Here is a 56,187-nt window from a genome sequence, read left to right on the forward strand (position 1 = left end):
GTTGAACCGGTAGCCGATCCAGGCGCTCTCGGCGAAGGCGATGTCGCCCACTTTGTCGGTGTAGCGGTACGGGTAGGCGCGACCGTAAAAGCGGTACTTGGCGGCGCCGATCCAGGTGTCGGAGCTGTATTTGGCACTGAGGATCGCGGTGTCGAAGTTGAAGGTCTGGATATCCCGGTCGGGATCGTAGTCCCAGCGCGCGCGAACCGCGCCGCCCAGGTCCAGGTGGTCGGTGACTTGCACGGCCAGAGCGGGGGTGGCGAGGCTGCCCAGCAGGGCGAAGTTGCACAGTAGGCCAGAGCGTTTGTAAAGCATGGGGTTTTCTCCCGGATTGTTATTGTCGGGTGCGATGAACCCGGCCGCAGCAAGGGCGGCAGCCAAGGGTGGAAGGAATCAGAGGGGGCGAACGCTGTGGCTTCAGCCAGCGATGACCGGCGGTGCAAGGGAGAGATGAGGCATGAGTGTTACTCGTATTGTTGTGTGTGTCCGCAGTGTTGCCAGCCACTGTGGGCTCTACAAACGATTTATTCAGCTCCCACGCATGACTAAAATGAATGTTAGTCCCATGGCTTCTGCCCGCGCTGGCATGCGATGCTCTGCGCCTCCTGCAGCCGTTAGAGAGACTGTCGTGAAACGCAAGATGCCTGCGCTCAATGCGCTCAAAGCCTTCGAGGTCGCCGGCAGCACCGGCAGTTTTACCCGGGCCGCCGAATTGCTCAACGTCACCCAGAGTGCGGTCAGCCGTCAGGTCCGGCAACTGGAGGAGCAGTTGGGGGAAAGCCTGCTGCAACGGCGCCATCATCACCTGGAGCTGACCAGTGCCGGGCGTGTGCTGCTGCGGGCCCTGCACCAGTCTTTCGACAAGATCGAGTTGACGTTGCGCGGGATTGCGCAGAGATCCCACACCAATCGCTTGCACCTCAATGCGCCGCCGACCTTCGCCAGTCGCTGGCTGCTGCCGCGCCTGGGGCGCCTGCGCGAGCAGCACCCGGAGCTGGAGTTGAGCCTGACCACGCGTTTGCAGGACAGCCTGGCGGAAACCGCGACCCTGGATTGCGCAATCCGCTTTGGTGACGGTGAGTGGGATGGCCTGGACAGTTCGCTGCTGTTTCAGGAGCGGCACATCGCCGTCTGCGCGCCTTCGCTACTGGCCCGGGAGTCGGCAGAGCAGGGCATCGATCTCAAGCGCATGACCCTGTTGCATGTATTGGCCCGGGAAGACCAGCGCTACCTGACCTGGAAGCACTGGCTGGATGCCGCGCGGATCACCGGGGTCGATACTCAGGGCGGCTATGAGTTCGACCTTCTGGATCTGGCCATCCACGCGGCCACCGAGGGTTTGGGAATTACCATTGCCGACTGGCACATGGTGGCGGCGGAACTGGCCGCGGGGCAGTTGACCCAAGTGCACAACGTGCATGTGGAGGGGCACCAGTCTTACTGGCTGGTGACACGTCCAGCACAGGCTCCGTTGCCGCAACTGCAGGTGTTTAGCCAGTGGCTCGAAGAGGAAATCTGGCTGGCGCAACGCCAGCTTGAGCCGTCCACAGCCTCCACGCCCCTGCGCTAGAGGCCGGGCGACCGCCTTCGTCGGCAAGCCGATTCCTACAAAAGCTCACATGCACAACCTGTGTAGGAGCTGGCTTGCCAGCGAAGATGTCCGTCAGGCCACCATCATCATTGCGTTATAACCTGCGTTTTTTGCATGTTAGTTCGTTTAATTAATCGTTTGTCCTTGTCATGCCGGACGACAAGACTGCCAGCACTCACATAACAACAACCCGAGTGCCCAGCCATGCCATATCCGGTCCTTGTCGATTGCCTGTCGCTGCACCTTGTCCGCGGCTTCCAGCCTTGCCTGCACGCCATTGCCCTGTCCGTCGATCGCTGCGCTGTGCCCGCTCGACCACGCCAGACCCTTTGACCGCCGGGCCTGGATCGCTTCCAGGCTGCCTGCGCCACTTCTCTGCCAACGACGGGGCAACTTCCATGCAACTTGAACAGAATTTTGTTAACGGCGACTTCATCAAACCAGCCAGCGGCGTATCCATCGCGGTTTATGATCCGGCCGACGAAACCCTCGTGGGGCATGTCTCGGCCGCGAATCAGGAAGAGGCCCATGCTGCGGTGACCGCCGCCTGCGTTGCCCAGAAAAAATGGGCAGCATTGACCAGTATCCAGCGCGGTGACTACCTGCGTGCATTGGCCGACGCCCTGGAGTCGCGTGCCCACGCCATTGGCCAGGCTCTGGCAGCCGAGTCGGGCAAAAGCCTGGCGGATGCCAGCAATGAAGCCCGCTATGCCGCGCAGATCACTCGTTATCACGCTGAATGGGCGCGCCGCATCGAGGGCGAGATCATTCCCAGCGACAGCCCAGACGAAAAGCTGTTTCTACACCGCGAGGCGATTGGCGTCGTGGCTTGCCTGATCCCGTTCAACTACCCGGTCTACACCCTGCTACGCAAGGTGGCGCCGGCGCTGATCGCCGGCAACACGGTGGTGGTGCGTCCGAGCAACAACACGCCGATCTCGGCTTTTGAGATCGCTCGGGCGGTCCAGCAGGCTGGCCTGCCGCCTGGGGTAGTGAACATCCTGACCATGGACCATGCTACCGCTGCCACCGTCTGTACCCACCCGGCAGTGGGCATGATCACCCTGACCGGTAGCGTCAATGCCGGGCGTATCGTGCTCGACTACTGCAAGGCCAATATCGCCAAGCCGTCCCTGGAACTGGGCGGCAAGACCCCGGCCATCATCGAGCCTGATGCCGACCTGGAGCAGGCCGCCAGCGCCATCATCGCTTCCAAGACCACCCATTGCGGGCAGTTGTGCACGGCGGTGGAGCGAGTCTATGTCCACGAAAGCGTGCATGAGCGCTTCCTGGCGCTGCTCAAGGACAAGATCGCCGCCGTCCAATTCGGCGACCGGCGCCAGGACCCAAGCCGCATGGGGCCTCTGGTTAGCGCGGCGTCCCGGGTCGCCATTCATGGCCTGGTGCAGCGAGCTGTTGCGCAAGGTGCGGTGCTCGAAACGGGCGGTGTGATGCCGCAAGGGCCAGGGCATTTCTATCCGCCGACGCTGCTTAGCAACTGCCGCCAGGACATGGAGATCGTTCAGGAGGAAATCTTCGGGCCGGTACTGCCGGTGCTCAAGTACCGGGATATCGATGAAGCCCTGGCCTTGGCCAATGACCATCAGTTCGGCCTGGCTTCGGTGCTCTATACCGAGAATTACCGTACCGCGATGAAGGTCGCCGGGGCCATTCAGGCTGGCGAGCTTTACGTCAACCGAACTCCGGCCGACCCCTACCAGGGCTACCACGCCGGCTGGAAGCGCTCAGGGCTGGGCGGTGACGACGGCAAGCACGGCATGCTCGAGTTCACCCAGACCCGTCTGGTGGTCATGCCTTTCTAAAGGCTACTGCAAGTCATCAGCAGCAAGCTGCCAGCCAGAGCACCGCAGTCGTTCTGGCCGCTTGAAGCGCGAAGCTTGCCGCTGCCCCACTAATAATAATGAGCGGCGCCGGATACCGGCGCCCGAGGGCATCGTTATGTCTAAGCATGCAGCCGATCTGATCTCGGCTCAGGATTCTGCCGGGTTGCCGGTGGGTAACAGCGACAAGGGCAGTCGTTACTTTCAACTGATGCTGTTGGTGCTGGCCGCCGGGGCGATCTACCCGATCCTGTACCTGCGCCAGGTCTACCAGACCACCATGCTTGAGGTGCTGCAGATCAACCACAGCGAGCTGGGTTACCTGTACTCCATGCTCGGCACCATCTTCCTGATCAGCTACCTGCCCAGCGGCTGGCTGGCGGACCGCATCGCTCCGCGCTTTCTGATTTTCTTCTCCCTGGTGGCCACTGGCGCCCTGGGCCTGTGGTACTCCACTGCGCCATCACTGACTTCGCTGATGATCATCTTCGGCTGCTGGGGGCTGACCACCGGGCTGACGTTCTGGGCCTCGGTGCTCAAGCGGGTGAAGATGATTGCCCACCACACCGAACAGGGGCGTTTCTTTGGCATCCTCGACGGTGGCCGTGGCCTGGTGGAAGCCTTGCTGGCGACCCTGGCCCTGGGCTTGTTCGCCCTGGCCACCGAGACCCGTGGTGAGTCGGCGGCCGAGGGTTTCCGTCACGTGGTCTATCTGTACTCCTTCACCTGCATAGCCATCGGCTGCGTACTGGTGCTGCTCAAGGACCCCAAGTCCATGGAGGACACGGCGCCGGTGGAGCAGGGGCGCTTCAATCTGCTCAGCGACCTGGCGACCCTGGTGAAGATCCCCGAGCTGTGGCTGGTAACCGCCATTGTGTTCTGCGGCTACCACATCTTCTGGGCCACCTACAGCTTCTCCGACTACCTGCAGGGCAGCGGTATGACTGCCGTGATGGCCGGCACCATCACCACCATCAAGCTGTGGATGCGGCCTCTGGGTGGCATCGGTGGTGGCTGGCTGGGGGACCGTTTCTCGAACATCTCGGTGCTGATCGTCGCCCTGTTGCTGGCGACCCTGGGCATCGTCGGGCTGATCCTGTTCCCGGCCCTGGGCAGCCTGGGCTTGTTGATCGCCACAGTGATCTTTATCGGTCTGATGACCTACGCCATTCGCGGGCTGTACTGGGCGATCCTCGATACCTGCCGGATTCCCCTGCGCATCACCGGCCTGGCCATTGGCATCGTCTCGGTAGTGGGCTACCTGCCGGACGCCTTTATCCCGCTGATCAACGGCTATCTCACCGAACATTTCCCCGGGGCCTTGGGCTACCGCTTGTACTTCGGCTATATCGCCGCGGTCGGCGCCCTTGGCACCTTGGCCGCGATCGCTCTGCGCGCTCGCGTCAACCGTACCCAGCAGCATTCGCAAACAGGAGCCTGAGATGAAAATCGTCGCCCTTGAAACCCATATCGTCGCCGTCCCGCCACCGCATATCGGCGGCATGTACTGGCTGTTCGTCAAGCTGCGCACCGCCTGCGGCATCGAAGGCGTGGGCGAGATCTATGCCGCCACCTTCGGTCCCCAGGCGATGCAGCCGATCATCGAGGATGTGTTCCAGCGCTACCTGCTGGACCAGGATCCGCACCATATCGAGCGCTTTTTCCGCCAGGCCTATTCCAGCGGGTTCACCCAACGCCCGGACCTGACCATGATGGGCGTGGTCAGCGGCCTGGAGATGGCCTGCTGGGACATCATCGGCAAGGCGGCGAACAAGCCGGTGTACGAGCTGCTGGGGGGCAGGGTCCACGAGAAACTGCGCTCGTACACCTACCTGTATCCGCGCAACAGCCGGGGCGAGTACGACTACGACGACCCGGACCTGGCGGCCGAATGCGCGGTGCAGAACATGAACCTGGGGTTCACTGCCCTCAAGTTCGACCCGGCTGGGCCCTATACCGCCTACTCGGGCCACCAGTTGTCGCTGGAGGTGCTGGAGCGCTGCGAAACCTTCTGCCGCAAGATCCGCGAAGCGGTGGGCAATCGCTGCGACCTGCTGTTTGGCACCCACGGGCAAATGGTCCCGTCTTCGGCAATCCGCCTGGCCAAGCGCCTGGAAAAGTACGACCCGCTGTGGTTCGAGGAACCGGTGCCGCCGGGCCAGGAAGAGGCCATGGCCCAGGTCGCGGCCAAGACCAGCATCCCGATTGCCACGGGCGAGCGCCTGACCACCAAGTACGAGTTCTTCAAGCTGCTGCAGGCCGGTGGCGCCTCGATCCTGCAGATGAACGTGGCGCGCTGCGGTGGGCTGCTGGAGGCGAAGAAGATCGCCAGCATGGCCGAGGCCTATTACGCGCAGATCGCCCCGCACCTGTACAACGGGCCGATTGGCGCCGCGGCGAGTTTCCAGCTGGCGACCTGCACGCCCAACTTCCTGATCCAGGAAAGCATCATGACCTGGGGCGGTTTCCACGCCGAGGTGCTGACCAAACCTCTGCAGTGGGAGGACGGCTACATCATCCCGTCCACGGAGCCGGGGCTGGGGGCCGAGCTGAACATGGACGTGGTGCGTCGGCACTCGCCCTACAACGGCGAGCGCCTGCACCTGCAAATGGCCGCGACCCCGGCCGACGTCAAGGACACTTCCCCGGCCCGGGGCTGAGGCATTTTCCCGTCATTGCGCACGGGACATGGGCAGCCGCTGGCGGCTGCCTTCAATACGACTGACGCGGTAACCCTGCATGACATACGACTACATCATCGCCGGCGCGGGCGCTGCCGGCTGCATCCTCGCCAACCGGCTCTCGGCCTCGGGCCAATACTCGGTGCTGCTGCTGGAGGCGGGCGGCAAGGACTCTTCGTTCTGGTTCAAGATCCCGGTGGGTTTCGCCAAGATGTACTACAACCCGACCTTCAACTGGATGTACTACAGCCTGCCGCAGCCGCAGCTCGACGGCCGCGCGATCTATGCGCCCCGGGGCAAGGTGCAGGGCGGCTCGGGCTCGATCAACGCGATGATCTATGTGCGCGGCCAGGCCCATGACTTCGATGACTGGGCGGCCAACGGTAACGACGGCTGGAGCTTTGATGACGTGCTGCCGTATTTCCGCAAGCTGGAGAATCATCCGCTGGGAGATACCCAGTACCACGGCGCCAGCGGACCCATCAGCATCACCCCGATGAAGGGCCAGACCCACCCGATCTGCGATGCCTTCCTCAAGGGCTGCGAGGAGCTGGGCTATGCCCGCAGTGAAGATTTCAATGGCGCCACGTTCGAGGGCGCGGGGATCTACGACGTCAACACCCGCAATGGCCAGCGCTGTTCCAGCAGCTTTGCCTACCTGCATCCGGCGTTGAGCCGGCCGAATCTTAAGGTCGAGCATTACGCACTGGTGGATCGGGTCCAGTTCGACGAGCAGAAACAGCGCGCCACCGGAATCAGTGTGACCCAGCACGGTGTTATCCGGACCTTCAATGCCAACAAGGAAGTGATCCTGTGTGCCGGTGCGGTGGACACGCCGAAGATCCTGCAACTGTCCGGGGTTGGTGATCGTGAGTTGCTGGCCCGGCACCGGATTCCTCTGGTGCGGCACCTGCCGGCGGTGGGGCAGAATCTGCAGGACCATCTGTGCGTCAGCTACTACTACAAGGCCAATGTGCCGACTCTCAACGACCAGCTCAGCTCGCTGTTCGGCCAGCTCAAGCTGGGCCTGCAATACCTGCTGACGCGCAAGGGCGCACTGGCCATGAGCGTCAACCAGGCTGGCGGTTTCTTCCGTGGCGATGCCGTGCAGGAACACCCCAACCTGCAGCTGTACTTCAACCCGCTGTCGTACCAGATCCCCAAGAGCAACAGGGCCAGCCTCAAGCCCGAGCCGTATTCCGGCTTTCTGCTGTGCTTCAACCCGTGCCGGCCCACCAGTCGCGGCAGCATCCAGATCGCCTCGAAGAACCCTCGGGATGCGGCGCTGATCGACCCCAACTACCTGAGCACCGACAAGGACATTGCCGAGGTGATCCAGGGCAGCCGCCTGCTGCGCAAGATCATGCAGGCCCCGGCGCTCAAGAGCATTACCGTGGATGAAGTGCTACCGGGGCCGGCGGTGGCCAGTGATGAGCAGATGCTGCAGTACTTTCGCGAGAACAGCGGCTCGATCTACCACCTGTGCGGTTCCTGCGCCATGGGCCGCGACGAGCAGCGCTCGGTGGTGGACAAGCGTCTCAAGGTGCATGGCCTGGCGGGGCTGCGCATTGTCGATGCCTCGATCTTCCCCAACGTCACCTCCGGCAACACCCATGCGGCGGTACTGATGGTGGCGGAAAAGGGCGCCGACCTGATCCTCGAGGACGCCCTGTAGCCGCTGCCCAAGCCTGCACACGACGCAGTCGATACAAAGAGGCACGCGCGGTTCAGCCGTAGCGGGCTTTTGGCTGGCCCGGGTTCAGCGCAGTTTCTCCAGCATCTGGTAGTACCACATGCCCGCCGCCAGCATCGGGTTGCCCAACTGGTCGCCGAAGGGCACGCGGATGTGCTGGCAGGCGGCGAAGGTGTCGTAGTGGCCGAGGTGGCCGGTCAGGGCCTGGGCCATGATCTCGCCCATGATATGGGTGGTGGCCACGCCATGCCCGGAGTAGCCCTGGCAGTACCAGACGTTGTCCGAGAGCTTGCCCAGTTGCGGGATGCGGTTGATCACGATGCCCATGGCGCAGCTCCACTGGAAATCGATGCCTACGCCCTTGAGCACCGGGAAGGTGCGTTCGATGCACGGGCGCAGTTCGCCGGCGATGTCCCGCGAGTCCTTGCCGCTGTAGTTGGCGCCGCCACCGAACAGCAGGCGGCCGTCGGCGGTCATGCGGTAGTAATCGAGCACGAAGCGGCAGTCGTAGACCGCCAGGTCCTCGGGGTTGAGGCGCTTGGCCAGGTCGCCCAGGGGCTCGGTGGTGACGATGCCGCCCATGGCGGGGAAGATCTTGCCCTTGAGTTTCTTCGGTTCCAGCTTGTGGTACACATCGCCCGCCAGCAGCACTTGCCGGGCGTCGATGCGGCCCTGGGCAGTGACCACCGCCGGGCGCTCACCGTGGATGATCTCCAGCACTTCGCTGTGTTCGAAAATCAGCGCCCCCAGGCTTTCGGCAGCCCGGGCTTCGCCGATGCACAGGTTCAACGGATGCAGGTGCAGGTTACGGGTGTTCTTGATGGCGCCGTGGTAGAGCTCGCTTTCCAGCAACCCGCGGACCTGGGCCCGGTCCAGCAGGCTGACCTCGTCGCCCATGCCGCGGCGCACCGCTTCTTCGTAGTCGGCGCGCAGGCCCGGCAGGTGGCTGGGCTTGTAGGCCGCGTGCAGGTGGCCGTGCTTGAGGTCGCAGGCAATGGCGTATTTTTCCACTCGCTGCTGGATGATCTGGTGCCCGCGCCAGCGCAGGTGCCAGATGAAATCGTCCACTTCCTCGCCCAGGTGGCGGCGCATCTGCTTGCGCATGGCTTCATCGCCGGAGAGGCTGCCGGTGACCTGGCCGCCATTGCGCCCGGTGGCGCCCCAGCCGATCTTGTGGCTTTCGACGATGGCGACTTTCAGGCCGCGCTCGGCCAGTTCCACCGCGCTGGCGACGCCGGTGAAGCCGCCGCCGATGATCACCACATCCACTTGATGAGTGCCTTGCAGGGTCGGGTAGTGGGTTTCCTGGTTCAGGGTGGCGCTGTAGTAGCTGGGGCAGCGCTCGGCTGCCGGGGTCCGCGGGTCGAAGGCGGCTGTCATGGGGAGAACCTCGCAAAAAAATGAGCCGGGCCGCTGCGGGCAGGCAGCGGCCAGGGCTTTGAAATCGGTCGATGGGCCGGCGGGTCCGGCACGCAATGGATGCGCCTGAGCCCTGCGCGGCAGAGCGGTAACGGACCTCAGGCCTGGGTCAGGTACCAGCGCCAGTCCTGCTCGCCGACTTCGGCCATGAACTGGCGGTACTCGGCACGCTTGACCGCCAGGTACACACCGAGGAATTCGGAGCCCAGGGCATCCCGTGCCCAGGCCGATTGCTCCAGGGCCACCAGCGAGGTCAGCCAGTCGGTGGGCAGCAGTTCGGTGGCCTGGGCGTAGCCATTGCCCTGTACCGGCTCGCCGGGGTCGAGGTTTTCCCGCAGGCCGCGATGGATGCCGGCGAGAATCGCCGCCGCTGCCAGGTAGGGGTTGGCGTCGGCACCGCAGATGCGGTGCTCGATGTGCCGGCTATTGGCCGGGCCGCCGGGCACCCGCAGGCTCACGGTGCGGTTGTCGACGCCCCAGGTGGGGGCCAGGGGCGCGTAGCTGTTGCTCTGGAAGCGCCGGTAGGAGTTGGCGTTGGGGCAGAACAGCAGCAGCGACTCCAACAGGGACGCGAGCATGCCACCCACCGCCTGGCGCAACAGCGGGGTGCCGGCCGGGTCTTGGCTGGCGAACAGGTTGCGGCCCGCGGCGTCGGCGATGCTCACGTGCATGTGCATGCCGGTGCCGGCCAGGTGATCGAAAGGCTTGGCCATGAAGGTGGCCTGCATCCCGTGCTTGTGGGCCACGGCCTTGACCAGGCGCTTGTAGCGCACGGCCTGGTCCATGGCTTCCAGGGCGTCGCCATGTTCCAGGGTGATCTCCACTTGCCCGGGGGCGTATTCGGAGATCGCCGTGCGCGCCGGAATGCCTTGCAGCTTGCAGGCGGCGTAGAGGTCGGCGAGGAACGGTTCGATCTGCTCCAGCTCGCGCAGGCCGTAGACCTGGGTGCTGCGCGGGCGACCGCCATCGGCGTCCAGCGCCGGTTGCGGCCGGCCATTGCCGTCGCGCTTGGTGTCCAGCAGGTAGAACTCCAGCTCGCAGGCCATCACCGGGTGGTAACCCTCGGCCTTGAGCCCGTCGATCACCTTGATCAGCAGGTGGCGCGGGTCGGCGATGCTGGCGGGCAGGCCCTCCTGGGGGTGCATGCTGACCTGCACCGCGGCGGTAGGGATCTGCCGCCAGGGCAGGCGTACCAGGCTGCCGGCCAGGGGGTAGGCACGGCAGTCGATATCGCCCACATCCCAGACCAGGCCGGAGTTCTCCACGTCATCGCCGTTGAGGGTCAGGCCAAGGATGGTGCTGGGCAGGGGCCGGCCGCTTTCGTACACCGCCAGCAGTTCTTCGCGGTGCAACAGCTTGCCCCGGGGCACGCCGTTGGCGTCGAGAATGAACAGCTCGATCATGTCGATATCGGGGTTGGCGGCGAGGAAACTCCGGGCTTCGTCTAGGGCTGCAAAATTCATGTTTGTGCTCGCTTGGCGCCCGTGGGGCGCGCAGGTTTTCAGGTCCTGCAACGACGCCGCGCACGGGCCGGTTGCAAGGGCAGAAATCAGGTCTGGGAGGGACCACGCAGGAGCGCGATCAGGCCAGCGGCGAGTGATCCGGAGGGCGTGAGGAATGGCGCAGGCGGGAACGGCACAGGGCCATGGGCAGGTTGACCAGAAGCTTCATGGGCAGGGCCTGTCCAGGAAGAGAAAACCGATGACGCCAGCGCGCACCTCATGCACCTCACAAGGGCGTTGGGCAGGGTGCAGCGGGGAGTGGCAGGGCAGTGCGATGCGAGCGTCGACAAGCGTACCACCGCCAAGGGGCGGGGCCGTGGAGCGGGTGCAGGCCAATCCGTGGAACGGGCTCTGGGGATGCATCTGCCGGGTGATCTCGCTGTCGAGTTCGGGGTGATTATTCTTGGTTTACACCGGGCGCTGGAGGATGCGAACTGCTGCGGCGAGCCTCCAGGGCGGATCAATACTGCAAGAAAGCGCAGGCCAATGTAAGGGGGGTAAAGGGCGCAAGCCCCTTGGCATGGGGCTTTCGTTCATGGTGAAAGCCGCGTGCTAGAGCGGCGCGTCCCGGCTGCCAGGCGTGTCTGATTTTTTTTACAGAACCTTAGTAGAGGCCCGGCAGCAGGCGCCAGCTGCGGGCGCAATAGGCCTCGTATTCATCGCCGAAATGCTTGAGCAACAAGGCCTCCTCGGCATGAATCCGCGCAATCAGCGGGACCAGGGTCAGTGCTGCCAGCAACAACCCCAGCCCCGAGCGAAACGCCAGGGCCCAACCCAGGGCATTCACCAGCAGGCCCAGGTAGCTGGGGTTGCGCAGGTGGCGGTAGAGGCCGTCCACCACCAGGCGGTGGTTGGGCTGGATCGCCACCAGCCCGCTGAAGCGCCGGCCGAGGATGAACACCGGCCACAGCCGCAGCCCGCCGCCGAGGATGAACAGCAAGGCCCCGAGCCAGCGCAGGCCTTCGCCGCCGAAGGTGCAGAAATCGATGCGGTCGCTGTAGGCCGGGACGAAGCCGCTCAACAGGCCGATCACCCCGAACACCGGCAGCACCCAGCGGTTGCCCTGGTCTTCCTGCTCGCCGCTGCTCAGGTTGACTTCGCTGTACAGCGCGGCGACCACCATCAGCAGGGTGGCGATGGCGATCAGGGTCAACTGTGGATGGCCGAAGAAGGCGGAGAAACCGCCCATGCCCCAGATCGCCAGGCCCAGGTAGGCGAGGGCACCGAGGATGCTGGAAACGGCCAGCCTGAGGGAGATTTTCATGATGCGCTGCGCCAGTAGCGGGAACCTGTGTTGAGTGTAGGAGCCCGCCTGCGGGTGAAGGCGTACGTTCGTCCGCTGCAAGGTTCAGCCCGCGGTTTTCTGGGTCAGATGCCCCGCCAGAAAGTCGATGAAGGCCCGGGTCTTCTGCGGCACCCGCCGTGCAGAGGGGTAGACCACGTTGATGCTGATGGGCGGCGCCTGCCATTCGCAGAGCACCGGCACCAGGCGCCCGGCCGCCAGGGCGTCCTCGACGATGAAATCCGGCAGCAGGGCGATGCCCATGCCGGCCTCGGCGGCCTGGGCCAGCAGGTCGCCGTTGTTGGCGTGCAGCGGCCCGGTGACATGCACCCGCTGCACGTCACTGCCGTTGCTCAATTGCAGGCTGACGCCGCTTTGCAGGTAGCCGTAGTTCAGGCACTGGTGGCTGCTCAGGTCCTTGGGCTGGCGCGGGATGCCGGCCCGGGCCAGGTAGGTGGGGGAGGCCACCATGATCCGCGGTGCCGGTGCCAGCTGGCGGGCCACCATGGACGAGTCCGGCAGGCTGGCAATGCGCAGGGTGACATCGAAGCCGCCGCGCAGCGGGTCCACCTGCTGGTCGCTGAGCACCAGTTGCAATTCGATTAGCGGATGCTGTTCGTGGAACAGCGGCACCAGCGGCCCGAGCCGACGCAGACCGAAGGACATAGGTGCATTGACTCGCAGCACTCCGCGCAACTCGGCGATGCCATCGCGCGCGCGCTGTTCGGCTTCGTCCACCGTGGCCAGCACTTCCCGAACGCTTTCGTAGTACTCGGCACCGGCTTCGGTCAGGCGCAGGCTGCGGGTGGTGCGTTGCAGCAGTTGCACGCCGATGGCTTCTTCCAGTGCCTGGATCTGTTTGCTGACCTTGGAGCGGGGCACGTCCATGGCGCGGGCGGCTGCGGCAAAGCCGTTTTCGTCGACGGTGACGACGAAGGCGCGCATGCATTCGATACGGTCCATGATTGTCCCTGTTTTAGAATCAATGATTCTCGATTTTAGGTAATTGTTCCTTTTTCGGCCAGGCCCTAGATTAGCCACCAAGCCGGACGCCACGAGGCGCAAGCAGCGCCATCAGCCGGTCATGTTCGACCCTCACTCTCTGACTGCAAAAGGAACGCGCCATGTCCATTCGTGAATTGCTCAACCCGACCAACTCCGCCCTGATCCTCATCGACCACCAGCCGCAGATGGCCTTCGGCGTGCAATCGATCGATCGCCAGACCCTGAAGAACAACACCGTAGCCCTGGCCAAGGCGGCCAGGATCTTCAACGTGCCGAGCATCCTCACCTCGGTGGAGACCGAAAGCTTCAGCGGCTACATCTGGCCGGAACTGCTGGCGGTGTTTCCCGGCCAGCAGCCCATCGAGCGCACGTCGATGAACTCCTGGGAAGACCGCAAGCTGGTGGACGCGGTGAAGGCCACCGGGCGCAAGAAACTGGTGATGGCGGCGCTGTGGACCGAGGTCTGTCTGACCTTCCCGGCGCTGGAGGCCATGGCCGAAGGTTATGAGGTGTACATCGTCACCGACGCTTCTGGCGGCACCAGCCAGGAGGCCCACGACATGGCCGTGCAGCGGATGATCCAGGCCGGCGCGGTGCCGGTGACCTGGCAGCAGGTGCTGCTGGAGTACCAGCGCGACTGGGCGCACAAGGACAGCTACGACGCGGTCATGGGCCTGGTACTGGAACACAGCGGTGCCTACGGCATGGGCGTGGACTACGCCTACAGCATGGTGCACAAGGCCCCGCAACGTCAGCTGTAGGCGCCGCCTGGCCGGCGAATGCGATCGCACCCACCGCTTCGCTGGCAAGCCAGCGCTTACGGGCCTTAACTGTGATGCGCGAATGCATCTCCTCGCAGACCCTGGAGCCTTCTGATGAACATCGAACTCACCGACGGTGTCGTGACCCTGCTGGTCCGTCACCGGATCAAGCAGGGCCAGGATCAGGCCTATGAAACCTGGCTGCGGCAGATCATCGCCAAGGCTCGCAGCTATCCGGGGCACCTGGGCATCGACGTGGTGCGTGGCCACAGCGGCGGCCTCGGGTTGTTCACCAGCGTGCTGCGCTTTGCCAGCACCGAACAGTTGCAGCACTGGCTGGATTCCGCCGACCGCCGCGAGCTGGTGCAACAGGCCCAGCACCTGCTGGCCGACGGTGACCAGACCGAAATCAACGCCGATCGCGAATTCTGGTTTACCCCTCAGGACGGCGGCGCACCGACCCCGCCACCGCGCTGGAAACAGGCGTGTGTGACCTTCCTGGTGATCCTGCCGCTGAGCTTCCTGGTGCCGCAATTGTGGAAGCCGCTGTTCGCCCAACTGCCCTGGCTTGGCGGCTATGTGCCGGCCACGGTGCTGATCACCCTGAGCATCGTGCTGCTGGTGGTCTACGTCTTCATGCCCCGGGTCACGCGCCTGTTCAGCCGTTGGCTGCAGCCACGCAGTGCGGCCTGATTCCTTCCCGACCTTCGTTTGGAGCAATGCCATGAAACCCGATGCAATTGCCGACCTGATTCTGTTCAACGGCCGCCTGCACACCGTGGACCGGGCCAAACCCCGGGCCAGCGCGGTAGCGATCAAGGACGGGCGCTTCATCGCCGTGGGCAATGATGCCCAGGCCATGACCCTGCGCGGCGCCGGCACCCAGGTCATCGACCTCATGGGGCGCACGGTGATCCCCGGGCTCAATGACTCGCACCTGCACCTGATCCGCGGCGGCCTGAACTACAACCTGGAACTGCGCTGGGAGGGCGTGCCGTCCCTGGCCGATGCCCTGCGCCTGCTCAAGGAACAGGCCCTGCGCACCCCGGCGCCGCAGTGGGTACGGGTGGTGGGCGGCTGGAACGAATTCCAGTTTGCCGAGAAACGCATGCCGACCCTGGAAGAACTGAACCAGGCGGCGCCGGATACCCCGGTGTTCGTCCTGCACCTGTATGACCGCGCCTTGCTCAACCGCGCCGCGCTGCGGGTGGTGGGCTACGACCGCAACACGCCAAACCCGCCGGGGGGCGAGATCGTCCGCGATGGCAACGGCAACCCCACGGGCATGCTGATCGCCCGGCCCAACGCGATGATTCTGTACGCGACCCTGGCCAAGGGCCCCAAGCTGCCGTTGGAGTACCAGGTCAACTCCACCCGCCAGTTCATGCGCGAGCTCAACCGCCTGGGGGTCACCAGCGCCATCGATGCCGGTGGCGGCTTCCAGAACTACCCCGACGACTATCAGGTGATCAACCAGCTGGCGGCCCAGCAGCAACTGACCGTGCGCATCGCCTACAACCTGTTTACCCAGAAGCCCAAGGAAGAACTGGCGGACTTCAAGCACTGGACCTCCAGCGTCACCTACGGCCAGGGCGACGACTTCCTGCGGCACAACGGGGCAGGGGAGATGCTGGTGTTTTCCGCTGCGGATTTCGAGGACTTCCTCGAACCGCGTCCCGATTTGCCGCAAAGCATGGAGCAGGAGCTGGAACCGGTGGTGCGCCACCTAGTGGAGCAACGCTGGCCGTTCCGCCTGCACGCCACCTACGATGAATCCATCTCGCGGATGCTCGATGTGTTCGAGAAGGTCGACCGCGACATTCCCTTCAACGGCCTGCCGTGGTTCTTCGATCATGCGGAAACCATCAGCCCGAAGAACATCGAACGGGTGAGGGCCCTGGGCGGCGGCATCGCGATCCAGGACCGCATGGCCTTCCAGGGCGAGTACTTCGTCGAGCGCTACGGCGCCAAGGCCGCCGAAATGACCCCGCCGATCCAGCGAATGCTCGCCGAAGGCATTCCGGTGGGCGCCGGCACCGACGCCACTCGAGTCTCCAGCTACAACCCCTGGACCTCGCTGTACTGGATGGTCAGCGGCCGGACTGTCGGCGGGCTGGAGCTGTACCCCCAGGGCCTGAGCCGCGATACCGCGCTGGAGCTCTACACCCACGGCAGCGCCTGGTTCTCCTCGGAACAGGGCAAGAAGGGCCAGATCAAGGTCGGGCAACTGGCGGACCTGGTGGCCCTGTCGGCGGACTACTTCAGCGTCGAGGAAGAGGCGATCAAGTGGATCGAGTCCCTGCTCACCGTAGTGGATGGCAAGGTGGTGCATGCCGCCGGTGACTTCGAAAAACTGGCCCCACCGAGCCTGCCGGTGACCCCGGACTGGTCGCCGGTGGCCAAGGTGCCTGGGCATTGGAAGCCCAATGCACCGTTGCAGAACCAGGTGCACCAGTGCAGCGGCCCGTGCGCAGTGCATGCCCACGGGCACCAGAAAGCGCGCATGTCCAATGTACCGGTGAGTGACTTCCAGGGGTTCTGGGGGGCGTTTGGGTGTTCGTGTTTTGCGTTCTGAGCTGTAGGAGCTGGCTTGCCAGCGAAGGCGGTTTCAAGGCTAACACCGCTTTCGCCGGCAAGCCGGCTCCTACGGGTTTGAAATTGGCTTCAATAAAAATGGGCGCTCATGAAGAGCGCCCATTCAATTGTTTAAACAACTAGTTGGTGATTAACGAATTGATCGTGTTACTTAGCAGAACCGATCAATAACCCGAACTTCCGATTTATCCCGCAGCGATTGCCATTCGGCTTTCAGGGTCTCAAGGACCCGGCCGATGAAGTCCTTGTCGGCGGCGGCTTTCTTGCCGACGTAGCCCTGGCCGCGGCGGTACATCTTCAGGCGGGCCGCGAGGTCCCGGTTGTTCTGGTCGAACTCTGCTTCATGGCTATGGGGCGACAGGCAGTCGATATGCACTTGGCCCGACTTGGCGATCCACAGGATGTGGCTGTCGTGGCTGTCTTTCTGTGCGGCGAACATACGTGCCAATTCATCAATAGTGGGTTGATTATTAAGATTCATTTGTAGCCCCCTTGACCATTTATCGATCTATCTAAGTTGATTCGCTAATTCATCTTGCTACGTCGGTAAGTTGAACCCTGATACCGGAAACAGGGCGACAGAGGGTGTCTGTCGGATACAGATAAGGCCCAGAGCCTGATGCGTGTAGTTGCCTTGATTAACTGCTACGCAATAGCGTCACAACGAAGAGAAGCAGCGTAAACCTGGATGAAGCTGCCGACATTCCCACCATCGGCCACAAGCATCTTGAAGAGTTTTCGCCGGCTTCCCGTCGTGGTACTGGACGGTCAATGCCAGGTCAGTTTCATCAATCTGCCTTGTGGGCAGTACACATCCGGGTCACAGCTCGGCGGTCAGACGAGCTTGCTCATAACACCTTTGCCTCGTCCCCCGATCGGGGAGACGTCTGCATCATGCAAGGCCGAAATCCTCTCGTCAACGGTTTTGTAGTGAAAATTATCAGTCACTACATATTGTCTGACAAAAGCCGAAAAGCCATCATCCGGCCCCCCCAACGCAGGGCTGGGCAGGTAGAATCGGCGCCTTGAAATGTTCTGAGGTTGCAGCGGTGGATGTACAACAAGGCTTCGTCCTGACTCGGCACTGGCGCGATACGCCGGCGGGCACGCAAGTCGATTTCTGGCTGGCCACCGACCAGGGGCCGCGCCAGATCCGCCTGCCGTTGCAGACTTCCGTGGCCTTCGTCCCGGCGGCGCAGCGGGCCCAGGCCGAGCGCTTGCTGACCGACGACCCGGATGTGCAACTGCGCCCCTTGCAGTTGCGTGACTTCCACCAGCGCCCGGTGCTGGGCCTGTACTGCCCGCAGCACAATCAGCTGATGCGCCTGGAAAAGACCCTGCGGCGCGCCGGGGTGGAGGTGTTCGAAGCCGATGTGCGGCCGCCCGAGCGCTACCTGATGGAGCGCTTCATCACCGCGCCGGTGTCCTTCGGCGGCCAGCCCGGCCCCGATGGCTTGTTGCTGGAGGCGCAGATGAAGCCGGCGCCAAACTACCGGCCGAGCCTCAAGCTGGTGTCCCTGGACATCGAGACCAGCGAGCGCGGCGAGTTGTATTCCATTGCCCTGGAAGGTTGCGGCCAGCGCCAGGTGTACATGCTCGGCAAGGCCCGGGACGACGACAGTGCGGTGGATTTCGACCTGGAGTTCTGCGCCAGCCGCGAGCAGTTGCTGGAGAGGCTCAACCAGTGGCTGGCCGAGCATGACCCCGACGCGATCATCGGCTGGAACCTGGTGCAGTTCGACCTGCGCGTACTCCACGAACATGCCCGGCGCCTGGCGGTGCCGCTGCGCCTGGGGCGTGGTGGCGAGGAAATGCAGTGGCGCGAGCACGGCAGCCGTACCCACTATTTCGCCTCGGCTGCCGGCCGCCTGATCATCGATGGCATCGAGGCATTGCGTTCGGCGACCTGGAGCTTCCCTTCCTTCAGCCTGGAAAACGTCGCCCAGACCCTGCTGGGGGAGGGCAAGTCGATCGACAACCCCTACCAGCGCATGGACGAGATCAACCGCATGTTCGCCGAGGACAAGCCGGCCCTGGCCCGCTACAACCTCAAGGACTGCGAGCTGGTGACGCGGATCTTCGCCAAGACCGAGTTGCTGACCTTTCTTCTGGAACGGGCCACGGTCACCGGCCTGCCCGCCGACCGCAGCGGCGGTTCGGTGGCGGCCTTTACCCACCTGTACATGCCGCTGATGCATCGCCAGGGCTTTGTCGCCCCCAACCTGGGCGAGCTGCCGCCCCAGGCCAGCCCCGGCGGTTTCGTCATGGATTCGCGTCCCGGGCTCTACGAGTCGGTGCTGGTGCTGGACTACAAGAGCCTGTACCCGTCGATCATCCGCAGCTTCCTGATCGACCCGGTGGGGCTGGTGGAAGGCCTGCGCCAACCGGACGAGCAACATTCGGTAGCGGGCTTTCGCGGCGCGCGTTTCTCCCGCACCCGGCATTGCCTGCCGTCGATCGTGACCCGGGTCGCCGAGGGCCGCGAAGTGGCCAAGCGCGAGCACAATGCGCCGCTGTCCCAGGCGTTGAAGATCATCATGAACGCCTTCTACGGCGTGCTGGGTTCCAGCGGTTGTCGCTTCTTCGACCCGCGCCTGGCGTCCTCCATCACCCTACGTGGCCACGAGATCATGGCTCGCACCCGGCAACTGATCGAGGCTCAGGGGCATCAGGTGATCTACGGCGACACCGATTCCACCTTCGTCTGGCTCGGCGGCCTGCATGACGAGGAGCAGGCAGGCCTGATCGGCCGTGCCCTGGTGGCCCACGTCAACCAGTGGTGGCGTGATCACCTGCAGCAGCAATACGGCCTGGAAAGCGCCCTGGAGTTGCAGTTCGAAACCCACTACAAACGCTTTCTGATGCCCACCATCCGTGGCGCCGAGGAGGGCAGCAAGAAGCGCTACGCCGGCCTGGTGCAGCGCGCCGATGGCAGCCAGGAGATGGTCTACAAGGGCCTGGAGACGGTGCGCACCGACTGGTCGCCCCTGGCCCGGGAATTCCAGCAGGAGCTGTACCAGCGCATCTTCCACCGCCAGCCCTACCAGGACTATGTGCGCGACTACGTGCAACGCACCCTGGCCGGGCAACTGGATGACCTGTTGATCTACCGCAAGCGCCTGCGCCGGCCCCTGGACGACTACGAGCGCAACGTGCCGCCCCATGTCCGCGCAGCGCGCCTGGCGGACGAATACAACCGCGAGCAGGGCCGCCCATTGCAGTACCAGAACGGCGGCTGGATCAGCTACGTCATCACCCTGGCCGGCCCCGAGCCCCTGGAAAACCGCCGCGCGGCCATCGACTACGAGCACTACCTGACCCGCCAGTTGCAACCGGTGGCGGACGCCATCCTGCCGTTCGTGCAGGACGATTTCAGCACCCTGGTGGGTGGGCAGATGGGCCTGTTCTGAAGCGCTTCAATCCACCACGAACAGCTTGGCCCCCACGGCGGTGAAGGAGCGGTGCGGCTCGGCGTTGTCCGCCACCTGGTAGCTCATGCCCGGGGTCAGGACGAACCGCCGGCCGTCCTCCAGCTCGGTGTGCAGCTCGCCTTCCAGGCACAACAGGATGTGGCCCTTGGAGCACCAGTGGTCGGCCAGGTAGCCGGGGCTGTACTCCACCATGCGCACGCGAATTTCACCGAACTGCCGGGTGCGCCAGAAGGCGCTGCCGGTTTCGCCGCGATGCTCGGTAGGTTCGATGCTCGACCAGTCGGTGGTGGCGAAGGGAATTGCGCTGATGTGCATGCACGGCTCTTGAGGTTGTGAGGCAAAAGGGGAGAGGGCTCAGTCGTCCACGGCTTCGCAGAGACCACTGGCGCCATGCTTGTCGGTGTACTTGACGGTCACCGATTCGTCGTCCTCGACGCTGATGGACAGGCTGATTTCTGCCGTCTTGACCTGGAAATGCCGGTCATCCACGGCATTGTTCTTGACTGCTTTGCCGTTGATGTAAACCGGGCCGCCCTGGTCGGCGCTGACTGCCAGATTGCCCGGGCAGGAGACATTGAACAGTGGAATGCCTTCGGCGTGGGCCGAGCCGGCAAGGATCAGCAAGGTGCCCAGAAACAGGATTTTGCGCATCACAGACTCCTATCCAAAGAGGGCCGCGGGGCCCCGGTGCGGTGTCTAGCCTATCCCTTGGCGCCCCCTCGTGCGAGTGGAAAATTTACCCCGTGCCAGAGCGTTCCGGGAGCTTTGTAGGACAAAAAAAACCGTGGACTCACGGCTGACGGATATGTCAGGTTTCCAGCGCCTCAATGGGCGAGTGATAGGACGATCTCGCAGGCGGGGTCGCAGCTGTCCTATCGGATTTTTTGTCTGGAACAAGGACGTAGCAATGTCAAAAGCACTCTCGGAAGCAGTCGGCAACGGTATCGATTCGGCCGCTCAGGCCAGCCATGCCTACCAGCAAGTTCTGGCCTTCAGCCACCTGTATGACCGTGGCGGCAGTGAGCTGGTGAACGGCAAGCCATCCTTCACCGCCGACCAGGCGGCGGATTCGATCCTGCGCAAAGGCCTGTCCTGGCACGACCAGAACGGCGATGGCAAGATCGACCTGAGCTACAGCTTCCTCACCGAAAAACCGGCCAACTACAACCCGGCCCTGGGCAGCTTCAGCGAGTTCAGCGCACTGCAAAAAGCCCAGGCGCTGCTGTCCCTGCAATCGTGGGCGGACGTGGCCAACGTGACCTTCACTGAAGCGGCCAAGGGTGGCGACGGCCACATGAGCTTCGGCAACTACAACGTCAGCACCGGCGGCGCGGCCTTTGCCTACCTGCCGTCCGGCAGCAGCTACGACGGCCAGTCCTGGTACCTGATCAACGACCAGTACCGGGTCAACGAAACCCCGGGCAACGGCAACTACGGCCGCCAGACCCTGACCCACGAAATCGGCCACAGCCTGGGCCTGTCCCACCCGGGCGTGTACAACGCCGGCAGCGGCAGCCCGACCTACAACGACGTGACCTACGCCCAGGACACCCGCGGCTACAGCCTGATGAGCTACTGGAGTGAGAGCAACACCGGGCAGGACTTCAGCAAGGACGGCGGCGGTGCCTACGCCTCGGCGCCGTTGCTGGACGATATCGTCGCGGTGCAGAAGCTCTATGGCGCCAATCTGGAAACCCGTGCCGACGACACTGTCTACGGCTTCAACTCCAACACCGGTCGGGACTTCTACAGCGCCCACAGCGCTTCGGACAAGCTGGTGTTCGCGGTCTGGGACGGCGGCGGCAACGATACCCTGGATTTCTCGGGTTTCACCCAGAACCAGAAGATCAATCTCAATGAAGGGGGCTTCTCCGATGTCGGCGGCCTGGTGGGCAACGTGTCCATCGCCCATGGCGTGACGGTGGAAAACGCCATCGGCGGCTCGGGCAATGACCTGCTGATCGGCAACGCTGCGGCGAACATCCTCGAAGGCGGTGCCGGCAACGACATCATCTATGGCGGTGGCGGTGGCGACACCCTGTGGGGCGGGGCGGGGGCTGATACCTTCGTCTACGGCGCGGCTGCGGATTCGACCTTCGACGCCCCGGACTGGATCATGGATTTCGTCAGCGGCGAGGACAAGATCGACCTCACCGGAATCCCGCAATTCGCCTCCGGTGGCGCCACCCTGAACTTCGTCAGCGGCTTCACCGGGCATGCCGGCGACGCGATCCTCACCTACTACGCCGAAACCAACCAGACCAGCCTGATGATCGACCTGACCGGTCATGGCGCGGTGGACTTCGCCGTGGGTACCGTGGGCCAGGCGGCGGTCACCGACATCATCGCCTGATCGACCCTGGGTAACGGGAGCGGCGCCTCAAGGTGCCGCTCTTTGGCGAATTTCAGTCACCGCCCCCGCCGCCACAACCTCCGCCCCCGCAGCCACTGCTGTCGCCCCCGCCACCATCGCTGCTGCCACTGTCGCCATCACCGCCGAAACGCGAGCTGTCGCTGTCGCTGCTGCTGCCGGAAGAGTCGCTGTCCAGGGAGCTGCTGTGCAGCTCGCTGCCGCAGTGCACCAGGGTGGCGCTGCCGCCGTTGTCGGTCAGGCGGCGCAGGGACTGGCAGTCGGCGACGTAGTGAAAGCCCCCGGCAATCTTCAGCTTGGCGTCCAGGGCGAACAGCAGTGGCAGGCGGCTGGGCTGGGCCGGGTTGATGTTTTCTTCCAGGCAGGCCTGGCGCCAGACCCGGCGCAGGCCGTTGTCGCTTTGTTGCGCGGCGTTCTGGCCGAGCACCGCCGCCGGGGTGTGGTGGAGGAACTGGCCGAAGGCCTGGTTGCAGAACTGCTGGTAGTCCCGGGTATGCAAGATGAATTCGTGCCACAGGTCGTCCACCACCTGGGACGGCATCGACACGTAGCGCTGGCCGCTCTTGAGGTAGGCGAGAAAGAACTGGCGCAAGCCCTGGGCCACCAGCTGGCAGTCCTTGAGGTTCAGGTGTGGGTGCTGGGTGCGCAGGGGCTCGAACAAGCGCGGCGGCAGGGTGAAATTGCGGATGTGGGCTTCCCGACGCAAGGCCGTGAGGGCTTTCTGACGGCGCCAGAACACCAGGATCAGGGCCAGGGCCACCACTGCGGGCAAGATCAACAGCATGTTCGGTCTCCGCCGGAAAAAGTGCCGAGACAGTGGCGCAATGCGGCGTTTTATTCAAGCCATCGCCGTGCGCCTGCCGCCGGTGGTGGGGATCGGGGACACAGGCCGGGAAAAGTCCATCAGGGCCAACCAGCGCTTCTATCTTCTGCTTATTGCCGGACCACGACTTGGCTGGCCAGGGTTTACACACCACACGGAAGTCACCCCATGAAAGCACGCAGAACCCCCATTGCCGTTGCCATCGGCCTCGCCGGCCTGTGCCTGTTGCCCACGGTGCAGGCCGACCAGGGCAGCGACACGGTGGCCCGTCTCAACCAGTTGTACAACGACACCCGCCAGGATTGCGGCGGCCCGTCGAAACCGGCATTCCTGTGTTCCGGGGTGCTGTTTCGCGCCACCTGGCCGTCCACCGACTACCAGTTCTACAGCATCAGCCCGAAAAGCCAGGCCAGCGGCGGCGTATCGGCGTCCTACCTGCGCAAGGATTCGAAGTTCCGCAAGCTGGCCTACGGACTGCAGAGCGGCTTCATCTTCGACACCATCTTCGGCAACCCCAAGGATCACCAGGACTATGCGGTGCTCTGTTCCTTCCCCATCGACGCCGCCACCGACGACCGCGGGCAGCAGGGCTGCACCGACTCGCGGCGCACCCCGGGCAATGTCGAGAAGTACTGCCACGAGATCGGTGTGACCACCGCCGAGCAATGGGGCGCCAACTACCGACAGAACCGTGGCGACCACTCGCGCCAGTGTTCCTTCGATGTACGTGACGAACGCAACAGCGCCGCCGGCCCGGCGTTCTACCAGAGCATCCGCTCCATGGCGCAGATCGCCGCAGAATCCTTCGGCACTCAGAATGAGCTGCGCCTGGCCAAGTGGGAGGAAAAACCGCCGCAATCGCCCTCGATCCTGGCCCTGTTCTACACCGAGGATGGCGGCCTGGAAGGTGCGCGGCTGAACCAGATCCAGTGGTACAAGGCCGTGCAGCAGTACCTGCCGGTGATCAACATGAAGCTGCCGCAGACGCCGGCGCAGGACGCGAGTTTCGTCTACGACAACAAGAAGCAGGTGATCTACCCGATCACCGAGAAGAACGGCTGCGATCGCTATGTGCAGAGTGCGGTGTGGATCGAACGTGATGACCCGGGCTTCGACAAGAAAGTCATGACCCTGGAAGTCACGCCCACCGATTGCGGGCGCAACGTCAAGGACAACCAGACCAACAACTTCTTCAACGAACTGGCCAGCGACCACTACCTGGACGCCCAGTGGAAGAACAACCCGGACAACCGCGACAGCAGCGTGGGCAGCATGCGCCGGCAACTGGTCTGCCACTTCAATATTGCGCGCAACAAGCCGGAGTGGAACCTGGAGCCTTCACGGCCCTACACCTCCAACGAAGACTCCATCGCCAAGGGCTGCAACAACACCTGAGGCCCGCCAGACCGCCTTCGCCGGCAAGCCGGCTCCTACGGGCTCCCCGCACTATCACCGGCCACCGTAGGAGCTGGCTTGCCAGCGAAGAGGCCCGCAAGACCACCCCCGTCGGCAAGCCCGAGCACGCTGCTCAGCTGTGGTTGATGTCGACGTCCCGGGTTTCCCGCAGGCACAACAACCCCACCACCAGGCTGACCCCGGTAATCAGCACCGGGTACCACAGGCCATAGAAGATATCGCCGGTGTAGACCACCAGGGCAAAGGACACGGTCGGCAGGAAACCGCCGAACCAGCCGTTGCCGATGTGGTAGGGCAGGGACATGGAGGTGTAGCGGATACGGGTCGGGAACAGCTCCACCATCAGCGCCGCCAGCGGGCCGTAGCACATGGCGGCAATCAGGATCAGCGCGACGATCAGCGCCACCACCATGGTCTTGTTGACGTTCTGGCTGTCGGCCTGCTGCGGATAACCGGCCAGGGTCACTGCGCCGCGCAGGGCGGCCTCGTCGAAGCCGTTGATCTTCACATCACCGACGCTGACCTGCACCGGGCTGCCGGCGGGGGCGGCGATGCTGCTGTAGGGCAGGCCCTGCTTCACCAGGAAGGTCTTGACCTTGTCGCAGGGGCTGTCGAAGCGCGCCTTGCCCACCGGGTCGAACTGGAAGGTGCAGGTGGCCGGGTCGGCGGTGACGCTGATGGGCGCCTGGCGGCTGGCCTGGTCGATGGCCGGGTTGGCGTAGTGGGCCAGGGCCTTGAAGATCGGGAAGTACAGCAGCGTGGCCAGCAGCAGGCCGAGCATCAGCACCGGCTTGCGGCCGATCTTGTCCGAGAGCCAGCCAAAGAAGATGAACATCGGCGCGCCGATCACCACGCTGATGATCAGCAGGCTGTTGGCCAGGGCCGGGTCCATCTTGAGGAACTGGGTGAGAAAGAACAAAACGTAGAACTGCGCGGCATAGAAGGTCACCGCCTGCCCGGCATTGATGCTGAACAGGGCGATCAGCACCACCTTGAGGTTTTCCCACTTGCCGAAGGATTCGCGGATCGGCGCCTTGCTGGCGCGGCCTTCCTCTTTCATTTTCAGGAAGGCCGGCGACTCGTGCAGGCTCATGCGGATCCAGGTGGAGATGCCCAGCAGCACGATGGACAGCAGGAACGGCAGGCGCCAGCCCCAGACCTCGAACTGGTCGCCGGTGAAGTAACGGCAGGCCAGCACCACCAGCAGCGACAGCAGCAGGCCCAGGGTCGCGGTGGACTGGATCCAGCTGGTGTGCAAGCCGCGCTTGCCCTGGGGCGCGTGCTCGGCCACGTAGGTGGCGGCGCCGCCGTACTCGCCGCCCAGGGCCAGGCCCTGGAGCATGCGCAGGGCCACCAGGATGATCGGCGCGGCGATGCCGATGCTGGCGTAGTTGGGCAACAGGCCCACGGCGAAGGTCGCAACGCCCATGAGGATGATGGTGGCAAGGAAGGTGTACTTGCGCCCGATCATGTCCCCCAGGCGGCCGAACACCAGGGCGCCGAAGGGGCGCACCACGAAGCCGGCGGCAAAGGCCATCAGGGCGAAGATGAAGGCCGTGGTGTCGTTGACCCCGGCGAAGAACTGCTTGCTGATCACCGCCGCCAGGGCGCCGTAGAGGAAAAAGTCGTACCACTCGAACACCGTGCCGAGGGACGACGCGAAGATGACCTTCTGGCTGCCCTTGGCAGTGGAGTCCTGCAGGGGCGCGTTCAGGGGCTGTGCGTGTTCTGACATAGGGGGCTTCCTTACAGTGATTATTGTTGTTGTTCCACTGCCGACGCCGTTTCCGGCGCCGCTGTTGCAGATTCACCGCGACCGCACGATGAACCCTCGTATCCCTCATCCGTAGGAGCTGGCTTGCCAGCGAAGAGGCCCGTGAGCCGGGCGCCAGCCTTGGGGGCGCCTTCGCCGGCAAGCCGGCTCCTGCGCTCATGCCGGGGTGGCGGGCTCCTTGTGCTGGACCGTGCTCCTGGGGACGCTGGCGAGGATCAGTTCAGCGGCCTTTTCAGCGATCATCAAGGTCGGTGAGCAGGTATTGCCCGAGGTGATGCGCGGCATGATCGAGGCATCGGCGATGCGCAGCCCCGCAATGCCGTGCACCCGCAGTTGTGCGTCCACCACCGCCTGGGCATCGCTGCCCATGCGGCAGGTGCCCACCGGATGGAAGATAGTGGTGCCGATGCGGGCCGCGGCCTCGTGCAGTTGCTCGGTGCTTTGCAGCTCGGGGCCGGGCAGGTATTCGCTGGGCTTGAAGGGTTGCAAGGCCGGGGCGCCGACGATGCGTCGGGTCAGGCGGATGGCGTCGGCGGCGACCCGCAGGTCCTCGGGGTGGCTCAGGTAGTTGGGCTGGATCAGCGGCGCATCGCCGGCCTCCACGGAACGGATCTCGACCCGGCCACGGCTCTGCGGGCGCAGGTCGCAGACCGAGGCGGTAAAGGCCGGGAAGGCGTGCAGCGGTTCGCCGAAACGCTCCAGGGACAGCGGCTGCACGTGGTACTCCAGGTTGGCCCGGGTCTGTTCCGGGCCCGAGCGGGCAAAGGCGCCAAGCTGGCTGGGGGCCATGGACAGCGGACCGCTGCGGTCATACAGGTAGCGCAGGCCCATGCCCATCTTGCCCCACAGGCTGCCCGCGATCTGGTTCAGGGTGCGGGCGTTCTCCAGCTTGTAGATCAGGCGCAGTTGCAGGTGGTCCTGCAGGTTGCCGCCCACCCCGGGTAGGGCATGGCAGACGCCTATCCCCAAGCGTTGCAGGAGCGGCGCCGGGCCGATCCCCGAGCGCTGCAGGATGCTCGGCGAGCCGACGGAGCCGGCGCAGAGGATGATCTCGCGGCGCGCCTTGAAGTTCTCCAGGCGCCCTTGGCAACTGGCCCGCACCGCTGTGGCGCGGCCGTCCTCGAGGATCAGCCGCTGCACCTCGATGCCGGTCAGCACCACCAGGTTCGGGCGCTGGGCGATGGGTTTGAGAAAGGCCTTGGCGGCGTTCCAGCGCACCCCGGCCTTCTGGTTGACCTGGAAGTAGCCGCAGCCTTCGTTGTCGCCGCCGTTGAAGTCGTCGATGTTGCGAATGCCGCTCTGCTCGGCAGCGCTGCGAAAGGCATCGAGGATCGGCCACGACAGGCGCTGGCGCTCGACCCGCCATTCACCGGCGGCGCCGTGCAGTTCGCTGCCGCCGGCAAAGTGGTTCTCGCTTTTCTTGAACAGCGGCAGCACCTGGTCCCAGCCCCAGCCCGGGTTGCCTTCAGCGGCCCAGCTGTCGTAGTCGGCAGCCTGCCCACGCATGTAGATCATGCCGTTGATCGACGAGCAGCCTCCCAGCACCTTGCCCCGCGGGTAGCTCAGGCTGCGGCCCTGCAGGCCGGGCTCGGCCTCGGTCTTGAAGCACCAGTCGGTGCGCGGGTTGCCGATGCAGAACAGGTAGCCCACGGGGATGTGGATCCAGGGATAGTTGTCGCGGCCACCGGCTTCCAGCAGCAGCACACGGTGCTGGGGGTTGGCCGACAGGCGATTGGCCAGAAGACAGCCGGCGGGGCCGGCGCCGACCACGATGTAGTCGTAGGCGTCAAAGGCAGGGAGCATCCTTAACCTCGTTTTTCGTTCTTATTGGGAGCCATCCTAGTTGTTAGCTTTCGTTAAAAGAATGTTAGTTTTTACCCACCCGCTGTGCGTTTTCTAACAGCGTTGGCCTTCGACTCCGGCAAGGAAACCCCATGTTCGACTGGAATGACCTGCGCTTCTTTCTTGAGCTGCAACGCAGCGGCCGCCTGCTGACCGCCGCGCGACGGCTGAACACCACCCACGCCACGGTGGCCCGGCACATCGAGGCGGTGGAGAAGGCCCTGGGCACCGCACTGTTCGTCCAGCACGCCCAGGGCTACGAACTGACCCCGGCCGGCGAAGCGCTGCTCAAGCACGCCGAGGCCATGGAAAACGTCGCCTTGCTGGTGCAGGAAGAGATCACCCAGTCCAGCGCGCCTTTGGGCAAGATCCGTGTCGGGGTCACCGAGGGCCTGGGGGTGAAGTTTCTCGCCAGCCGCATGGTTGGGCTGTTCGAGCGGTATCCAGGGCTGGAAGTGGAACTGGTGGCGGTGCCGCGCTTTGTCAGCATTCTCAACCGTGAGGCGGAGATCAGCATCCACCTGGAGCGCCCCAGCGCCGACATGCTGGTGACCCGCAAGCTCACCGACTACCGCCTGGCGCTGTACGCCAGCCAGGCCTACCTGGACCGCGCGCCGCCCTTGCGCAGCCGCGAGGACCTGGGCCGGCATGCCTGGATCGGCTATGTCGATGATCTCTTGTTCAGCCAGGAGCTGATGTTCCTCAACAGCTTCTGCCGCAACCCCCAGGTGGTGTTCCACAGCACCAGTGTCATTGCCCAGCAGGAAGCGGCCCGTTCCGGCCTGGGGATCGCCGTGCTGCCGTGCTACATGGCCGCCGCCGACCCGCAACTGGTGCCGCTGCTGCCGGCGGAAAGCATCCAGCGCGCCTACTGGATCAGCACCCGCCGCGAACTGCACAAATCGGTGCGGCTGCGGGTGGTCTGGGATTACCTGGTGGAGCAGTGTGCGGCGCAGCAGCAGGTGTTGCTGGGGCCTTGAAGTGAGCTTGGTTTTGGACGGTTACTTACTCAAGAGCTTCATGCACCAGTACACCGCACTGGCGACTTTCTCATGGGCGTTACCCACCAAGTCGATCCACTCCAGATTGCTCTTGAGTTTGCTGAGCAAGTGACCATTGACCGTGCTGGTGGACACCAGGCGAAGGGGTTGCAGTTTGTTCAGGGAGTCGAACAACTGTGCTCGACTTTCCACGACTAACTGGGCCTGGTCGGCGAGGGACACGACTATGTCCTTACGCTTGCGATCATTGTTGATCTTGTTTCTGATCGTGCTGATCTTGGTCATCAGTTTCGTGGCTCTAAGCAGATCTCTGTCGTTTTTAAGGTCAGGAGCCGAACTGAAGGACATTTGACTAAAAGCCAGTTGGAGTCGCGCCGTTCCAGGGCACCGATCCGCAACAAAACCCGCCATGATCTCAATGTCGCTAGCGGTGCCGTCGTGGCGTACAAGGATCTTTTCCAGAACCTGGGTCAGGGTAGATATGTGTTCGTTGATTTCTTCAACGGCTTTTTCCAGGGGGGGCAGCAATGATTGAGGGCCGTCCGCTTCCAGGTGTTGATAGGCTGCGCGAAAGTTTGGCGTCTGATCTGCGATGTTATGTAACTGCGTCATCAGTGCTATCAGCGTTGCTTCGCTCCAGTCATCTCCCAGGGGTAGCACCACAGATTGGTCGAGCCCTTTCACCAGTACACAAAGGCACGGCTGCTCTGCCGGGGAAATGGCGAAGAGTTCGGCGAATTCGGGTACGAACTGTGCGGTGGCCTTCGACGAGTTCCTGGCAATTCTCCCCCGCAGCTCTTCCCAGTCATGGCCCAGGTCCTGAAAGGTTTGTTCGTTTCGCAGAGGTCGTATGAATTTGTCGGGGTGTTGCGATGAGGGAAATGCGTAACCCGGAAACGCTGCGACCTCTCCTCTGGGTTGATCTATACCCAAGGCATTGTTCGTCGTTGGGTCCAGCAAGAGAAAGGCAACTTTGCGCCCCAATGCAGTATCAGCTTCATCCAGGTTGGCAATCAGCGATGCGAGCTTTTGCTGATCTGCGTCGCTTGGGGCAAGCAACACGCAGAGCAGTCTTTGCTGTTCTTGTCGGGTATGAAACCAATCGACGAGCTCTTGCGGCGATGCTGAGCTGATGAGCATTTCAATATCCTTATAAAAATGGTTTGAGCAGCCTTGCGGCATCAACGGACTGATGGCTGGCGCCAATCATATTTCATCTCGACAGGGATTAGCGGTTAAGAGAAGCCATTGTTGATGGACTATTGAGTCTGCGATTAAGTCATCGAACCGCTGCTGGGTGCTCTATCAAGCCGGGGCTGTAGGTTCAGAGGATCGGCCCGCAATGGACCGAGCTGCGGATCGGTGCCCCGGGCGTGATATCGACGAAGCGCGAGCCGTAGGACACTGGGTTCAGCGGGCCACCGTCCAGGCCCATGCCCAGGCCACCGGCGCTGCGGGTTTCGCCTTCCTGCATCAGTGGATCAAGGCATGCGCGCCAGTCCAGCAGGCGCAGGGTCACAGCCTGGCGGCGTTCCAGGTCGCCGGCCAGCAAGGGGCTGGAGCGGTGCCACAGGTACTTGCTGAACAGCAGGGCGTCGCCGGGTTCGAACGAGTCTTCGATGCGCTGTGCTTCGAAGCTGTCGGTGAGCATCCCGGGCGTGCAGTAGGTCTGGTGCAGGTGCGCGGAAAATTCGGCCACCGACTCGCCCCGTGCCAGTTTGCCTGCCAGCAGGCGCGAGAACTGAAAATTCTCCTGGGCCGAGAATTGCGACAGGGGCACCCAGGCCATGCCGCCACCTTGCACTTCGGGGCGGATCGGCTGCAGCGGCATCCACAGGCTGAAGGCCGGGTCCTGGGGGCGGATGTAGCGAAAGTTCAGCGAGTCGTAGTGCCAGGCAAAGCCCGAGCGTCCCACCCCCAGCTCGAAACTCTGGGCCTCGCTCATGATCAGGCGGCAGCCGCTGAGGCGGGTCAGCACCTGGGCGAAGGCCGGTTGCCGGTAGAGGCGTTCGAGGATGCCGACCTGGGTCACCCGGTGGGTCAGGCGACTGAAACCGTCGCCATGGGCCGAGGTGCCCGAGGAGGTCGGGCGCAGTTGGCTGTTGGCCAGCTCGCGCAGTTGCAGGATGGCCGCAGGCGTCAACAACCCCCGCAGCTTGATGAAGCCACGCTCCTTGAAATGCCGTAGATCGTCCTGGTCCAGGCGTAGCGGGTTGACCAGGGCAGGGGCGGTGTCAGGCAGGACCGGTGGCAGGTTCACGGGGGTATTCCATTACCAGGGGACAAGGCCCTTGAGTATGGACAGTGCGCGCCGGGGCGACAGGCTGGATTCGACCTTGAGCAACGCCTTTGCGACATCGGGCAGGGAGGACGGCGCCTTAGTCGTCAGGCCGGATGTAGCGGTCCCGGACCTGGAAGGTCGGTGCCACCACGGCGCTTGTCAACGAGCCGGCCTGGTGCCGGGGCTGCCGGCAGGCTCGCGGACCGCTTGCTGGCGAGTTCCCAGCAACAGCCCCATGGCCAGCAGGCTGGCGCAACCGGCCAGGGCCATGGCCAGGCCAAATCCGCTGGTCATGGCGGCGCCATAGAGGTCGGCGAACAGCGGGTCGTGCAGCGGCAGGCGGTGTTCGGTCACCGCTTGCCGGGCCAGTTCGGCGGCGCCGTCGAACCCGGCCGCGGCGCCGGATTCGCCGAGCACTTGCACTGCCCGGGTGCTCATCAGGCTGCCGAGCAGGGCGATGCCGACGCTCATGCCGGTCTGGCGCAGGGCGTTCATGCTGGCCGAGGCGATGCCGGCGCGCTCTGCCGGTGCGCAGGCCATCACCACCAGCCCGGTGGCCGGCACCGCCAGGCCCATGCCCAGCCCCAGCAGACCGAACAGCGAACCCACCCGCCAGTAGGGCGTGTGGGCATCGAAGCCGGCCATGGCGCTCATGGCCAGGCCTACCAGGCCATAGCCGCCAACCATCAGCCAGGGCAGGGGGATGCGCCGGTGCAAGCGGCCAAAGAGCATCGATACAACGCCTGTGACCACGAACTGCGGAAGCATGCGCAGGCCGGTGTCGGCGGCGGACCAGCCCTGGATCTGCTGCAGGAAGATCGAGAAGAAGAACAGGCTGCTGTAGCAGGAAAACCCGAGGATGAACGAGGCCAGGTTGGCCACCGCAAAGGGCCGCTGGCGAAACAGGGTGACGGGCACCAGGGGCCGCTGCACTCGACGCTCGACCTGGATCAGGGCCAGCAGCGCCAGCGTCGCCAGCAGCAATGAGGTGAGCGCCTCGCGGCTGCCGAAACCGTCCTCGCCAGCGACGATCAGGCCGTAGGTCAGGGCCCCCAGGCAGAGCACGCTGAGGATCTGGCCCAGGGGGTCGAGTGCGGCGTGCTGGGGGTACTTGCGCTCGCTGATGCCCCAGCCGCCCAGGGCCAGGGCCAGCAGGCCGATGGGCAGGTTGATCAGGAAAATGCTCTGCCAGCCCAGGTGCTCCAGCAACAGGCCACCCAGCAGCGGGCCGAGGATCAGGGCCAGGGCGCTGAAGGCCGACCAGCCGCCGATCACGTGGGCCCGTTGCCGAGGCTCGGGAAAGGCGTGGCTGAGGATCGGCATCGCTCCGGGAATCAGCAGGGCCCCGGCCAGCCCCTGCACTGCGCGCCCGGCCAGCAGCAGCGAAAGCTCCTGGGCCAGCGCGCACAGCGCCGAGCCGAGGCAGAACAGCAGCACACCGATCAGCCAGCAGCGTTTGTGACCAAAGCGATCCCCCAGGGGGCCTGCCGAGAGCATGAACGCCGAGAGGCAGATGGCGTAGGCATTGACCACCCATTGCAGGCCGCCCAGGTCGGTGGCCAGGGCCTGCTGCAAGGTTGGCAGGGCGACGTTGACGATGCTGATGTCGAGGGACGCCAGGAAGGTCCCGAGGTAGGCGGCGGCGACCAGGGCCGGGCGACGATAGCGCTGCATGATGTATCTCCCGCAAGGTCTGGAATGGGCTTGCAGGGCGAGCATAGTATTTCGACTGACCGTCGGTCAATGGAGAATGAAAAAGATTCTCAACTCTCTTTTCCCCCACAAATCCCCTAGAATGGCGACCTTTGTCGAACAGCCCGGATTCGTTCATGAGTGTCAAAACCTCCCCGGTTGCCAAGCGCGCTGCCCAGCCGCGGCCGCGCACCAAACCGGCCGAAGTACGCCTGGAAGAGCTGATGGCCGCCGCCCAAGACCTGTTCCTCAGCCAGGGCGTGGAAGCCACCACCATCAGCGAGATCGTCGAGCGCGCCGAGGTGGCCAAGGGCACCTTCTATCATTACTTCCAATCCAAGAACGACATGCTGGTGGCCCTGGGGCAACGCTATACCCAGCACTACCTGCAGCGCCTGGAGCAGGCGGTGGCGGCCTGCCCCGAGGACGACTGGGTGGCGCAGCTCAGCAGCTGGATCCGCACCAGCGTGCAGGCCTACCTCGACACCTACCGCCTGCACGACATCGTCTACCCCAACCACCATCATCACGACCGCGGCAACCCGGAAAAGAACGCGATCCTCGAGCAGTTGCTGGGCCTTCTCGAAGGCGGCCAGCGCGCCGGCTGCTGGTCCCTGGCCCAGCCAGGGGTGATCGCTTCGCTGATCTACGCCGGGGTGCATGGCGCCACCGACGATGTGATCGCCGCCGGCGAGGACGATGGCCGGGCCCTGGCCGAGGCCATTGTCCAGGCGTGCCTGCACATGCTGGGCCTGCCTCCTTCTTGATGTTTCCACGGGTAAAAGGAACGACCCTGCAATGAAAAAGATCAACCTCATTCTCGGCGCCGCGCTGGCGCTGTACCTGGCGTACCAGGCCTATGGCTCGTTCTACTACGGCACGCCGTATCAGGGCCGCGACTACAGCGCCGACCAGGCCTTCTACTACCAGAAGTACCGCTTGTTCAGCTGGCGCACCTGGATTCCCACCATGACCATGCCCGGCGATGGCGACAGCTCGCGCTACAGCGTTGGCGGCTACCTGCGGGTGTTCAAGGCCGACGGCACGCTGGTAGGGCAGTCCTATGACGGCTGCATCGCGGTGGTGGAAGTGTTCTGGTACGACGACGCAGTGGGTGGCTTCGGCTGCAGCGAGCACTTGATCGCGCTGCCCACGAAGGCCACGGCGGGCTGAGCGCCCAGTCGCGGTTTGCGGGCCCTGCCGATCGCTTCAGGCCCCGGCCTTCCACAAGCCGAACTTGCCCGCCAGATCCAGCTTGGGATCACGCACCCGGGTCAGGTTGATCGCGGCGCCGGACCAGCCGCCCTCCATCTCTTCACTCAGGTGGTATTTCAACAGGTTGTACTGGATCGCCGTCCCCCCCAGTTGCTGGTAGCCGATGCGTGAGGTCACCGCCTCCAGCAAGCTGGAAATCAGGTATTGCAGCGGCGTTTCGTAGGCCTTGATGGCGATGCCGTAGTCGAAGCTCTCAGCGTTGCTTTCGCGAAAGCAACCGAAGAATTCCTGCTTGCTCATGCTGCTGGACATGGCCGTGTTGTAGCTCTGGCGACAGGCCTCCAGGTCGGCGGCGCCGGGCCGGGGCAGGGCCAGGTGGTTGTTGAGGTTCTTCAGGGTCACACAGCCCTGGGTGGCAATGACCTCGGGCATCAGGGTCACGTCCAGTTCACCGGCACGGTCGGGGATGTTGTGCCAGGCGTTCAGGCTGTTGCGCAAAAGCTCCAGGCTGCTGCCGGGGTAGCCTCGATACCCGTACACATAGGCTGGCGGCAGCACCAGGCCCATGACCGAATTCATCTGCGACACCGTCAGGTTCTGATAGTCGCGTCCATAGATGCGGGCGCTGTACTCGTCCAGGGAGTGGCGCAGCACCGAGGGCTTGAGGTTGCGCACCGACTTGCCGTTCTCCAGCGCCTCGAACAGGCTCTTCTCGTTGAGTTGGGACTTGACCTCCACGGTGGCGATCACCCCTTCGATCAGGTACACGTCCGCCGAGCCGAAGGTACGCAGCGTGGGGAAATCGTTGCGGTAGATGATCAGGTCGATCTGCTTGGAGATGCTTCCTTCGGAGTCGATGATCTGCCCGGCACCGATGCTGATGTTGCTCGGCAGAAAGCGCTTGAGGACGTCACGGATGAAACTCTCCCGGGCGTCACCGAGGACGCCGGAGTGGCTGGCGATGGTGCTGCTGACGCTGAAGCTGCTTTCCAGGACCCGGGCGATGGATTTCGCCCATTTGCTGATGATTGCCATGGGGCTTCCTTGGGGATCAGGGGACGAGCAAGTCGAAATGGTCTGTGGCCAGGGGTTCGCCGTTGACCAGCAATCGCACGCCGTGGCGCCCCGGATAGTGGCGGCGGGTGGTCAGTTCGCGGATCTGCTGGCTGCGGCCAAGCTCCACCTGGGCCAGGCCTTGCAGGGTGAAGGTCTTGAGCTTGAACACCTTGCTCGCGGTGGCGCCGGAGGCCTTGACGTAGTCGATGGCGTAATCCACCACCAGGCGCTGTTCGTGCGAGCAGGTGGAGACCAGGGTCAGGGACAGGTTGAGGCTGTCCCCCAGGCGCAATTGCCCGGGGGCCACCTGGAAGCGGCAAACCTGGACCTCGGCCCGGGCCCCGGCGCCGATCAGCGCCAGGGCCCGGCGGTCGCCCTGCTTGATCAGGCTGCGCAAGGCATGACGGGCGATCCAGGCACTGTGCGGCTGCTCCAGGGGCCAGCCTTCAAGACGTTCCAGGACCCACTGCGGGTGCTCTTTGGTGATGTCGTTGAGGTGGTTGGCCACCGACTTGCGCACGTACAGGCTGCGGTCATTGCGCAGGCGTTCGAGGATCGGCGCCGCCAGTTGCGGGTCGGCCTGCAACTGTTCCAGGCGGAACGACCAGGGCAGGCGCGGGCGGCTGCCTTCGCTGGCCAGGCGGCGTACGTGTTCATCGCTGTCCGTGGCCCACTCGTGCATCACGGCCAGCGTGCGCTGGCAGTCCTGGCGCAAGAAGTGGCGCACGGCGAACTCCGATGAGCCGAAGCCGGTGAAATACTTCAGCGCCGCCATGGACAGCTCGAAGTCATGCAGGCCGTAGCTGGCCACGTAGTGGGGCAGGAAGATGCACACGAAGCGGCTGTTCAGGCGCGGCGCCAGGGCTTGCAGCAGCTCCAGGCTGCTGGGGTAGTCCAGGTCCAGCACCTGGTGCAGGCTCTCGCTGACCCGGGCCAGGCGCTGCATCAGCGACAGCTCGGCGAGGCCGTGGCCGGCCCGTTGCACGAACCCCTGGCGGTCGAAGGCCGGGTGCACCGCGTGCATGGCGTCGGCGATATGCATCAGGCGCTGCTGGTTGAAGATTTCCTTGAGGGCGGGGGCTTGCTCTTGGGTAGAACTCATGGGGCGTATCCATTCAAAGCCGGGGCGGCGTCCACTCTACACGCCCTCTGCTGACAGAATCTGTCGGTAGCCGCCGGAGGGCGTGTTGCGTCATGCAGATCGTTTTCCGGTGTTGCTGAGGCCGCCTTCGCCGGCAAGCCGGCTCCTACGGTGTGTCGTGCCGGGCCTGTAGGAGCTGGCTTGCCAGCGAAGGGTACACCACGGCCCTCAGATCATTCCCCGGCGTCCTTGAGACCGCCTTCGCCGGCAAGCCGACTCCTGCGAGGTGGCGCAGGGCCTGGCGCCTCAGCGCATCGGCGGCAGCGGGCTTTCGATCTGTTCGTCCTGTTCGTCGGCTTCGAACAGCCGGGCCAGTTCGGCGCGGGCTTCCTGGGCGCTTTGCAGGACCTTGGCGGCGTCGTCGTAGACGGCATGCTGGGCCGCCAGCAGTTGTTCGTCGTGCTGGGTGAAACGCTGGATCCGCGAATCGGCCTGGGCCTGGCTCAAGCCCAGCCCCACCAGGGTGCGGCGGCTCATTTCCAGGCTGGAATAGTAGGTCTCCCGCACCGCCTGGGCCCCCAGGTCCACCAGCCGGTGCACGTGCTGGCGGTTGCGCGCCCGGGCGATGATCTTCAGGTGCGGGTAGAGCCGGCTGACCTGCTCGGCGGTCTTGATATTGGTTTCCGGGTCGTCGGTGGCAATGACGAAGTACTCCGCTTCGCCGACCTTGGCCGCGCTGAGGATCTCCGGGCGCAACGGGTCGCCGTAGAACACCGGCATGCCGCCGAAACTGCGGATCAGTTCGATGGTTTCCACCGAGGTGTCCAGGGCCACGAAGGGCACTTTCTGTGCCCGCAGGATACGCGCCACGATCTGCCCCATGCGGCCCATGCCGGCAATTACCACCCGCGGCCCGTCGGAATCGATCCGGCGGTACTCGGCGGGCATTTCCACCGGCTTGGCCTTGGGTTTCAGCCAGCGGGTGCAGGCCAGCAACAGCAGTGGGGTGAGGGCCATGGACAGGGTGATGGTCAGCACCAGCAGGTCATACAGGCGGGGCTCGAACAGGCCCTGGTCGCGACCGATCTTGAACACCACGAAAGCGAACTCGCCGCCCGCCGCCAGCACCACCCCGAGGCGCACCGCACTCTCGCGTCCCAGGCCACCGGCCAGGCGCCCGACCACGAACAGCAGCGGCAGCTTGAGGGCGATCAGCAGCAGGGTCAGGCCCAGCACCGCGATGGGCGCGCTGAGCAGCAGGCTGATATTGGCGCCCATGCCGACGCTGATGAAGAACAGCCCCAGCAGCAGGCCCTTGAAGGGTTCGATCTGCGCTTCCAGCTCGTGGCGGTATTCCGAGTCCGCCAGCAGCAGGCCGGCGAGGAAGGCGCCCAGGGCCATGGACACGCCCACCAGGTCCATCAGCCAGGCGGTGCCGATCACCACCAGCAAGGCAGTGGCGGTGGATACTTCCGGCAAGCGAGTCTTGGCCACGATGCGAAACACCGGGCGTAGCAGGTAACGCCCGCCCACCACCACCACGGCGATGCTGCCCAGCACTTGCAGGCCGTGGCGCAGGTCCTCGGCGCTGCTGGTGTGGTGATCGCCACCGGCCAGCACCGGGACCATGGCGATCAGTGGAATGGCGGCGATGTCCTGGAACAGCAGGATGGCGAAGGCCATGCGCCCATGAGGGCTGTTCAGCTCCTTGCGTTCGGCCAGGCTTTGCAGGCCCAGGGCGGTGGATGACAGGGCCAGGCCCAGGCCCAGGACAATGGCACTGTTGAGCGACTGGCCGAACAGAAACAGCGCCACCACGCCGATCAGCATCCCGGTCAGCAGCACCTGGGCCAGGCCGACGCCGAACACCGCCTTGCGCATTACCCACAGGCGCTTGGGCGACAGCTCCAGGCCGATGATGAACAACAGCAGCACCACCCCCAGTTCGGAGATATGGCTGACGCTCTGGGGGTTGCCCACCAGGCCCAGCACCGAGGGGCCGATCAGCACCCCGGCCAGCAGGTAGCCGAGCACGGCACCCAGTTGCAGGCGCTTGGCCAGGGGCACGATGAGCACGGCGGCGCAGAGGAACACGACGGCGGCTTGTAGCAGGTTGCCTTCATGGGGCATCGGGGGGACTCCAGGGAGAACGGGGCGCAGGTGATGATAAAGGCTCGTCGGTGACGATGAGCGGATTGGTATTGCCAGTCTGCGCCCGGATAAAAACGGCGTGGATGTTCTGAGACTGGCGGTGCGCCCTGCAAGGCACGTCGGAGTACGGGAGAGCAGGGGGGCGGGCGGGTCAGTGCGGCCACTGCTCCAGCAGAATCGAGACAAATTTTTCCGCGGCCGGCGATAGCGACGCGCCGCGCCGGGACACCAGCCCCAGGGTGCGATTGACCACGGGCTCGGTCAGCGGAACGCTGACCAGGGTCGGGTGATCGGCGGCCGGCATGGCCAGGCTCGGCATCGCCGAAACCCCGAGCCCGGCCTCCACCATGCCCAGTGAAGTGGACAGGTGCTGCACCTCGTAGAACCACTGGGGACGCCAGCTCAAGCCGGACAGGGCATGGTCCAGCAACATGCGGTTGCCGCTCAGGCGACCGACGCCGATCAAGCGATAATCGCTGAGTTCCGACCAGGTCACCGAGCTGCGCTCGGCCAGTTCATGGTCGCGCCGGCAGGCCAGGACAAAGGGCTCGTTGACCAGGGGCACGAACTCGATGTCCGGGTGTTGGCCGCTCATCATGTTGATGCCGAAGTCCGCTTCGCCGCGCAGCACCGCTTCAAGGCCCTCGTTGGCGCTGAGGTCGAGCAGGCGGATGCGGATTTTCGGATAGCGCAGGTTATACAGGCGGATCACTGACGGCAGGAAGTAGAAGGCCGCCGTGGGGATACAGGCCAGGGTCACCTGACCGATCTGCCGTTCTGCCAGCTCACGGATGTTGAGGATCGAGTCGTCGAAGTCGTCCAGCAGTCGTCGGGCCTTGGGCAGGAAGTCGCGACCGACGCTGGTCAGGCTGACCTTGCGCGTGGTGCGGTCGAGGAGCGCGGTGCCCAGGCCCTCTTCGAGCTTTTTCATACGTCGGCTCAGGGCGGGCTGGGACAGGTGCAAAGCGTCGGCGGCTTCGTGGAAACTCCCCAGTTCGGCGATTTTCACGAAAGATCTTATGTCCTGGAGCTCATATTCCATGCTGGTTTCTCAAGGCGGGCGTCGGGTGTGGCGGTGCCGGACACGATATTTAATTCATGCTCGTAACGCAATAATCTCTCTGATCTTTGCATTGGAAACACTTTTTAATCCCTGACACTCTTGTGTCCAGAACATCAATTACCTCGATTGATCAACAAGAGTCAGTGTTCATGCAACGAATTCCTTGTGTGTTGATGCGCGGCGGCACCTCCAAAGGGCCGTTTTTTCTGGCCTGGGATCTGCCTGTGGCGGTGTCCGAACGTGATGAGCTGTTGCTCAACCTGATGGGCTCCGGCCATGAGCTGGAAATCGACGGCATCGGCGGCGGCAGCCCGCAAACCAGCAAGGTGGCGATCGTCAGTCCGTCGCTGCACCCGGACGCGGATGTCGATTATCTGTTCGTCCAGGTCATGGTGTCGCAGCGGCGGGTCGATACCGCGCCCAACTGCGGCAACATGCTCTGTGCCGTCGGGCCCTTTGCCATCGAGCAGGGGCTGGTCAAGGCCACGGGGGCACAGACGCAGGTGCGGATTCGCAACCTCAACACCGGCACTTTGGTGAATGCCCAGGTCCAGACCCCCGATGGCAAGGTCAGTTACGAAGGCGACACCACCATTGACGGCGTGCCGGGCAGCGCGGCGCCGGTGGCCCTGACCTTTCTCGATGCCGCCGGCAGCAAGACCGGCCAGTTGTTTCCCACCGGCCGGCCTCGGGACCTGATCGACGGCATTGTCGTGACCTGCATCGACATGGCCATGCCCATGGTGCTGGTACAGGCGGCCTGCCTGGGCAAGCGCGGCGATGAAACCCCTGCCGAACTGGATGCCGATGCGGACTTTCTCCAGCGCCTGGAGAGCCTGCGGCTCAAGGCCGGCCTGGCCATGGGCCTGGGGGATGTCAGTGACAAAGTGATTCCCAAGCCGGTGCTGGTGTCCCAAGCCCGGGCGGGGGGCACCCTGGCGGTGCGCTATTTCATGCCCCACAACTGCCATCGGGCCCTGGCCATCACCGGCTCCATCGGCCTGGCTACCGCCTGTGTCACCGCCGGCAGTGTGGCGGCCGAGATACTGGGCGGGGTCCACGAACCGCGTCTGCAAAAGGTCCGTATCGAGCATCCCAGCGGGGCAATAGATGTCGTATTGTCCTACAGCGGAAAAAGCCCTGAGACCATTCGCGCCTCGGTGGTCCGCACCGCCCGCCGGTTGTTCTCCGGGTATGTCTACGCGCCGGCTTCACAGCGCCTGGCCGGTTAGTCGTTGCTGTCGACCCGCGTTGCATCAACACAATTCTAAAAATGGGTGATGCCATGAAAGTTGTTAAATCGCTCTATTTCCAGATCCTCTGCGCCGTGTTCCTCGGGGTCCTGGTGGGGCACTTCTGGGCCGCGCAAGCCATTGCCCTGAAGCCTCTGGGAGATGCCTTCATCAAGCTGATCAAGATGATGATCGCCCCCGTGGTGTTCTGCACCATCGTCACCGGCATCGCCGGCATGAGCGACAAGCGTTCCCTAGGGCGCCTGCTGAGCAAGACCATGCTGCTGTTCCTGGGCCTGACCCTGATCAGCCTGTTCATCGGCCTGGCGGCGGTCTACCTGTTCCAGCCCGGCGCGGGGATGAACATCGACCCCACCCGCTTGAGCACCCAGGGCCTGTCCCAGTACACCGATTCGGCGGCCAAGCTGGGGGTGGTGGAGTTCTTCATGCACATCATTCCCGAGACCTTTGTCGGTGCCTTCAACAAGGGCGAGGTGCTGCCGGTGCTGTTTATCGCGGTGCTGTGCGGGTTTGCCCTGTCGTCCCTGGGCGAGCGCGGCAAGCCGGTGCTGGTGGTGCTGGAGTCGGCCTCGCAGATGGTGTTCAAGATCTTCTCCTACCTGATGCGTTTTGCCCCCGTCGGCGCCTTCGGGGCCCTGGCCTTTACGGTGGGCCAGTACGGCATCACCTCCCTGGGCGCCCTGGCCAAACTGATCATGACCCTCTATGTCGCCTGCGGCTTCTTTGTCTGCGTCGTGCTGGGCGGCATTTGCCGGGCCAACGGCTTCAGCCTCTGGAAGCTGCTGCGCTACCTGCGTGAAGAGTTCCTGGTGGTGCTCGGCACCTCGTCCACAGAACCGGTGATGCCGCGCATGCTGGAAAAACTCCAGGCCCTGGGCTGCAAGAAGAGCGTGGTAGGGCTGGTGCTGCCCACCGGCTATTCGTTCAACCTCGACGGCACGGCGATCTACCTGTCACTGGCGGCGATCTTCATTGCCCAGGCGTGCAATATCGAGCTGAGTGCCGGGCAGGTGGTCACCATGCTGGCGATCATGCTGCTGTCGTCCAAGGGCGCCGCCGGGGTGACCGGCAGCGGTTTCGTGGCCCTGGCCTCGACCCTGACGGTGATTCATGACATTCCCCTGGCAGGCCTGGCATTGCTGATCGGTATCGATCGCTTCATGTCCGAGGCCCGGGCCTTGACCAGCCTGGCCAGCAACGCAGTGGCAACCGTGGTGATCGCCCTTTCGGAGCAGGCCTGCGACCGCCAGGTGCTGTTGCGCACGCTCGATGGCCAGCCGCTTGCGGCCCAGGCTGCTGCCGCCGATGACAGCCCAGCCGCCGCTCTGGCGAGCAAGCTCGGCTAGACCCGCCAAGCACCAGCGCTTTACCCCAAGTACCGACTCAACACCTGTGCCGGGCGCCCCTGAGGGGCGCCCGGTGCCCGGGTGGCCGCGCCCGCGCGCCGGCCACGCTCATCATAAAAACAAGAGAATCGACTTATGCTCGCTTTACTCGGCCTCGCCATGGTGGTGGTCTTCACCTTCCTGATCATGACCAAGCGCCTGTCGCCCATCGTCGCGTTGACCCTGGTGCCCATCGTCTTCGCTGTGCTCGGCGGGTTTGCCGGCAGCACCGGCAAGATGATGCTCGACGGCCTGAAAATGGTCGCGCCGTCGGCGGCGCTGTTGCTGTTCGCCATTCTGTTCTTCGGCTTGATGATCGATTCGGGGCTGTTCGATCCGCTGATCCGCAAGATTCTCAAACGGGTCAATGGCGATCCGACCAAGATCGCCATCGGCACCGCGTTGCTGTCGCTGGTGGTCGCCCTGGACGGCGACGGCACCACCACCTACATGATTACCTGCGCGGCCATGCTGCCGTTGTACAAGCGCATCGGCATGAACCCGATGATTCTCGCCACCATCTCCATGCTGTCTTTGAGCATCATGAGCGGCATGACCCCGTGGGGCGGGCCGGCAACCCGAGCCATCGCCGCCCTGGGCCTGGATGCCGGCGAGTACTTTGTCCCACTGTTGCCGACCATGATCGGCGGCGCCGCCTGGGTGGTGTTTACCGCCTACCTGCTGGGCCGAGCCGAGCGCAAGCGCATCGGCAATACCCAACTGCAAAGCGGTGGCGGTGACTGCTACATCAAGGCGATTCTGGAGGACACGCCGCATAAGCGGCCCAAGCTGGCCTACGTCAACCTGCTGCTGGTGGTGGCGGTGATGACCGCGCTGGTGCTGGGCCTGATGCACTCGGCGGTGCTGTTCCTGATCGGTTTTGTCCTGGCCTTGATGATCAATTACCCGCAGCTGGACATTCAGAAGGAGCGCATTCTCGCTCATTCAGGCAACGCCATGACCGTGGTGCTGCTGGTGTTCGCCGCGGGGATCTTCGCCGGGATTTTCTCCGGTACCAAGATGGTCGACGCACTGGCCCAGACCCTGGTGGACTGGATTCCGCCGTCCTGGGGCCACCTGTTCCCGCTGGTGGTGGCGCTGACCAGCATGCCGTTGACCTTCGTCCTGTCCAACGATGCCTACTACTTCGGCGTGGTGCCGATCCTGGCCAACGCGGCGGCGGCCTATGGCATTTCTCCCCTGGAAATCGCCCGGGCCTCGATCCTCGGCCAGCCGGTGCACCTGATGAGCCCGCTGGTGGCCTCGACCCTGCTGCTGGTGGGCATGGTGGACCGTGACATTGGCGACTTCCAGAAGGCCACGGTGAAGTGGGCGGTGCTGACCTCTCTGGTGATTACCGCCCTGGCCTTGCTGACCGGCGCCCTGACCCTGTTCGTCTGATTCGTTCGAAACCCTCTTTGGTGGCCCGGCGCGCTTGTTTCAAGGGCGCCAGGGACAACTGCGCCTTGAATAACAACAACGAGAACTACCTCATGAGCCATTGGCAAAGTCGCACCCTGATTCTGTCCAGCTTGAGCCTGCTGCCCCTGGCGGCGGTCCAGGGCGCTGGACTCATCGACGACAGCAGTCTCAAGCTGCAGCTGCGCAACGTCTATTTCAACGAAAACTTCCGCGACGAACATGGGCTCAGCGCCAAGGCTGCGCGCAGCGCCAAGAGCGAGCGCACTGAGTGGGCTCAGGGTTTCCTGCTCGATTATCAGTCCGGATTCACCCCGGGTACCCTGGGGGTCGGGGTCGATGCCCTGGGGCTGCTGGGTGTCAGGCTCGACTCCGGCAAGGGGCGCAGTGGAACGGGGCTGTTGCCGGTGCACGACGACGGTCGCGCCGCAGGCGAATTTGCCAGTGCCGGCGCCACGGCCAAGGTGCGGCTGGCCAAGACCACGCTCAAGTACGGCACCCTGCTGCCCAAGACCCCGGTGCTGGTCTACAACGATGCCCGTCTGTTGCCGCAGACCTATCAGGGCACCCAGCTCACCAGCACGGATATCGACGGCCTGAGCTTGACCGGCGGCTATCTGCAGCGCTTCAAACTGCGCGATTCCACCGACAGCGTGGGGCTGGTCCCCGACGGCTACAGCGGCGGCCAGTCCGGGGACTTCCGCTACGGCGGGGCCGAATACAAGTGGAGCAAGAGCCTGCGCCTGAGCTATTTCCATGGCGAGCTTGAGAACTTCTATCGGCAGGACTTCGTCGGCCTTCAGCATGACCTGGCGCTAGGGCAGGGGACGTTGACCAGCGACCTGCGCTACTTTCGCAGCGCCGATTCAGGCGCGGCCTTTGACGGCAAGATCGACAACCGCATGCTCAGCGGGCAACTGACCTACGCGATCGCCGGGCATTCCCTTGGCGGTGGTTATCAGCGTCTCAGTGGCGATGCCGGCTTGCCGTATATCAGCGGCGCCACGGTCTACTCCTTCAGTAACGCCGGCATCGGCAAGTTCATCGAAGAGGGCGAGAAGACCTGGATGCTCGGCTACGGCTACAACTTCGCTGGCCTCGGTGTCCCCGGCCTGACCTTCAGTTCCCGCTACCTGAGTGGCAATGGCGGCAAGTCCAGGACCCGGGTCGATGAGTGGGAGCGCGACAGCGAACTGGCCTATGTGCTCCAGCAAGGCTTGTTCAAGGGGCTGGGAGTGAAGCTGCGCAATTATGTGTATCGCTCCGACTACGCCCGTGGGCGGGACAGCAACCGCCTCTACATCACTTACGACATAGCCCTCTGGTAGCGCATTTACAGTGGCTTGAAGCGCCCATCCCACTGCGGGTCCAGGCGCTGGATGCGCGCAGCCAGCGGTGGGTGGGTGGCCATCAGGCGGCCCAGGCGCAGTTTCACCCCCTGGTGAAAATACAGGTGGCTGTACTGCGCGGCGGCGAAGGCGCGCAGGCGCGAACCGGCGCTGCTGCCGCCGATCTTTTTCAGGGCGCCGGCAATGCCCTGGGGGTTGCGGGTGAACTGCACCGCCGAGGCATCGGCGAGAAACTCGCGCTGACGGCAGATGGCGGCCTTGATCAGGTTGCCCAGCAGGCTGCCCAGGGAACCGAAGACCAGCAGGGCCAGGCCCAGCACGGCGAAGATGATCTGCCAGAAAAAGCGGTGGCGGTCGCTGCCCAGGTGCTGCTTTTCAGCCTGGCGTAGCACCGCGATGCCCGCCAGGCTGAACACCAGCAGGCCGTGGATCACCGCCAGCAAGCGGGTGTTGAGGCGCATGTCGCCGTTGTGAATGTGGCTGAACTCATGGGCCACCATGCCCTGCAATTCGTCGCGGTCGAGGTTGACCAGGGCTCCGCGGGTGATGCCGAGCACCGCCTGCTGCGGGGTCAGTCCGGCGGCGAAGGCATTGATTGCGTCTTCCGGCAGCACATACACCGCAGGCATGGTGGCGCCCGAGGCCAGGGCCATTTCCTCGACGATATTGAGCAGTCGCTGTTCCTCGCTGCCCCGGGGCGAATCGTTGATCAGGCGCCCGCCCAGATGCTCGGCGATCACCTTGCCGCCGGCCCGCAGGCGCCAGCTCTTGTACCAACTGCCCAGCAGCACCACCAGCAGCATCAGCAGCGCCACCACGGCCATTGCGGTCCAGCTCAAGACCTTGGGCTGCTTGTATTCCTGGCTCAGCTCGCGCCATGCAAGGCCCAGCCCCAGGCTGCTGAGGCTGACCAGGGTGGCTACCGCCAGGGTCATCAACAGCACCAGCTTGAGGGTGTGGCGCCGGGCTCGGGCCTGGTGTTGAAAGAACTTCATGCAGGTTTCCGGGGGTAGGTGCAGTTACTGGAAGGAGACTTTGCTGGCGTCTTGAATGCGCGCGCTGTCGGCGAATTGCAGCAGGGCGGCATCGGCCCGGTGGCCGAACAGCCCGGCGAAAAACAGCGCCGGCACCTGCTGTTTGCACAGGTTGTAGTCGGTCACGGCGTCGTTGAAGGCCTGGCGCGCGTAGGCGACCTTGTTCTCGGTGCTGGTGAGCTCTTCGCTGAGTTGCGCCATGTTCTGCGAGGCCTTGAGTTCCGGGTAGGCCTCCAGGCTCAGGTGCAGGCGGTCGAGGACCTGGTCCAGGGCACCCTGGTCCTGGCCCAGGCGGGCGATGCGTGCGCTGTCGCCGGGTTGCGCGGCGGCGGCTTGCAGGCTATCCCGGGCACTGTTACGGGCCTCGGCCAGGGCGGTCAGGGTCTGGCGCTCGTGCTGCAGGTAGCCCTTGACGGTTTCCAGCAGGTTGGGGATCAGGTCGTAGCGGCGCTTGAGTTGCACCTCGATCTGGGCGAAGGCATTGCGCAGACGGGTACGCCGGGTGGTCAGGCGGTTGTAGAGGCTGACCAGGTACAGCGCCAGAGCGGCGAGCAGCACCAGGGCGACGATATCGGCGGTGGCCATGGGATGTCCTTATCGAGTGAGGCGTGGGGGCGGCAATGGTAACGGAATCTTCCTGTTCGGTGACACACCTTCGCCGGCGACCCGTCAATGATTGCCAAGGGCCGGCAATTCTGCGAAAAAGCGCTCGGCTTGCGCGGGGGCCGAAAGGCACCGCTGCCTATTATTCAATGAACCAGGGACAGGTGATGGACAAGATCATGCTCAGGTTGACGGTGGTGGACGACTATCCGCCGGTGGCCAGCGAAGGGGTCTGGGCCGAACGCCAGCCCGATGGCCTGTACCGTATCGCCAACCTTCCGTTCTACTCCCAGGATGCCTGTTACGAGGACGACGTCGAAGTCCAGGTGGAGGCCGATGGCCTGAAGTGGTTCAGGCGGGTCGGGCGCAGCAGTGGCAACAGCACGTTGCGCCTGGTGTTCTTTGACGCCGGCAGGGCCCGGACCCCCGAGGTGCTGGCGCGGATCAACGCCCTGGGCTGCAGCTGGGAAGGCATGAGCAAGGCGTTCCTTGCTGTCAATGTGCCTGCCTCGGTGTCGCTGGACAGCGTGCTGGAGTACCTGCAGGAGTGCTTTGAGCAGGATTGGCTGGATTATGAAAGCGGGCTGTTGCGCCAGTGACCGCGAATAAGGAGCAAGGAGCGATGAGTTTGAAATTTCATGCCACTGGCTACAGTGCCTGCACTGAAGACGAGGTGCAGATCCTGGGCTTTGCCGACGACGGGCAGCAGCCCGGGCACTACCTGCTGTTGCAGCGCGCCGAATGCTTTGACGAGCAGGACCGGCAGTTGGGCATGGACACTTACCATGTCGAACTGGGCGGCCAGGCAGTGTCCGGCTATGGCGGCATCCGCCAGGTGCTGCTGGCCCCGGGCCGCCTGACCCTGCATTTTGGCGATTCCCAGGCCTGGTGCCGGGGCTTGCCCAGCCTTGAGATCAGCTGGAAGCCGGGGCTCGCCAGCGTCGAGGAGGTCGCGATGGCGCTGGGGGCGATCTTTCTCGATACCGATACCCTGATCGAGGTGGCGCCACAGTGATTGCCAAGCCGGGGCAATTCTGCGAAAAAGCGCGCCGCAGTCCCGTGACGGGGCAATGCTTGAACGGGAGTGAACCATGAGCGACGAATTGCAGGTCATCGATATCCAGCCGGGCGACGGCAAGGCTGTGGTCAAGGGCGCCTTGATCACCACCCAGTACCGGGGCTTTCTGGAGGACGGCAGCAGCTTCGACTCCTCCTATGATCGTGGCAAGCCGTTCCAGTGCGTGATCGGCACCGGCCGGGTGATCAAGGGCTGGGACCAGGGCCTGATGGGCATGCAGGTGGGCGGCAAGCGCAAGCTGCTGGTGCCGGCGCACCTGGGTTATGGCGAGCGTTCCATGGGCGCCATCCCGCCCAATTCCAACCTGATCTTCGAGATCGAGTTGCTGGAAGTGCTGACCCGGGACGATTGAAGGCTTGGGGAGCGAGGGGCCGATGCGTGCCAATAAAGCCTGCCCGGTGGTGCTGCGCCATTCCACCGAGCTGGAGATCCTGGCTTTCCGCCATCCGCTGGCCGGCCTGCAACTGGTCAAGGGCACGGTGGAGGCGGGGGAGTCCACGGCTACTGCAGCCGTTCGCGAGCTGGCGGAAGAGGCCGGTGTCCAGGCCGGGGAAAGCGGTTTCCTGGGGCTCTGGCATTCGGGTTTCTGCGGCCAGGTGTGGGCCTTCCATGAATGCCGGGTGCCAGCGCCGTTGCCGGAAAGCTGGAGCCATTTCACCGCGGATGACGGCGGCCATCGGTTCGAGTTTTTCTGGCAGCCCCTGGCCAGCTTGCCGTCGGAGCAATGGCACCCGCTGTTCCAGGGCGCCCTGGGATTCCTGCGCCAACGCCTGCTGGGCGAAGGCGCCGAGGCCTAGGCAAGCGGCTTATTGCCCGAGACGGTAGTGGTTGTTGCCGCTGCGCCGGGCCTCGTACATCGCCTGGAAGCCGAACATGCCGTAGATCGCCTCCGACCAGTACAGGCGCTGGGTATCGACCTCCCAGTCCCAGGTGTCGATCCGCGCAAAATACTGGCTGCGCTTGAACCGTTCGGCATCGTCGGGCCGGCTTGCGTTGTCGAGGGCAGGGGAGCAAGATGCGCTCTATATAGGTATAGGGGGTATAGGTATGTCGCACACTCACGCGCAGAAAGATGAGTTGCTCAAGCGGGTCCGGCGCATTCTCGGCCAGGTCCAGGCTGTGGAGCGAGCCCTGGAAAGCGGGGCCGACTGCGGCAAGACCCTGCACCTGGTGGCCGCCACTCGGGGCGCCATCAGCGGCCTGATGGGCGAGATCATCGAAGCCCATGCCCTGGAGCACGTGGCCAACCCCGAGCTCAGCGATGCCGAGCGGGCCCGGGGCGTGGATGAACTGCTTGAAGCCATCCGCCGTTATTCCAAGTAGGAGCCGCTCATGAACCTGTCTCAGCAGGCTGCACACCTGGCCCACGATCATCAGTTTCTCGGTGCTGATCACGACGACAACGCCCGCCGCACGCTGTGGGTGGTGCTGTTGACGGTGGTGATGATGGCGGGAGAGATCGTCGCCGGTTACCTCACCGGTTCCATGGCCCTGCTGGCCGATGGGCTGCACATGGCCACCCACGCCGGGGCCCTGGGCATCGCGGCGGCGGCCTACGGTTTTGCCCGGCGCAATGCCGGCAACCGGCGTTTCAGTTTCGGCACCGGCAAGGTCGGCGACCTGGCGGGCTTTGCCTCGGCCATCATTCTCGGCCTGGTGGCGCTGGGCATTGCCGGCGAATCCCTGGTGCGGCTGTTCCAGCCCACCCGCGTGGCCTTTGGCGAAGCCACGCTGATCGCCGTGGCGGGGTTGCTGGTGAACATTCTCAGCGCCTGGCTGCTGGGCGGGGGGCACGACCATCATGGCCATGGCCATTCCCACGGCCACTCTCATGATCACGAGCATCACGAGCATCACCAGTCGCACCGGGCCGGGGGCGACAACAACCTGCGTTCGGCCTATGTGCATGTTTTGGCCGATGCCCTGACGTCGGTGCTGGCCATTGCCGCGCTGCTGGCCGGGCGCTACCTGGGTTGGGTCTGGCTCGACCCGGCGATGGGTATTGTCGGCGCGCTGGTGATTGCCCGCTGGTCCTATGCCTTGATCAAGTCCAGCGCCGCGGTGCTGCTCGATGCCAGCGATGAGCAGGTGGCCGGGCAGATCCGCGCATCGGTGGAAGGGCCGGGGGATGCCAGTATCGTCGACCTGCACGTGTGGCAGGTGGGCCCCGGGGCCCGGGCGGCGATTGTCAGTGTGGTGGCCCGGGCCTCGCTCAGTGCCGAGACCGTGCGTGCGCGCCTGGCCGCGCTGCCGGGGCTGTCGCACCTGACCCTGGAATTGCGCAGCGTCTGAAGCCGGCGCCTCAGGTGGCGCCCGGGCGGTACAGTTCCAGCAGCGAATAGGCCAGCCCCACCACGGCCACTGCCAGCAGCACCAGGCTCGACACCCCCGTCACCAGGCGCTTGTACTTCAGCGAGAAGCCCTGGCGCGCCACCAGGATATAGGCCCCCAGCACCGCCAGGTCGATCAGTACCCAGACCAGGGTCAGCAGCAGTGCGCTGTGTTCGAAGGTGCGGCCGACCTGGATGAACTGGGGGAAGAACGAGACAAAGAAGATGATGTCCTTGGGGTTGCCGATGCCCACCACAAAGCCGGTGGCCAGGCCCCTGCCGCGTCCGGCCAGGGGCTTGGCCGGTGCTTGCGCAGCGGGTTGGGTGGCCGCCTCGCGCAACCCCTGCAGGGCCAGCCAGGCAATGAAGCAGCAGCCCAGCACGCTGATCCAGTGGATCAGCCGTGGGTCCAGGGCCAGCCCGCCGGAGAGCATCAGCACCGCCAGCAGGGCCAGCAGCAACGACGCCGCGTTGGTGCCCAGGGCGGTCAGCAGCGCCTGGCGCGGGCCGGCGTTCATGCTGGTGCTGACGATCAGCGCCACCACCGGCCCCGGGGTCGCCACCAGCATCAGCACGCTCAGGGTATAGGCCAGCAATAACGACATGTTCACATCCACCCGGCAACTCCTCGGTCATTGGCAAAGGCCCTAGCCTGAAGGCTTGAGCCTGCGTTGAAAAACGCAAAAAGCTGTGACCTACTATGATTTTTAATCATGCTGAGTGCTTGCCGATGGTCGAGTCCCTGCCGCCGCTCTATGCCTTGCGCGCCTTTGAAGTGGCGGCCCGTTCCAGCTCCTTCACCCGGGCCGCGGAGGAGCTGTCCCTGACCCAAAGCGCCATCAGCCGGCATATCCGCACCCTGGAAAGCCAGTTCGGCTGCCGCCTGTTCGAGCGCCACGGCCCCAGGTTGGTACTCACGGACGTCGGGCAGCGCCTGGCCCGGGAGCTCAAGGCGGGGTTCCGGATCATCGAGGACGCCTGTCTGCCGCTGCGCAGCGGCAGTGGCCAATTACGCCTCAAGGCCCCTTCGACACTGACCATGCGTTGGCTGCTGCGGGCCCTGGACCAGCTCAAGCACCAGCAGCCGTCGCTGGCGGTGCAACTGGCCAGCGTGTGGATGGATTTCGATCATGTGGATTTTCATGCCGAGCCCTATGACTGCGCGATTCTGCTGGGCAACGGACAGTTCGGCGCCGGGGTCGAGGCCTGCAAGCTGTTCGATGAGTGGCTGATTCCCATCGGCCCTCCGGAGGCTGTGGATGCGCCGCCCTGGACCCTGGAACGGCTCAGGGAGGCGCCACTGATCCACCCTTCGGCAGACCGCCGCGACTGGCGGCGCTGGCTGCAGGCCCAGGGCCTGCTGGGGCAGGTACGGCTGGACCGGGGCAACGTCTTCGACACCCTGGACCAGGCGATCTGCGCGGCCATGCGTGGCCACGGGCTGTCCATCGCCGACCTGTACCTGGTGGCCGAGGACATCCGCCAGGGCCTGGTCAGCCTGCCGTTTCCCCGTGCGCTGGCCTCGGGGGACGGCTATTACCTGGTGTGGCTGCGGGACAGCCCGCGCCGGGAACAGATCGACGGCCTGCGCGCCTTTCTGCTGGAGCAAGTGGTATCCATCGATGACCTTGAACTGGCTGACCTGACGCCTGGCGCGGGCTGATGGCGGGGCCGCTTCAACGGCGCAGCATGACCCAGTCGCGGTGCAGGTCGGCGCCGCAGGGGAACAGGGTTTCGCCGACCCTCACAAAGCCGTTGCGCTGGTAGAAACGGATCGCCCGGGCATTGTGTTCGTTGACGGTCAGGCGCAGGGGGCCGGGCTGTTGTGCCAGGGTCTGTGCCAGCAGGAACTGGGCGGCGCCACTGCCATGGTGGGCGGCATCCAGGTAGCAACGGGTCAGCTCGGCGATGCCGTCGGCACCGGCCACCCCGAGGTCCTGCGGGTGCAGGTTGACCAGGCTGTAGCCGATGACCCGGTTGTCATCGAGCAGCACCCGCAACTGTTTGCCGGGGGCTTCCAGCAGTGCGCTGAAATGTTCGGGCAGCAGGTTTTCCTGGATAAAGGCCTCGATCTCCGTTGCCGGGGTGTCCGGCGGGCAGGCGAGGGCAAAGGTCTGGCGGGCGATCTGGCTCAGGCGCTGGGTGTCGTCTTGCTGTGCGTTGCGCAAACATAGCGGCATGGCTCTGCTCCCTGAAGAAAAACGCCAGCATAGCCGGCCTGCGCGCGCTTCACTGGCCAGTCAGCCGGTTGCCACAGGATCACACCGCCCCTGTAGGAGCTGGCTTGCCAGCGAAAGGGCCCGCAAGACCGCCTTCGCCGGCCAGCCGGCGGCTACAGGATGATGTAGTCGTTGTGCTGCACGATGCCCTGGTGAGGGCCCTTCACCAGGTGCACGTAGCGGCCGTCCGCCAGGTCGATGGGCAGGCAGTCGTCGACGTCCAGCAGGGCATCGGTGTGGGATTTGTGCCAGTGGGCAAGCATCTGCTGCTTGCCTTTGGCCTTGGCCTGCGCCTTGTCCCGGGCCACCACCAGCAGGTAACGGTGGGCTTCGCCGAAGGTCGCTGCTTCATAGCCGCCCAGGTTGATGAAGTACAGGCGCGGCGCATCCGCCGCCGGGGCCAGGGCGCTGAGTTCGAGCCTGTAGTCGTCGATACCGTCCACCCGCATCCATGAGTCGATGTGCAACCCCGCCGGGCTGCCGAACCAGCCTTCGCGCAGTTGCGGGTAGGCCGCTTCGAGGCTGTCGGCGACCACGAACTGCACATCATGGACTTCGATTTTCGCTCTGGGGTGCTTGCCCCCCAGCATCACCACAAACAGCATGCAGGCTCCTTGTTCCGGGCTAGGTGGTGGCGCGTGCCGCCACCGCGGGCGCACGTTTTACCTCAAGCCGGGCGCCGGGCCAAGGCCGACGGTGTCAGCGGCCATGCAACCGGCGGCTGTCCGCAGGGGCCTGGCAACGCTCTTGCAGTCCATAGTCGCGCAGTACCGTCGCCACCCGAAGCCGGTAGTCGGCAAATACCTCACCGCGGCCCCGGGCCTGCGCCTGGCGGTGGCATTCCAGGTTGCGCCACTGGGCCACGGCCTGCTCGTCACGCCAGAACGACAGGGACAGCAGTTTTTCCGGCTGGGCCAGGCTCTGGAAGCGTTCGATGGAGATGAAACCGTCGATCTCCCCCAGCTGGTTTTTCAGCCCGGCCGCCAGCTCCAGGTAGGCGTCGCGCTGGCCCGAAGCTGGCAGTACTTCGAAGATCACCGCGATCATTGTTCGGCCTCCCCGCGGTCGCTGAACAGCGGAATGCGCCCGTTGACCGAGGCCTGGTACTGCCAGTCCAGGGCCAGTGCATCCAGGCCGGGGCCTTGCAGCAGGGCGTGCAACAGGCACCGGACTATGCCCAGGGCCAGCTCCCGGCCAGGGCAGCGGTGGGCTCCGGCGCCGAAGCTGAAGCCCTGATGCGCCGGGTTGCTGCCGGTAATGGCGGCTAGCGCCGGGTCCTGGTTGGCCGCGGCCAGCAGCACCAGAATGGTTTCGCCGGCTTGCAGTTCCACGCCGTGCACGGTGCAGGGTGCGGTGATGAAGCGCCGGGTGTTCTGCACCGACGGGTCCAGGCGCTGGCGCTCCAGCAGCCAGTCGCCCAGCAGGCCCGGCTCCTGGCGCAGGTGCTGCTGCATGGCCGGTGCAGCCAGCAGGGCGACCAGGCTGTTGCCGACCAGGCCGGCGCAGGCGTCATGGGTCTGCGCCAGCAGGCCCGCCAGATTGGCCCGCAGGTCCGCTGGAGCAAGCTCACCACTGCGGTCGAGAATCTGCCGCAGCAGCGGGCTGTGTTGCGGGGCCTGCACCAGGGCCTGCATCTGCGCGTCCAGCTCCAGTGCTGCCCGGTCGGCGGCCTGCAATCGAGGCTGATCGCTCAGGGGCGAGAAGCAGGCGACGAATTCCCCGGTGCGCCGGGCGAGTGTTTCGCACTGTTCGGCGGGGACGCCAAGCAGGCTGGCCAGCAGCGCCACCGGCAGTACGAACTGCCAGCGTTGCAGGTCGGCGGCGCAGGCCGGAGCCACGAGGGCCGGTTGCCACCTGGCCAGATGGGCCTCCAACCCGGCGGTACAGAGACCCTGCAAGGCCGGCTCGATGGCCGCACGCGGGCAACGCTGGCGCGGGCCATCGTTCATCCGCATCAGGCGGCCGAACAGCTGCCCGGCCGGCCTTCCGGCAATTGCCTGGGGTACCGGCTCGGTACTGGGGCGCACCTGGCAGGCCGGGTGGTCGAGCACCGCTGCCACCGCCGCGGCGCTGCTGGCGACCCATAGCCTGAGGGCGCAATCGTAGGTCAGGCCGCCCCGGGCGCGGAGGCGGGTGTAGTAGAAGTACGGGTCTGAGTGAGTAGCAGCGCTGATCGCGTCCATGATTTATCTCTTTGTTCTGCAGATATCCAGGCTGCTACTATCCTGACCCTTTCGAAGACACGATTCGTCAGGGAGCGAAATATGAATGTAGTGCAGAACGACATAGGGGTATCCCAAGTGGCGGCGGCCATCGCCGAGCCGGCGCGCACCCGCATGCTCTGTGCGCTGATGGACGGCCACGCACGCACCAGCACCGAGCTGGCGGCGATTGCCGAGGTCAGCACCTCTACCGCCAGCGCCCATCTGGCCAAGCTCAAGGAGGCGGGGCTATTGCGGGTGCAGGTCCAGGGCCGGCACCGTTACTACTGCCTCGGCGACCCGCTGGTGGCCCAGGCCCTGGAGGCGCTGATGGTGATCGGCCAGGGCCGCGGACCCAGCTTCACCCCGCGCACCCCGGACCGCCTGCAGTTCGCCCGTACCTGCTACGACCACCTGGCGGGCACCCTGGGGGTGCAGTTGCACGACCGGATGTTCGAGGCCGGCTGGCTGCTGGCGGCCGAGGAGGGTGAGGCCTACCGGGTCAGCGACAGCGGCGAAGAATTTTTCCGCAGCCTGGGGATCGAGGTGGCCGGGCTCAAGGCCTTGCGTCGACGCTTTGCCTGCCCGTGCCTGGACTGGAGCATGCGCCGTCCGCACCTGGGGGGCGCCCTGGGGGCGGCGCTGTTGCAGGCCTTGCTGGAGCGCAAATGGCTGATCCAGGACCTGGACAGCCGCGCCCTGAGCCTGACCGGCACCGGCGGACGCTACATCAGCAAGCGCTTTGGCATGGCCCTGATCCAGCCGGCCCGGCCGCTGTCGTCCTCGGCCGTCATTGAATTGCAACGCCACGGCGGCTGAAGCCTGCAAGCTCCAGTTCGAGGGGCTGGGCCCACTTGCTGGCGAACGGAGGCGTGTCGGGCAGTGGTCGGGCGTCCCTGGATCAGGGCTAGTGGCGGCCCGTCCTCAAGCCCGGGGCTGGACGCGTGTGGCAATAGTGGTAAAGCTGTGCGTCCTTCAACGTTGGCAGGGCCTTGCATGCTCATCGTTTTCAGCGGCTTGCCGGGCACCGGCAAGACCACCATCGCCCGTACCCTGGCGCCACACCTGGCGGCTACCTACCTGCGCATCGACAGCATCGAACAGGGCCTGCGTGACGCTGGCCTGGCGCAGGTGGGCAAGGCCGGCTACCAGATTGCCCTGCAACTGGCCGAGGCCAACCTGGCCCTGGGCAACCGGGTACTGGCCGACTGCGTCAATCCGGTGCAGGAAAGCCGCCAGGCCTGGCAGGCCCTGGCCAGCAGACAGGGGGTGAGGCTGCTGGAGATCGAGGTGGTGTGCTCCGATCTTGCGGAGCATCGGCGCCGGGTCGAGACCCGCCAGTTGGACGTGTCGGGCCTGCGCCCGCCCAGCTGGCAATCGGTGCTCGAGCATGACTATCAGCCCTGGGCGAGCTCGCCGCTGCGCCTGGACACCGCGCAGCTCTCACCGCAGCAGGCGCTGGCCCTGATTCTGGCGTGCCTGCCGGGCGCCTGAGGTTGCCGGGGGCAGCGGCGCCAAGTCTTTGAACCTTGATGGTGCGCTGATGGTCAGTGCTCAGGGCCCCGCGATGGCGCCTCAAGGCCGCGCTGTGGGGCGGCATTGGCCGGAAAACTCCCGATAACGGGGCAAAACATTCAGCGCGGGGGCTTTGTGCACCGATTCTGTTCGCGCAGGGCCGCGAGCGGCGCCGGCTACGCTGCTGGGGCTTTGCTGCTGGGTGTTCTCCAGCTTTCTTTGTGTCTCTTTTTT

The 56,187-nt window shown here is 64.6% G+C and carries 52 protein-coding genes and 1 pseudogene (1 of these 53 cut by a window edge); 27 read left to right on the forward strand and 26 right to left on the reverse strand.

Going from position 1 to position 56,187, the window contains the following annotated elements; translation table 11 throughout:
• Positions 1-315: the start of a hypothetical protein gene (locus AC1RGE_RS02465; protein WP_492583236.1), read on the reverse strand. The gene continues 858 nt to the left of window position 1, outside the view; the window shows 315 of its 1,173 coding nt (coding positions 1-315); the start codon lies at positions 313-315; the stop codon falls past the left edge of the window.
• A gap of 313 nt (positions 316-628) precedes the next feature.
• On the opposite strand from AC1RGE_RS02465, the gene AC1RGE_RS02470 reads away from it, so the two are divergent.
• From AC1RGE_RS02470 to AC1RGE_RS02490, 5 genes are all read left to right on the forward strand, one after another.
• Complete coding sequence (locus AC1RGE_RS02470) at positions 629-1,570, forward strand: LysR substrate-binding domain-containing protein (RefSeq protein ID WP_492583238.1); 942 nt, start codon at positions 629-631, stop codon at positions 1,568-1,570.
• A gap of 419 nt (positions 1,571-1,989) precedes the next feature.
• Positions 1,990-3,414 (forward strand): aldehyde dehydrogenase, encoded by a 1,425-nt coding sequence (gene aldA, locus AC1RGE_RS02475; protein ID WP_492583240.1) that lies wholly within the window; start codon positions 1,990-1,992, stop codon positions 3,412-3,414.
• 136 nt (positions 3,415-3,550) lie between these two features.
• On the forward strand, positions 3,551-4,873 hold the full coding sequence (locus AC1RGE_RS02480; protein ID WP_492583242.1) for an MFS transporter: 1,323 nt from the start codon (positions 3,551-3,553) through the stop codon (positions 4,871-4,873).
• A 1-nt stretch (position 4,874) separates the two neighbouring features.
• Positions 4,875-6,092, forward strand: coding sequence for a mandelate racemase/muconate lactonizing enzyme family protein (locus tag AC1RGE_RS02485; RefSeq protein WP_492583244.1), 1,218 nt, complete (start codon positions 4,875-4,877; stop codon positions 6,090-6,092).
• A gap of 79 nt (positions 6,093-6,171) precedes the next feature.
• On the forward strand, positions 6,172-7,788 hold the full coding sequence (locus AC1RGE_RS02490; RefSeq protein WP_492583246.1) for a GMC family oxidoreductase: 1,617 nt from the start codon (positions 6,172-6,174) through the stop codon (positions 7,786-7,788).
• A gap of 84 nt (positions 7,789-7,872) precedes the next feature.
• On the opposite strand, the gene AC1RGE_RS02495 is transcribed toward AC1RGE_RS02490, so the two are convergent.
• The 4 genes from AC1RGE_RS02495 to AC1RGE_RS02510 form a co-directional block, all read right to left on the reverse strand.
• Positions 7,873-9,186, reverse strand: a complete 1,314-nt coding sequence (locus AC1RGE_RS02495; RefSeq protein ID WP_053150856.1) for an NAD(P)/FAD-dependent oxidoreductase — start codon at positions 9,184-9,186, stop codon at positions 7,873-7,875.
• Positions 9,187-9,323: 137 nt separating this feature from the next.
• Entirely contained in the window at positions 9,324-10,688 is a 1,365-nt protein-coding gene (locus tag AC1RGE_RS02500) for a glutamine synthetase family protein (RefSeq protein ID WP_492583248.1), read from the reverse strand.
• Between the two features lie 643 nt (positions 10,689-11,331).
• Entirely contained in the window at positions 11,332-11,991 is a 660-nt protein-coding gene (locus AC1RGE_RS02505) for a methyltransferase family protein (protein WP_019094408.1), read from the reverse strand.
• A gap of 84 nt (positions 11,992-12,075) precedes the next feature.
• Positions 12,076-12,972, reverse strand: coding sequence for a LysR family transcriptional regulator (locus AC1RGE_RS02510; protein WP_019094407.1), 897 nt, complete (start codon positions 12,970-12,972; stop codon positions 12,076-12,078).
• A gap of 161 nt (positions 12,973-13,133) precedes the next feature.
• Between AC1RGE_RS02510 and AC1RGE_RS02515 the strand changes: the two genes are divergently transcribed.
• The 3 genes from AC1RGE_RS02515 to AC1RGE_RS02525 all read left to right on the forward strand — a co-directional run bounded on the left by AC1RGE_RS02515 (position 13,134) and on the right by AC1RGE_RS02525 (position 16,350).
• Positions 13,134-13,775, forward strand: a complete 642-nt coding sequence (locus tag AC1RGE_RS02515; protein WP_015635223.1) for a hydrolase — start codon at positions 13,134-13,136, stop codon at positions 13,773-13,775.
• Between the two features lie 114 nt (positions 13,776-13,889).
• Positions 13,890-14,468 carry an antibiotic biosynthesis monooxygenase gene (locus AC1RGE_RS02520; RefSeq protein WP_011060774.1) on the forward strand — a complete coding sequence of 193 codons (579 nt, stop codon included), beginning with the start codon at positions 13,890-13,892 and terminating at the stop codon, positions 14,466-14,468.
• Between the two features lie 31 nt (positions 14,469-14,499).
• Positions 14,500-16,350, forward strand: a complete 1,851-nt coding sequence (locus tag AC1RGE_RS02525) for an amidohydrolase (protein WP_492583250.1) — start codon at positions 14,500-14,502, stop codon at positions 16,348-16,350.
• A 171-nt stretch (positions 16,351-16,521) separates the two neighbouring features.
• On the opposite strand, the gene AC1RGE_RS02530 is transcribed toward AC1RGE_RS02525, so the two are convergent.
• The gene (locus AC1RGE_RS02530; RefSeq protein WP_011060776.1) at positions 16,522-16,851 is read right to left on the reverse strand and encodes a hypothetical protein; all 330 of its coding nucleotides are present in this window, start codon (positions 16,849-16,851) and stop codon (positions 16,522-16,524) included.
• A gap of 568 nt (positions 16,852-17,419) precedes the next feature.
• On the opposite strand from AC1RGE_RS02530, the gene AC1RGE_RS02535 reads away from it, so the two are divergent.
• Positions 17,420-19,780: a DNA polymerase II gene (locus tag AC1RGE_RS02535; protein WP_072442313.1), complete on the forward strand. Its 2,361-nt coding sequence runs from the start codon at positions 17,420-17,422 to the stop codon at positions 19,778-19,780.
• Positions 19,781-19,786: 6 nt separating this feature from the next.
• Here AC1RGE_RS02535 and AC1RGE_RS02540 read toward each other — a convergent pair whose 3' ends face one another.
• Positions 19,787-20,116, reverse strand: coding sequence for a DHCW motif cupin fold protein (locus AC1RGE_RS02540; protein ID WP_053150870.1), 330 nt, complete (start codon positions 20,114-20,116; stop codon positions 19,787-19,789).
• Positions 20,117-20,155: 39 nt separating this feature from the next.
• A complete protein-coding gene (locus AC1RGE_RS02545) occupies positions 20,156-20,452 on the reverse strand; it encodes a hypothetical protein (protein WP_492583252.1) in 297 nt (98 codons plus the stop codon).
• A 256-nt stretch (positions 20,453-20,708) separates the two neighbouring features.
• Here AC1RGE_RS02545 and AC1RGE_RS02550 point away from each other — a divergent pair, with 256 nt between their 5' ends.
• Positions 20,709-22,154 (forward strand): serralysin family metalloprotease, encoded by a 1,446-nt coding sequence (locus AC1RGE_RS02550; protein WP_011060780.1) that lies wholly within the window; start codon positions 20,709-20,711, stop codon positions 22,152-22,154.
• A gap of 52 nt (positions 22,155-22,206) precedes the next feature.
• Here AC1RGE_RS02550 and AC1RGE_RS02555 read toward each other — a convergent pair whose 3' ends face one another.
• The gene (locus AC1RGE_RS02555; protein ID WP_492583254.1) at positions 22,207-22,956 is read right to left on the reverse strand and encodes a glycine-rich domain-containing protein; all 750 of its coding nucleotides are present in this window, start codon (positions 22,954-22,956) and stop codon (positions 22,207-22,209) included.
• 207 nt (positions 22,957-23,163) lie between these two features.
• On the opposite strand from AC1RGE_RS02555, the gene AC1RGE_RS02560 reads away from it, so the two are divergent.
• Entirely contained in the window at positions 23,164-24,390 is a 1,227-nt protein-coding gene (locus AC1RGE_RS02560; protein WP_258611789.1) for a DUF2599 domain-containing protein, read from the forward strand.
• 133 nt (positions 24,391-24,523) lie between these two features.
• On the opposite strand, the gene AC1RGE_RS02565 is transcribed toward AC1RGE_RS02560, so the two are convergent.
• Positions 24,524-26,146, reverse strand: a complete 1,623-nt coding sequence (locus AC1RGE_RS02565; RefSeq protein WP_492583256.1) for an MFS transporter — start codon at positions 26,144-26,146, stop codon at positions 24,524-24,526.
• A gap of 195 nt (positions 26,147-26,341) precedes the next feature.
• Positions 26,342-27,988 (reverse strand): GMC family oxidoreductase, encoded by a 1,647-nt coding sequence (locus tag AC1RGE_RS02570; protein ID WP_492583258.1) that lies wholly within the window; start codon positions 27,986-27,988, stop codon positions 26,342-26,344.
• Positions 27,989-28,119: 131 nt separating this feature from the next.
• Here AC1RGE_RS02570 and AC1RGE_RS02575 point away from each other — a divergent pair, with 131 nt between their 5' ends.
• Entirely contained in the window at positions 28,120-29,007 is an 888-nt protein-coding gene (locus AC1RGE_RS02575) for a LysR family transcriptional regulator (RefSeq protein WP_019094402.1), read from the forward strand.
• Positions 29,008-29,028: 21 nt separating this feature from the next.
• Here the strand turns inward: AC1RGE_RS02575 and AC1RGE_RS02580 are convergent, their stop codons facing one another.
• From AC1RGE_RS02580 to AC1RGE_RS02590, 3 genes are all read right to left on the reverse strand, one after another.
• The gene (locus AC1RGE_RS02580; protein ID WP_258028633.1) at positions 29,029-30,234 is read right to left on the reverse strand and encodes a hypothetical protein; all 1,206 of its coding nucleotides are present in this window, start codon (positions 30,232-30,234) and stop codon (positions 29,029-29,031) included.
• 118 nt (positions 30,235-30,352) lie between these two features.
• Positions 30,353-31,288 (reverse strand): phytanoyl-CoA dioxygenase family protein, encoded by a 936-nt coding sequence (locus AC1RGE_RS02585; protein ID WP_019094400.1) that lies wholly within the window; start codon positions 31,286-31,288, stop codon positions 30,353-30,355.
• Between the two features lie 180 nt (positions 31,289-31,468).
• Positions 31,469-32,983, reverse strand: a complete 1,515-nt coding sequence (locus AC1RGE_RS02590; RefSeq protein WP_492583260.1) for an MFS transporter — start codon at positions 32,981-32,983, stop codon at positions 31,469-31,471.
• Positions 32,984-33,138: 155 nt separating this feature from the next.
• Between AC1RGE_RS02590 and AC1RGE_RS02595 the strand changes: the two genes are divergently transcribed.
• Both AC1RGE_RS02595 and AC1RGE_RS02600 read left to right on the forward strand, forming a co-directional pair.
• Positions 33,139-33,768 (forward strand): TetR/AcrR family transcriptional regulator, encoded by a 630-nt coding sequence (locus tag AC1RGE_RS02595; RefSeq protein ID WP_492583262.1) that lies wholly within the window; start codon positions 33,139-33,141, stop codon positions 33,766-33,768.
• Positions 33,769-33,799: 31 nt separating this feature from the next.
• Positions 33,800-34,174 carry a hypothetical protein gene (locus AC1RGE_RS02600; protein WP_011060789.1) on the forward strand — a complete coding sequence of 125 codons (375 nt, stop codon included), beginning with the start codon at positions 33,800-33,802 and terminating at the stop codon, positions 34,172-34,174.
• Between the two features lie 36 nt (positions 34,175-34,210).
• On the opposite strand, the gene AC1RGE_RS02605 is transcribed toward AC1RGE_RS02600, so the two are convergent.
• The 4 genes from AC1RGE_RS02605 to AC1RGE_RS02620 all read right to left on the reverse strand — a co-directional run bounded on the left by AC1RGE_RS02605 (position 34,211) and on the right by AC1RGE_RS02620 (position 39,546).
• A complete protein-coding gene (locus AC1RGE_RS02605) occupies positions 34,211-35,251 on the reverse strand; it encodes a DUF6602 domain-containing protein (RefSeq protein WP_019094397.1) in 1,041 nt (346 codons plus the stop codon).
• Positions 35,252-35,267: 16 nt separating this feature from the next.
• Positions 35,268-36,374, reverse strand: a complete 1,107-nt coding sequence (locus AC1RGE_RS02610) for a DNA alkylation repair protein (protein WP_492583264.1) — start codon at positions 36,372-36,374, stop codon at positions 35,268-35,270.
• A gap of 285 nt (positions 36,375-36,659) precedes the next feature.
• On the reverse strand, positions 36,660-38,483 hold the full coding sequence (locus AC1RGE_RS02615) for a monovalent cation:proton antiporter-2 (CPA2) family protein (RefSeq protein WP_011060792.1): 1,824 nt from the start codon (positions 38,481-38,483) through the stop codon (positions 36,660-36,662).
• Between the two features lie 172 nt (positions 38,484-38,655).
• Positions 38,656-39,546, reverse strand: a complete 891-nt coding sequence (locus AC1RGE_RS02620) for a LysR family transcriptional regulator (RefSeq protein ID WP_011060793.1) — start codon at positions 39,544-39,546, stop codon at positions 38,656-38,658.
• A gap of 170 nt (positions 39,547-39,716) precedes the next feature.
• Here AC1RGE_RS02620 and AC1RGE_RS02625 point away from each other — a divergent pair, with 170 nt between their 5' ends.
• From AC1RGE_RS02625 to AC1RGE_RS02640, 4 genes are all read left to right on the forward strand, one after another.
• A complete protein-coding gene (locus AC1RGE_RS02625) occupies positions 39,717-40,799 on the forward strand; it encodes a 4-oxalomesaconate tautomerase (RefSeq protein ID WP_103291001.1) in 1,083 nt (360 codons plus the stop codon).
• 41 nt (positions 40,800-40,840) lie between these two features.
• Positions 40,841-42,166, forward strand: coding sequence for a C4-dicarboxylate transporter DctA (dctA, locus tag AC1RGE_RS02630; RefSeq protein ID WP_011060795.1), 1,326 nt, complete (start codon positions 40,841-40,843; stop codon positions 42,164-42,166).
• A gap of 135 nt (positions 42,167-42,301) precedes the next feature.
• A complete protein-coding gene (locus AC1RGE_RS02635) occupies positions 42,302-43,606 on the forward strand; it encodes a CitMHS family transporter (protein ID WP_011060796.1) in 1,305 nt (434 codons plus the stop codon).
• A 92-nt stretch (positions 43,607-43,698) separates the two neighbouring features.
• A complete protein-coding gene (locus AC1RGE_RS02640) occupies positions 43,699-44,952 on the forward strand; it encodes an OprD family porin (protein ID WP_492584238.1) in 1,254 nt (417 codons plus the stop codon).
• Positions 44,953-44,957: 5 nt separating this feature from the next.
• Here AC1RGE_RS02640 and AC1RGE_RS02645 read toward each other — a convergent pair whose 3' ends face one another.
• Together AC1RGE_RS02645 and AC1RGE_RS02650 are read right to left on the reverse strand one after the other, a co-directional pair.
• Entirely contained in the window at positions 44,958-45,968 is a 1,011-nt protein-coding gene (locus tag AC1RGE_RS02645) for a M48 family metallopeptidase (protein ID WP_492583266.1), read from the reverse strand.
• 24 nt (positions 45,969-45,992) lie between these two features.
• On the reverse strand, positions 45,993-46,592 hold the full coding sequence (locus AC1RGE_RS02650; protein WP_019094392.1) for a LemA family protein: 600 nt from the start codon (positions 46,590-46,592) through the stop codon (positions 45,993-45,995).
• A gap of 197 nt (positions 46,593-46,789) precedes the next feature.
• On the opposite strand from AC1RGE_RS02650, the gene AC1RGE_RS02655 reads away from it, so the two are divergent.
• From AC1RGE_RS02655 to AC1RGE_RS02670, 4 genes are all read left to right on the forward strand, one after another.
• On the forward strand, positions 46,790-47,209 hold the full coding sequence (locus AC1RGE_RS02655) for a DUF4265 domain-containing protein (RefSeq protein ID WP_239473078.1): 420 nt from the start codon (positions 46,790-46,792) through the stop codon (positions 47,207-47,209).
• Positions 47,210-47,232: 23 nt separating this feature from the next.
• Positions 47,233-47,625 (forward strand): Imm10 family immunity protein, encoded by a 393-nt coding sequence (locus tag AC1RGE_RS02660; RefSeq protein ID WP_015635243.1) that lies wholly within the window; start codon positions 47,233-47,235, stop codon positions 47,623-47,625.
• 76 nt (positions 47,626-47,701) lie between these two features.
• Entirely contained in the window at positions 47,702-48,040 is a 339-nt protein-coding gene (locus AC1RGE_RS02665) for an FKBP-type peptidyl-prolyl cis-trans isomerase (RefSeq protein ID WP_011060802.1), read from the forward strand.
• A gap of 22 nt (positions 48,041-48,062) precedes the next feature.
• Positions 48,063-48,485 carry an NUDIX hydrolase gene (locus AC1RGE_RS02670; protein WP_019094389.1) on the forward strand — a complete coding sequence of 141 codons (423 nt, stop codon included), beginning with the start codon at positions 48,063-48,065 and terminating at the stop codon, positions 48,483-48,485.
• A 63-nt stretch (positions 48,486-48,548) separates the two neighbouring features.
• Here AC1RGE_RS02670 and AC1RGE_RS02675 read toward each other — a convergent pair.
• A pseudogene (locus tag AC1RGE_RS02675) lies at positions 48,549-48,668 on the reverse strand (sensor domain-containing diguanylate cyclase); the annotation flags it as partial.
• A gap of 67 nt (positions 48,669-48,735) precedes the next feature.
• Here AC1RGE_RS02675 and AC1RGE_RS02680 point away from each other — a divergent pair.
• Positions 48,736-49,011, forward strand: coding sequence for a metal/formaldehyde-sensitive transcriptional repressor (locus AC1RGE_RS02680; protein ID WP_011060804.1), 276 nt, complete (start codon positions 48,736-48,738; stop codon positions 49,009-49,011).
• Between the two features lie 9 nt (positions 49,012-49,020).
• Positions 49,021-49,980 carry a CDF family Co(II)/Ni(II) efflux transporter DmeF gene (gene dmeF / locus AC1RGE_RS02685; RefSeq protein WP_492583268.1) on the forward strand — a complete coding sequence of 320 codons (960 nt, stop codon included), beginning with the start codon at positions 49,021-49,023 and terminating at the stop codon, positions 49,978-49,980.
• A gap of 10 nt (positions 49,981-49,990) precedes the next feature.
• Here the strand turns inward: dmeF and AC1RGE_RS02690 are convergent, their stop codons facing one another.
• Positions 49,991-50,629 carry a LysE family translocator gene (locus tag AC1RGE_RS02690; protein WP_492584240.1) on the reverse strand — a complete coding sequence of 213 codons (639 nt, stop codon included), beginning with the start codon at positions 50,627-50,629 and terminating at the stop codon, positions 49,991-49,993.
• Between the two features lie 119 nt (positions 50,630-50,748).
• Here AC1RGE_RS02690 and AC1RGE_RS02695 point away from each other — a divergent pair, with 119 nt between their 5' ends.
• A complete protein-coding gene (locus tag AC1RGE_RS02695; RefSeq protein ID WP_053150902.1) occupies positions 50,749-51,681 on the forward strand; it encodes a LysR substrate-binding domain-containing protein in 933 nt (310 codons plus the stop codon).
• Positions 51,682-51,694: 13 nt separating this feature from the next.
• Here AC1RGE_RS02695 and AC1RGE_RS02700 read toward each other — a convergent pair whose 3' ends face one another.
• From AC1RGE_RS02700 to AC1RGE_RS02715, 4 genes are all read right to left on the reverse strand, one after another.
• Positions 51,695-52,198: a GNAT family N-acetyltransferase gene (locus tag AC1RGE_RS02700; RefSeq protein WP_011060808.1), complete on the reverse strand. Its 504-nt coding sequence runs from the start codon at positions 52,196-52,198 to the stop codon at positions 51,695-51,697.
• A gap of 152 nt (positions 52,199-52,350) precedes the next feature.
• The gene (locus AC1RGE_RS02705) at positions 52,351-52,842 is read right to left on the reverse strand and encodes a DUF1543 domain-containing protein (RefSeq protein ID WP_019094385.1); all 492 of its coding nucleotides are present in this window, start codon (positions 52,840-52,842) and stop codon (positions 52,351-52,353) included.
• A gap of 94 nt (positions 52,843-52,936) precedes the next feature.
• Entirely contained in the window at positions 52,937-53,284 is a 348-nt protein-coding gene (locus AC1RGE_RS02710) for an antibiotic biosynthesis monooxygenase family protein (protein ID WP_047286049.1), read from the reverse strand.
• A complete protein-coding gene (locus AC1RGE_RS02715) occupies positions 53,281-54,420 on the reverse strand; it encodes a cytochrome P450 (protein ID WP_492583270.1) in 1,140 nt (379 codons plus the stop codon). The genes AC1RGE_RS02710 and AC1RGE_RS02715 overlap by 4 nt, the downstream gene beginning before the upstream one ends.
• Before the next feature lie 81 nt (positions 54,421-54,501).
• Between AC1RGE_RS02715 and AC1RGE_RS02720 the strand changes: the two genes are divergently transcribed.
• Both AC1RGE_RS02720 and AC1RGE_RS02725 read left to right on the forward strand, forming a co-directional pair.
• Positions 54,502-55,257 carry an ArsR/SmtB family transcription factor gene (locus AC1RGE_RS02720; RefSeq protein ID WP_492583271.1) on the forward strand — a complete coding sequence of 252 codons (756 nt, stop codon included), beginning with the start codon at positions 54,502-54,504 and terminating at the stop codon, positions 55,255-55,257.
• Between the two features lie 177 nt (positions 55,258-55,434).
• Entirely contained in the window at positions 55,435-55,932 is a 498-nt protein-coding gene (locus tag AC1RGE_RS02725) for a P-loop nucleotide/nucleoside kinase family protein (RefSeq protein ID WP_492583273.1), read from the forward strand.
• The last annotated feature ends 255 nt before the right edge of the window (positions 55,933-56,187 follow it).

Source organism: Pseudomonas sp. GW823-FHT02C05, from assembly GCF_058797595.1.

Coding starts and splice junctions, on each gene's coding strand:
- aldA (WP_492583240.1), top strand. CDS start 1,990: ATGCAACTTGAACAGAATTTTGTTAACGGCGACTTCATCAAACCAGCC.
- AC1RGE_RS02480 (WP_492583242.1), top strand. CDS start 3,551: ATGTCTAAGCATGCAGCCGATCTGATCTCGGCTCAGGATTCTGCCGGG.
- AC1RGE_RS02485 (WP_492583244.1), top strand. CDS start 4,875: ATGAAAATCGTCGCCCTTGAAACCCATATCGTCGCCGTCCCGCCACCG.
- AC1RGE_RS02490 (WP_492583246.1), top strand. CDS start 6,172: ATGACATACGACTACATCATCGCCGGCGCGGGCGCTGCCGGCTGCATC.
- AC1RGE_RS02495 (WP_053150856.1), bottom strand. CDS start 9,186: ATGACAGCCGCCTTCGACCCGCGGACCCCGGCAGCCGAGCGCTGCCCC.
- AC1RGE_RS02500 (WP_492583248.1), bottom strand. CDS start 10,688: ATGAATTTTGCAGCCCTAGACGAAGCCCGGAGTTTCCTCGCCGCCAAC.
- AC1RGE_RS02505 (WP_019094408.1), bottom strand. CDS start 11,991: ATGAAAATCTCCCTCAGGCTGGCCGTTTCCAGCATCCTCGGTGCCCTC.
- AC1RGE_RS02510 (WP_019094407.1), bottom strand. CDS start 12,972: ATGGACCGTATCGAATGCATGCGCGCCTTCGTCGTCACCGTCGACGAA.
- AC1RGE_RS02515 (WP_015635223.1), top strand. CDS start 13,134: ATGTCCATTCGTGAATTGCTCAACCCGACCAACTCCGCCCTGATCCTC.
- AC1RGE_RS02520 (WP_011060774.1), top strand. CDS start 13,890: ATGAACATCGAACTCACCGACGGTGTCGTGACCCTGCTGGTCCGTCAC.
- AC1RGE_RS02525 (WP_492583250.1), top strand. CDS start 14,500: ATGAAACCCGATGCAATTGCCGACCTGATTCTGTTCAACGGCCGCCTG.
- AC1RGE_RS02530 (WP_011060776.1), bottom strand. CDS start 16,851: ATGAATCTTAATAATCAACCCACTATTGATGAATTGGCACGTATGTTC.
- AC1RGE_RS02540 (WP_053150870.1), bottom strand. CDS start 20,116: ATGCACATCAGCGCAATTCCCTTCGCCACCACCGACTGGTCGAGCATC.
- AC1RGE_RS02545 (WP_492583252.1), bottom strand. CDS start 20,452: ATGCGCAAAATCCTGTTTCTGGGCACCTTGCTGATCCTTGCCGGCTCG.
- AC1RGE_RS02550 (WP_011060780.1), top strand. CDS start 20,709: ATGTCAAAAGCACTCTCGGAAGCAGTCGGCAACGGTATCGATTCGGCC.
- AC1RGE_RS02555 (WP_492583254.1), bottom strand. CDS start 22,956: ATGCTGTTGATCTTGCCCGCAGTGGTGGCCCTGGCCCTGATCCTGGTG.
- AC1RGE_RS02560 (WP_258611789.1), top strand. CDS start 23,164: ATGAAAGCACGCAGAACCCCCATTGCCGTTGCCATCGGCCTCGCCGGC.
- AC1RGE_RS02565 (WP_492583256.1), bottom strand. CDS start 26,146: ATGTCAGAACACGCACAGCCCCTGAACGCGCCCCTGCAGGACTCCACT.
- AC1RGE_RS02570 (WP_492583258.1), bottom strand. CDS start 27,988: ATGCTCCCTGCCTTTGACGCCTACGACTACATCGTGGTCGGCGCCGGC.
- AC1RGE_RS02575 (WP_019094402.1), top strand. CDS start 28,120: ATGTTCGACTGGAATGACCTGCGCTTCTTTCTTGAGCTGCAACGCAGC.
- AC1RGE_RS02590 (WP_492583260.1), bottom strand. CDS start 32,983: ATGCAGCGCTATCGTCGCCCGGCCCTGGTCGCCGCCGCCTACCTCGGG.
- AC1RGE_RS02595 (WP_492583262.1), top strand. CDS start 33,139: ATGAGTGTCAAAACCTCCCCGGTTGCCAAGCGCGCTGCCCAGCCGCGG.
- AC1RGE_RS02600 (WP_011060789.1), top strand. CDS start 33,800: ATGAAAAAGATCAACCTCATTCTCGGCGCCGCGCTGGCGCTGTACCTG.
- AC1RGE_RS02605 (WP_019094397.1), bottom strand. CDS start 35,251: ATGGCAATCATCAGCAAATGGGCGAAATCCATCGCCCGGGTCCTGGAA.
- AC1RGE_RS02610 (WP_492583264.1), bottom strand. CDS start 36,374: ATGAGTTCTACCCAAGAGCAAGCCCCCGCCCTCAAGGAAATCTTCAAC.
- AC1RGE_RS02615 (WP_011060792.1), bottom strand. CDS start 38,483: ATGCCCCATGAAGGCAACCTGCTACAAGCCGCCGTCGTGTTCCTCTGC.
- AC1RGE_RS02620 (WP_011060793.1), bottom strand. CDS start 39,546: ATGGAATATGAGCTCCAGGACATAAGATCTTTCGTGAAAATCGCCGAA.
- AC1RGE_RS02625 (WP_103291001.1), top strand. CDS start 39,717: ATGCAACGAATTCCTTGTGTGTTGATGCGCGGCGGCACCTCCAAAGGG.
- dctA (WP_011060795.1), top strand. CDS start 40,841: ATGGGTGATGCCATGAAAGTTGTTAAATCGCTCTATTTCCAGATCCTC.
- AC1RGE_RS02635 (WP_011060796.1), top strand. CDS start 42,302: ATGCTCGCTTTACTCGGCCTCGCCATGGTGGTGGTCTTCACCTTCCTG.
- AC1RGE_RS02640 (WP_492584238.1), top strand. CDS start 43,699: ATGAGCCATTGGCAAAGTCGCACCCTGATTCTGTCCAGCTTGAGCCTG.
- AC1RGE_RS02645 (WP_492583266.1), bottom strand. CDS start 45,968: ATGAAGTTCTTTCAACACCAGGCCCGAGCCCGGCGCCACACCCTCAAG.
- AC1RGE_RS02650 (WP_019094392.1), bottom strand. CDS start 46,592: ATGGCCACCGCCGATATCGTCGCCCTGGTGCTGCTCGCCGCTCTGGCG.
- AC1RGE_RS02655 (WP_239473078.1), top strand. CDS start 46,790: ATGCTCAGGTTGACGGTGGTGGACGACTATCCGCCGGTGGCCAGCGAA.
- AC1RGE_RS02660 (WP_015635243.1), top strand. CDS start 47,233: ATGAGTTTGAAATTTCATGCCACTGGCTACAGTGCCTGCACTGAAGAC.
- AC1RGE_RS02665 (WP_011060802.1), top strand. CDS start 47,702: ATGAGCGACGAATTGCAGGTCATCGATATCCAGCCGGGCGACGGCAAG.
- AC1RGE_RS02670 (WP_019094389.1), top strand. CDS start 48,063: ATGCGTGCCAATAAAGCCTGCCCGGTGGTGCTGCGCCATTCCACCGAG.
- AC1RGE_RS02680 (WP_011060804.1), top strand. CDS start 48,736: ATGTCGCACACTCACGCGCAGAAAGATGAGTTGCTCAAGCGGGTCCGG.
- dmeF (WP_492583268.1), top strand. CDS start 49,021: ATGAACCTGTCTCAGCAGGCTGCACACCTGGCCCACGATCATCAGTTT.
- AC1RGE_RS02695 (WP_053150902.1), top strand. CDS start 50,749: ATGGTCGAGTCCCTGCCGCCGCTCTATGCCTTGCGCGCCTTTGAAGTG.
- AC1RGE_RS02700 (WP_011060808.1), bottom strand. CDS start 52,198: ATGCCGCTATGTTTGCGCAACGCACAGCAAGACGACACCCAGCGCCTG.
- AC1RGE_RS02705 (WP_019094385.1), bottom strand. CDS start 52,842: ATGCTGTTTGTGGTGATGCTGGGGGGCAAGCACCCCAGAGCGAAAATC.
- AC1RGE_RS02710 (WP_047286049.1), bottom strand. CDS start 53,284: ATGATCGCGGTGATCTTCGAAGTACTGCCAGCTTCGGGCCAGCGCGAC.
- AC1RGE_RS02715 (WP_492583270.1), bottom strand. CDS start 54,420: ATGGACGCGATCAGCGCTGCTACTCACTCAGACCCGTACTTCTACTAC.
- AC1RGE_RS02720 (WP_492583271.1), top strand. CDS start 54,502: ATGAATGTAGTGCAGAACGACATAGGGGTATCCCAAGTGGCGGCGGCC.
- AC1RGE_RS02725 (WP_492583273.1), top strand. CDS start 55,435: ATGCTCATCGTTTTCAGCGGCTTGCCGGGCACCGGCAAGACCACCATC.